Source organism: Deinococcus sonorensis KR-87 (assembly GCF_040256395.1).
Taxonomy (GTDB): domain Bacteria; phylum Deinococcota; class Deinococci; order Deinococcales; family Deinococcaceae; genus Deinococcus; species Deinococcus sonorensis.
The window spans coordinates 229507-287177 of sequence record NZ_CP158296.1 but is presented as its reverse complement, the minus strand read 5'-3'; the positions used below and the strand labels follow the sequence as shown (position 1 = coordinate 287177).

Below are 57671 nucleotides of genomic sequence, written 5' to 3'. Positions count from 1 at the left end.
GGCGTCACAGCGATGCCCTGGGTGCCGAAGGTGGTGTCGAGGCTGCCGGCCGGGCCGCGCACCGTGACGGTGACGGTTTTGTTCACGGCCGGGACGCCGGCGCTGCTGCCGGACAGGGTCACGGCTGTGGGCTGCGAGTGCGCCGCGTTGGCCGCCGCACTCACCGTGACGGTGGCGCTGGTCTGACCGGCCGCGACCGTCACCGGAGCGGCGCTGGCGCCCGCCGGGAGGTTGCTGGCATTGAGAGTGATCGGGCCGGTGAAGCCGTTCAGGCGGGTGACGGTCACAGTCAGGGTGGCGCTGGTCCCGGTGATCACCGGGAGGCGGTCCTGCGAGAGCGTGAGGTCAAAGCTGCTCTGCGGCTGGGCCTGGGTGACGGTGATGGCGGCGGGCGCGCTGGTCACGCCGTTCGCGCTGGCCGTCACGTTGGCGGTGCCGGCGGTCATGCCGGTCACGACGCCGCCCGCCACCTTCGCCACCGTCTCGCTGCTGGATTTCCAGCTGAAGGTCACGCCGGTCACCGTGTGACCGGCCTGGTCCTTGGCGATGGCGGTGAGCGAAACGTTCTGGCCCACCGCGACGCTCGCCGTGGCCGGCGTGAGTTCGATGGTCCGGATGGTGGGGGTGCCCGGCGTGGGGCTGCCCCCACCGCACGCGGCCAGACTTCCGGTCAGGAGCACCGCACTGATGATCTGAATGCTTCGCATAACTTCCTCCTTGCCTCTTGGCTTCCGTACGGTAGAAAAAGCGCTCTGATTCGCCCGTGATTCGGGCGAAGTGCCCGCATTCACGGCTCGATGCCTGCCGCTTCGGCGATGGACGCGGACTGGGTCAGCACGTGCTGACCCAGGAAGTGCATCAGCGCGCCCGGCGTCGCGAAATAGCGCCGCTGCGGGTCGTGGGGGAGCAGCAGCGACGAGCGCCAGACCGGAAGCGAGCCGTCAAACTCGTACCAGACGCGCAACAGAAAGACTTCGTGCTCTGAGGTGGCCTGGAGCCGCCGGGATTCATTCATTGCAAGACCTCCGACACCGGGTTGTCAGTGTCGGAAGAGCGTAGGGAAAGGGGCGTGATTCCGCCCTGATTGGGCCTGCTGTGGCGGCGCAGGTGCTATCATGCAGGCCTCATGGACACGCCAGGGTGGCGCCTCCGGGTACTGGGACAGGTCCGGCTGAGCGGCCCGGTCCTGCCGGAAACGACGCTGGAACGCAAGCTGGCCGCCTGCCTCACATACCTTGCGCTGGAAGGCGCCACTTCGCGCTCGCGGCTGGTGGGGCTGCTGTGGCCCGATTCGCCGGAAGCCACGGCCCGCAACAACCTCTCGCAAATGCTGCGCAAATTGCGCCTCGCCACCGGCCACGAGCTGATCATTGGCACCGATGAGCTGTCCCTGGCGCCGGAGGTGCAGGTGGACGCCGCGCAGGCGCGCGCCCTGCTGACCCAGGGCCACGTCTCGGACCTGCTGAAGCTGGACGGCACCCTGCTGCACAACCTGAACTACGACGACTGCCCGGACCTCGACGACTGGATCACGGCGCAGCGCGAGCAGCTTCAGGAGTGGCGCCTCGGCGCGCTGCGGGCCGAGATGACGCGGGTGGAGCGGGACGGAGACACGGCCCAGGCGCTGGCCCTGGCCCGCGCGCTGCTGGACCTGGACCCGGTGTCGGAGGAGGCCTGGCGCCACGTGATGCGCCTGACCTACGTGTCGGGCGACCGTCCGGCGGCGCTCCGGGCCTACCAGAAATGCAAGGAGGTGCTGCGGCGCGAGTTCGGGGTGGACCCGCTGCCCGCGACGGTGCAGCTCGCCCGCGAGATCGACCGCGGCACCGTGCCGGTCACCGCCGCGCCGCGCCCGGTCGCGTTGCCGCTCGCCGTGCAGCGCCCGCCCCACCTGGTGGGCCGCGAGCGCGAGTGGGCGCAGCTGGAGGCGGCGTGGGGGCAGGTCCGGTTCATCTACATCCGGGGGGCGCCCGGGTCCGGCAAGACGCGGCTGGCCCAGGACTTCGCCGCCAGCCGGGGCGACTACATCGTGTACGGCGGCCGCCCGGGCGACACCGACGTTCCCTTCGCCTCGTCCGCCCGCAACGCCCGCACCGTTCTGGAACGCTTTCCGGACGTGCCGCTGCAGGAATGGGTGCGCCGCGAGATGGCCCGGGTGCTGCCGGAACTGGCGCAGCCGGGCGAGGTGCTGACGCCCCTCAGCAGCGAGGCCGACGTGCTGCGGCTGCGTCAGGCGATGCAGGTCTTCTTCACCGAGCGCACCCGCCACCTGGCCGCCACACTTGTCGACGACTGGCAGTTCTACGACTACGACTCGAACCAGGACGGCGCCTTCATGTGGACCACGCCGCTGCCGCAGGGCGTGGAGGGCCAGCTGCCGCCGATGATCATCACCTACCGGCGCGACGAGGTGGCCCTCGAAAGTGAGCAGCTGATTCTGCATCTGGTCGGGCAGGGGCTGGGCATCGTGATTGACATCGAGCCGCTGCCGGACGAGGGCAGCGAGCAGCTGATGAACGACCTGGGCGTGCCGCCCGACCCGCAGGCGCGCGCCCGGCTGCGGCAGCACACCGGCGGCAATCCGCTGTTCCTGCTGGAAACGGTGCGGCACCTGCTGGAGACCGGTCAGCTGGAGCGGGGACTGCCGGAGCGGCTGCCGCTGCCGCCCAAGGTAGGTCAGCTGATCGAGCGCCGTCTGTCGCTGCTGTCCACGCCGGCGCTGCAGGCGGCGCGCGCGGCGGCCATCCTGCAGCGCGACTTCGACGTGGAGCTGGTGGCGCAGGTGCTGGGCGCGCCGCTCTTCGACCTGCTGGGCGCCTGGGAGGAACTGGACGCGGCCCAGCTCGTGTCGGGTGAGCGCTTCTCGCATGACCTGGTGTATGAGACGGTCCTGGCCAGCGTCCCGGGCTCGGTGCGGCCGCTGCTGCACCGGGGCGCGGCGCGGGCGCTCGAAGGGCAGGGCGGCCACCCGGCCCGCATCGCCCAGCACTGGATGGAGGGCGGCAAGCCGGGCCAGGCCGCGCCCCAGTGGCTGAAGGCGGCCGAGCAGGCCCAGGCGCGGTACCTGAATGCCACCGCTGCCCAGAACCTGGGTCAGGCGGGCGAGGCGTTCTGGGCGGCCGGCGACGCCGACGCCGCCTTCCAGGCGTGGGGACAGCAGGGCGAGAAGCTCTTTTATCTGGAAGATCACCAGACCGTGGGCACGCTGGCACAGACGATGCAGGAGCGGGCCCGCACGCCGCGCCACAAGGCCCTGGCGCACCGGATCCACAGCGCCACCTTCCTGATGCGGGGTGAGGCGGCGCAGGGCATGGCCGTGGCGCAGATGGGGCTCTCGTGCGCGGTGCAGGCCGGTGATCTGCGGCTGGAGGCGGACCTGCTGGAACTGCTGGTGTTCAGCAGCTACCAGCGGGGCTACGACCCGGACCCGTCGGCGTGGCTGGAGCGCATGCTCCAGGTGGGGAACGCGCTGAATGACGCGGCGCTGCAGGCCAAAACCCACGACCTGTGGGCGCTGTACCTTGGCGCGTTCCGGCCCCAGGAAGCGCGGCGCCATGCCGAGGCGGGCGAGGAGCTGTATCGCCGGACAGGCGACCTGCAGGGCGTGGCGGCCTGCACCCAGAAAATCGCCACCGGGCTGCTGCGGTTCGGTGACGTGCATGGGGCCCGGGAGGCCCTGGGCCGCATGGCGGCCGCGCTCGATCAGGGCAACGGAATGGCCACCCAGCGACTCTTCCTGCTGGAGGGGCAGGCGTCCTGCGACCACGCCCAGGGACGCTACCGCCAGGCGCTGGAGGCGCTGGACGAAGCGCTGCAGATGGACGTGATGCATGCGGACGTCTGGGCGCCGGAGCTGCAGGCGGGCCGGGCCACGCTGCTCGCGGAACTCGGCGCGCACGAGGAGGCCCGGACCGAGGCGCTCGCCCTGCTGGCCCGGCTGCCCGGCTCACCCAACCTGCGCCCCGACGCCCGGGTGCTGGTGCTGAGCCTGCTGATCCAGTTGGGCAGCCGGGAGCAGGTGGAGGCCGCCCTGCAGGAAGCCGAACGCCTTCCGGCCGGTGGACTGTACTGGAATGCCCGGCTGGATCTCGCGCGCGCGGCCCTGCTGCCGGCGCAGGAGCGCCTGCCGCTGCTGGAGGCGGTGCTGAAGGCCGGCCGGACCCAGGGGCTGCACGGGGTGGCCAGCGCGGCCGAGGCGCGCCTCCAGGCCGCCCGGCTGGACCTGGGCCTGCCGCCCCAGCCGTGGGAGCGGGGACCAGAGGACGGGCCCGCTGGCGTCATCAGCCTGCTGGAATGGCAGGTGGTCCGGGTGCGGGTGGCGCGGGCCCTCGACCCGGACCGGGGCGAGCAGGCGGTGGCCGCGTTCCGGGCCTGGGTCGAGCGCACGGCCCAGCAGGACGTGCCGCCCGAGCACTGCACGCGCTTCGTGGAGCACGCCTGGCGGAGCCTGCAGCCGTCCGGGGCGGAGGCCCGACGTCCCCACCGGCAGCTGAAGCTCACCACCGCGGCGCGCTCCGAGGTCTGGGAGCGCGCCGCGGTGGTGGGCCTGGCCGGCGTTCAGGGGCTGCTGCGGTGGAGGTTCCAGTCCACCCGGATGTGTGTGGACACGCCGAGCATGCTGCTGGTGGCGTCGTACCCGCCGGTGAGGGTGTCGGGGTGCGCCGGGTCTATGTGACCCTCGATCTTGGCATCCTGGGGACCCTGCAGGTAGTTCCAGGGTTTGACGTACGAACTGTCGTCCACCGTGGTGGTGCAACCGTACTTGGTGTACGACGTGACCTTTTCCTGGCCCTTCATGGGGATGTCCTCGCCCGACACGTAGAGGCTGTACTGGCCGTCGTCGATGTGCAGGTCCTCCTCGGCCTGATGCGTGACCGAACCGGCCATCTGCATCGCCTTCTGGTACACGGTGTCGTAGCGCAGGATGACCGGCCCGAATACCACGCACTGCGAGTACACCTGCTTCTCGATGCTGCCGTTGTCGGTGTACTCGGCCTCGCCCTGCTGCTCGAAGATCAGCGTGGTTCTGGGGCCGTCCACCTCCTTCACGCCCACCACCTTGTAGGTGTGCACCTGCTTGAAAGTCTCCATGCCGGAGCCCACGAAGTTGCTCTGCACGTTCCACGGTTTGCTACCGCTTTCCGTGTACGTCACGGTGCCCTGCCACTGGGGGGTACTGTCCGTGACGGTCACGTTCGACACCAGCGTGAACGGACCGTCCAGCGGGTCGTCCACATCCACCGTCACCGCCACCGGGTTGCGGGGAGGCCGGGTGGCGGGTGCGGTGTACTGGGCGGTGCCGTCGCCTGTTGCACCGGTGGCCGAGACGGTCCCCACGCTGCTGTTGCCGCCCGCCGCACTATTGACCGCCCAGTTCCGGGCCGTCAGAGAGGCCAGAGCGTACCCGCATTCATTTTTGGCGGTCCCGGGCAGCGGGACGAACAGGTCGTCCTCGTCCTGCGGGGGCTGGTCGCAGTGCACCACCCGCAGCGCCAGCGCCTCGCCCACCCGCACGGTGGCCTTGAGCGGCAGCAGCTGAACCCCCTGCACCATCGACCAGTCGCTGAAGTGCGTGGTTTCGACCGAGACGGTCTGGGCGGCCAGGTCCCGGGCAGGTTTCCGGTACATCTGCCACACGCCCGCGTGATCCTGGTAGGCGATGCTCAGCGCCTGCGGGGCCGAATTCAGGGTGTCCTGGTCGGTGTAGCTGAAGGTGAGGCGGGCCGGTTTGGCGAAGGTGGTGCCTTCCGGCGTCAGGCGGTAGGCATGGCCGTGCTGCCCGGGCGCGGTGTCGCTGATCTCCTGAATGCCTACCTGGGTGTCGGCACTGAGCGCCCCGGCCGGAATGTCGATGCGGACGGTGTTGCCCGGCAGGCTCAGGCTGCCGCCGGCGGCCCCGATGGTGGCGGTCGTGGCGGCACCGAGCGGGGTGCCGACCGGCGAGGGGGTCGGGGGAAGCGGCGGGGTCGGGGGGCCGGAGGCACCACCGCCCGGCGCCCCTCCACAGGCGCTCAGCAGGATCAGGGTGGTGGCGATCAGGAACGACATGCGCATGGGGGTTTGTCTCCTCCGGTGGGCACAGCTCAGGGCCGCGCGATGTGAATGAAGGCCCGCTCGACGCCGTTGCTGCCGCCGTACCCGCCGCAGGGGCCGGTGATCGCCTTGAAGTCCAGCGTGGCGCGGTAGCGCTCCGGGCCACTCACCGGGTTCAGGACCAGCGGAACGCGGGTGCCGTCCGGGCGCACCTCGGTGGCCGTGACCTGGTAGTGCCCGACCGGCACGTCGTAAACGAACCCGTCGTCGTAGGTGGTGGTCTTGACGATGGTCTTGCCGGCGCTGCCGTCGATCAGCGGGCCGTCCGGCACCAGTGTCACCTCCACCACCGCGGTGAGCGGTACGGCGTTGGTGTCGTCCCAGTACCCATTCATCAGGCGGACCTCCGCGCCGAAGTAGGCGTTGTCCCGGTTGGCGTCGGGCATCACGCCGCTCAGCTGCCACCTGAAGTTGCGGATCACGCCGTCCCGGGGCGAGAACACCTTGTACTGCTCCGAAGTGGCCGCCGCGAGGCGCAGGCAGAAGGTCTGGTTGTGGTAGCTGACCTTCTGCCACGCGTAGGCCTGGTACGGCTCGTCGGTGAGTTCGGGCGTCTCGTACTCCCCCTTGGCGTCGGTATGCACCTCCACCACGCCGGCGTGAACGGCCGGAAGCATCCAGACCTGGGTGCCCTCCAGGGGCCTCCCCTGGGTGTCCACCGCCGTCCCCTTGACCCGCCACGCCTCGGTGGATCCGCCCCCGGTCCCGCCGGGGTTGCCTCCGCCCACGTCGCCGCCCGTCTTCCCGGGGGTGCCGCTGCCGGTCCCGGCGTTGACCGGGGAGGTGGTTCCGCCACACGCGGCCAGGGCCAGGACCAACATCGTGCCGATCACTGCTGCTTTGTTCATAGCCTTCCTCTCGTCCCGGCTTCATCCGGTGCGGCCCACGACCGCTGGCCGGGGGCGGATCGCCCGGGATAAATCCCGGGCGGCGTCAGTTCGTGTGCTGTGTGGGTGCCGCCTGCGGGGGCGCCTTTACCGCAGGCCCTCATCCGCGTGGGTGACCCGGCGTGCCGGAGCTCAGTGCGCCGCGCTGCCCGCCTCCACCGTGAACGGCCGGACCATGCCGAGCGCCATGTGCGGCATGCCCTTGTGGGTGGGGCTGGGCAGGAAGCACACCAGCACGTAATTGCCCGCCTTCAGGTTCAGCTGCGCGTAGGAGGTGTGCCCCGAGGTGACCGCCTGCGCTCCACCGGCGAAGATGAACGGGGGCGCGCCTTCCGGACTGGCGACGTACTTGCTGATGTCATCGAGCGTTTTCCCGGGCGCGATCTGCAGGATGGCCATCTCGTGCCCCTCGGGCCCGACGTTCTCGATCTCCCACACCTGGGTGCCCTCGTGGATGGTGGCGCCCTTGGGCAGTTCGAAGCCGAAGTCCTGCAGCTTGACCTTGAGGTCGGCGTGCGGCGGTTCGGCGCTGGCCGCCTGGGACGCGGTGACCTGCACGGCGCTCACCATGCCGAGCGCCAGGTGCGGCACACCCTTGGCGTCCGGGACGAAGCACAGTTCCAGGTAGGTGCCGGGGTCTGTCAGGTTGAGGGTGATCTGCTGCGACTGACCGGGCATCAGCACGCCCACACCGCCCACCATGTCCACCTGGGCCAGCGTGGCGCCCTCGTTCTGCTTGAGGTTGGCCAGGAAGGTGTCCTGGGTCATGCCGTCCGGCAGGCGCACCAGCTGCATGTGGTGCGGTTCCTGGCCGTCATTCTTGAACTCGAAGGTGGTCCAGCCGGTCGGCAGGGTCTTGGGGCTGCCGAAGCTGTAGTCCTTGCCCTGCACCTGCACGGTGGCGGGCATGGTGCCCTGGTGCGCCTGGGCAACGGGGGCGAGCAGCAGGGTGGTCAGGGTCAGGGCCAGGGTGGTGCGGATCAGCTTGATGTTCGTCATGGTCGGTGCTCCTTGTCCCGGGGCGGTGGTGGCCCCGATGCCTCAGACGGTAGAAAGTGCACCCTGATTGCAGCGTGATTGGAGCTGGCGTCAGCTGGGGTCCACCTGCACGGTGCCGGTCATGAACGGGTGCGGCAGGCAGTGATACGTGAAGGTCCCGGCCTGCGGGAAGGTGATGGTGGTGTGGCCGTGCGGCGGCAGTTCCTGCTGCTGTTCTTGGCCGTTGATCGTCACCACCACGTGGTGCGCCACGCTGTCGTGGTTTTCCCAGGTCACGCTCCCGCCCGCCTTGATGTGGACCGCCTCGGGGCTGAACTCGAAGTTCGAGATGGCCACCACGGCGCTGCTGGTGGCCTCGGTGGCCGGCATGCTCATGCCCATGTGGTCGTGGTCCTGCTGGGGGGCCGGGGTGCCGTCCGCACGCAGCGCCGGCCCCCCCACCACATCGAAGTGCATGCCGCCCGGGTAGTTCCCACCGGTGGTGTTGGCGTTGCTGTTGTGGTCATGCCACGGAAAGGTGCCGTCGCGGCCCTTGACCAGCACGTCGTAGCGCTCGCCGGGCAGGATCGGCAGGGTGTCGGCGACGTAGGGGGCCGGCAGGTCGTGGCCGTCCTTGGCGATCACCAGAAAACTGGTGCCGTGCAGGTGCAGGCTGTGCGGCTCGGCACCCATGTTCACGAAGCGCACCAGATCGGTACGGCCCGGCGGAATCTGCAGCGGCGGAATCAGGGGAAACGAGTGGCCGTTCACCAGAAACTCGTCGTAGTGCGGCACGTACGGCAGCTTCGCCGGGTCGTGGTGGCTGTCCCACTCGTCCAGGATCAGGGTGTGCTCCTGCGTCCACGGGTGCGGATGCTCCGGGTCCTCCACGATCAGGGCGCCGTACATGCCCATATCCAGGTGCACGTTGGTCTGAAAGTGGCAGTGGTAGGCGAAGGTGCCGGCCTCGGTTGCCACGAACGAGTAGGTGAAGCTCTGGCCCGGCAGCAGCTCGTGGCTGGTGTGCGGCACGCCGTCCATTTCCTGCGCGAGGCTGGTGATGCCGTGCAGGTGCAGGGCGTGCGGCTGGTCGTGGGTGTTGACCAGCGTGATGCGCACCTCCTCGCCCAGCCGGACCCGCAACTCCGGCCCCGGCACCGTGGCCGGCTGGCCGGGAAAGCCGAAGGCCCACTGCTCGACACTCACGCCCGGCGCGATCTCGGTCCGAATCTTGTGCACCTCCAGGGTGAAGCTGTGCACGCCGCGCGTGGCTTCCGAGAGCGGCACGGTGCCCTCGCGGCGCTCCAGAAACTGCTGCATGACCTGACGGCGCAGGTCGCTGGGGGCCGGCGTGCTGTGGGCGAGCGGGGCGCTGATGGTGAGCGCGCCCAGCAGGGTGACCCACGCGAGGCGGGACGGCAGACGAACGTTGAACATAGGCGGCTCCTTTGCGGGAGCGGTGCAGGCTCCCAGACGCCGGCAGCGTAGGGGGGACGCCGTGACTGGGTCCTGATTGCGTGCGGAGCGCGCTGGTGCTGGCCGTCGCCGGTCAATCACGCCCGAATCAGGCTGGCGCCCGTACCGTCTGCTCACCACGCCCAGAGCGTGAACAGGAGACCCCTATGACCCAGATGATCGAGTTGTCCACCCCTGACCTTCGCCCCCTCGCCGCCGCCCTGATGGGCGAGGTCCTGACGCCGGAATCGGCCGGGTACCAGGAAGCCCGGCAAGTCTGGAACGGCGCCGTGGATCTGCACCCGGCCGCCATCGTCCGTCCGCTGCAGGCGCAGGATGTGGCGGAGGCCGTGCGCTTCGCCCGCCGTCACGCGCTGCCCGTCGCCGTTCGCAGTGGCGGCCACAGCCCGGCAGGGTTCGGCACCGTTGAGGGCGGTCTGGTGATTGACCTCTCGCAGATGACCGGCCTCACCGTCGACCCGGCCACCCGCCGGGTGCAGGTGGAACCGGGCCTCACCTGGGGCGAGGTGGCCGACGCCCTGCAGCCGCACGGCCTGGCGATCACGGCCGGCGACACCCCCACAGTGGGCGTGGGCGGGCTCACCCAGGGCGGCGGCATCGGCTGGTTCGTCCGCAAGCACGGCCTGGCCGTGGACCGGCTGCGCGCGGTGGACCTGGTGACTGCCGAGGGAGAGCTGCTGCGGGCCAGCGCCGACGAGCACCCGGAACTGTTCTGGGGCGTGCGCGGCGGCGGCGCCAACTTCGGCATCATCACGCGCTACGAGTTCGAGGCGCACCCGGGCGGCACGGTTCTGGGCGGTATCGTGATCTTCGACGGTACTGATGCCCGACGGCTGCTGGGCGAGTACGCCCGTATCGCCGCCGCCGCCCCCGACGAGCTCTCGACTCAGGCGCTGCTGTTCGCCGCGCCGCCGCTGCCGTTCATTCCCGCCGAGGCGGTGGGGCAGCCGCTGTTCGCCGTCTCCATGTGCTACAGCGGCGACCCGGAGGCGGGCGAGGCGGTGCTGGCGCCGCTGCGTCAGCTCGCGCCGAGCATCCTGGATCTGGTGGCGCCCATGCCGTACAGCGGGATATTGAAGCTGCCGCTGTACGCCCAGGCCGGAGAGCACGGCTTCCGGCACTTCGTCCGCTCTCAGTTCGTGCAGCAGGTGGACGACGCCTTCCTCGACGCGCTGGTCGGAGGGGTCACGGAGGTCTTCAGCCCCGGCACCGGGATTCAGCTGCGGGTGCTGGGCGGTGAACTGGCCCGCATTCCGGCGGGCAGCACGGCCTTCTCCCACCGCGACAAGGCGGCCCTGCTGATGATCTCCCACATGGTCCCGCTGGACGTGCCCGCCGAGGCCGCCGCACCGGCCGCCCAGGCCACCGAGACCATCTTTGCCGCCACCCGCCCCCACGCCGCCGGCACCTACGGCAACTTCCTGAGCGTGGGCGAGGAAGGCCGCGTCGGCGAGGTGTTCAGCGCGGCCGCCCTGGACCGGCTCGCGGCCCTCAAGCGGCAGCTCGACCCGCACAACATGTTCGCCCGCAACGCCAACGTCCGGCCCTGATCCGGCTCTCCCCCCAGCAGCACGGCGGCTTGACCTCCACAGCGTTAAGCCGCTTTCCCTTCCTCGGGGCTACAGTGGAGCTGTGCCCCGACTGACCGCCGCAGGGGCGCGTGGTCTGCGAGATCGTCCGGTGGCCGCCCAGTGGAGGGCGGCCCCTGCCTCCGAACGCGGTCAGGCCGCTCCACCCTGGCCTGCGTTCTCCAGTCCGGTGATTCCGGCAGGAGACCTCATGTCGTTTCACATCCTGTACGCTCCGCATCCGCCGCAATTCACGCTGCACCTCACCCTGGACCAGCTCGCCCGGCGGGACCGGCGCTTCGCGCAGATACAGGTGCTGCACAGGCGCGGCACCCTGGGCCTGGCGCTTCAGGACAGCGCCGACCTGCAGCAGGCGCACTACACCCTCCGGACCGGGCAGACCGAGTGGCACGGCACGCCCGGCCAGTTCGACGAGGACAGCCTCGCCGGCCGGCGGCATCCTGCGGCCGGCTGGTCGGAAGCCGCCGTGACGGCTGGCCTGGGCCTGGACCTCGTAGCCACCGAGCGGCACGATCTGGCCGCCTGCGAACTCGGCGCGATGATGTCAACGTGGTCCTGCGGGGTGATCTACGCCTTCGCGCATCAGGGCGGCATCTCGCCCACGCTGACGCGTCGGCTGAACCTCGCCAACTTCTACGATCAGGTGGAACTCGACGGCCTCGCCCTCCGGCAATTCGAGGGCTACGCCGTCGTGTGTGCCCACCGGCTGGACGAGCACGGTCAGCTTCAGGTGTGGCGCACCGAGCCTCAGCGGACCGGTGCGGTCAGCGGTGAGCAGGCCCTGCAGCGCTTCTGAACGGGCGTGGTAGGTGAACTTGGGCCACTGAACCCTGGATAACACGCACGACAGACGTTCCCAGGGTGGGGCCCGCAGGACGTCCGGGTTCTCCGCCATCATGACCAGCGTCGGACATACGCGTCCGTATCGAATTTACGATTCAGCCCGCTTTCGGCCAGATACCGAACCGTGCCGAAGATCGGCCGCCGGGCCCACGGCCGGTCATGCAGGCCGAACAGCCACCCCACGCTGACGTAGGAGTTGGCATCCCGGCCGTCGAGTTCGTAGCGGTTGTTCAGCCACAGCGCCCGGTCGTAGGCCTCGCGGGGGGTACTGCTCCACTCCAGGATCTTTTTTCCCCAGTACATCCGCAGGGCGTTGTGCATCCGGCCTGTGCGGACCATCTCGGTCTGCGCGGCGTTCCAGGCGCGGTCGTGCGTCTGCGCGGCGTCCAGCTGCTCACGGGTGTACAGCACCGGGCGCGGGTCAGCGGCGTGCTGTTCCAGCGCCTCGCGACTCCAGGTGGGCAGACCGTCGTAGCTGTCGTACATGGGATTGAACTCGCAGAAATTGAAGCTGAGTTCCCGGCGCACGATCATCTCCTCCAGAAACGCGTCCAGGCCCGGGCCCCCGTCTGAGTGCTGGCGTGCCGCGAGCGCTGCGGTCAGGGGAGAGACGTGACCGTAATGCAGGTACCCGCTCAGGCGGCTGCCGCCGTCCACGTTGGGGTCGCGCCGTCCAGCATCGTAGCGCGGCAGCAGCCGGGTGACGAAGTGCGTGAGGCGCTGCAGGCCCTTCACCTCACCGCCCTCCTCCTCGCCCGGAGAAACGCTGTTGTCCACGCCCAGGGCCCGCACCGTCAGGGCCGGGTCACCCACATCCAACCCCGGGTCCCAGTCCGGATGGCCCTGCGCCCCGTCCTCAACGTCCAGCGGCACCAGGAAGCGGTCCAGCAGACGGTGAATCTTCGGGCGGATGGTCCGCGCGGCGAATTCCTGCTTGTCGGAGACCGTGCGGATCGGCACCACCGCGTCCGACTCGACCTGAATGAAGGGCACGGCGAGCCGCCCGGCGAGTTCCGCACGCCACTGCCGCTGCACGCGAAGGTAGCCGCGATCCGTGACGACCAGACACGCCCCCTGGGCCGCGTTCAACACCTCATCAGGGGTGTGGCCCACCCGCACGGCCAGCGGGATTCCCCGGGCGGCCAGGCCCACCTTCAGATCGCGCAGGCCTTCAAGCAGGTACTGGAAGTGCCGCGCGTTCGCCTCCGGGTAGCCGGGATTCAGACCGAACACGGCGGCGAGGGGCACGCCGAGCCGCCTGGCCTCGCCCGCGGCGTACTCGAGAGCGTGGTTGTCTCGGGTCCGCACACTGGACTGCACCCACAGCAACACGAAGCCGCCCCGCCCCGGTTCTCCCGGCCGCAGCGCCACCACCCGTTCCGGCTGAATCATGGCTCTGGTTTTACCGTGGAGCTGCGGGGGCAGACGGTAAGGAATGCTGCGCGCCTCTCAGATTAAAGAACAGGAGGCCGGGCGGGTTGCCTGTACCTGCTGCAGCTGATGACTTGGGTTCAGCCTGAGACCGGTCAACTACGGTCCTTCTGACTCCACGTTCGTTGGGTCCAGGGTGCATTCTCCCGATGTGCGTGCAGCCGCCATTGCCTTCACCTGTCACGGTTCGCGAAAGCCTCTGGGTCAACCTGCCTGAGCCAGCGGATGTCCACCTCCCAGGGGCCGGCGCTGCGCCGTTCCCATTCCGCGAATGCCGCCTGAACATAGGCGTGCGCCTGCCGCCGCGTCCAGCCATTCACGTGCATCAGCCACTGCCCGGCCTGCTCCTGCTCACCGTTGACCCGTGCCAGCCCGAAATGTTTGACCCGGTGGCAGTTGGGGCACAACGCGATCAGCCCGGTCAGCCGCTGCACCCGCGTCGTCTCGTCGTAGGCCCAGCGCTCATGGCATTCCACCGGCCATTTTGGACCGCGCTCCCCGCAGATCTCGCAGCGGTGCCCCGCGGCCCGGGCCGTCGCTTTCCGCAAACGGTCCCATGTTTCTGGCGGCACCAGAGAGCGGACATTGGTGAACCAGCTGGTGGAGGGCACCAGCTCAATGGTCAGGCGCGGCTCCATCATGACTCAAGTGTGGCAGAGGCCGCAGGCGCGGGGGTGGGATTGCACCCCAGGTGATCCCAGGAAGACGACCTTTCGCGAAAACGCATGCCGCGTCCGCCCGCGTCTGGGCCGCACGTCCCGAACCGCCAAAAGCCCAGCAGGGTGTTGACCTATGAGTTCCTTGCGTGCTGAATGCGCCCTGACCGATAAGGGTCTGGCGCTCGGTACAGAGGTGAAGCGGGTCGGGTGCAGGCGACGGTCTGACCCTACATCCCTGCACTCCGTCTGATGAGTCTGGTTCTGGCTTCACGGATTCGGATGCGCTTCTGGATGGCCGACACGGTATACCGGTACGTATGCGCCTGGCCACCTGGAACGTCAATTCGCTCAACGTCCGCCTGCCTCAGGTGCTGGACTGGCTCAACCAGCACCAGCCGGATGTCCTGGCCCTGCAGGAAACCAAGCTGCCCGACGAGCGCTTTCCCCAGGCCGCGCTGGAAGAGGCCGGGTACACCTGCGCCTGGTTTGGTCAGAAGGCCTACAACGGAGTGGCCCTGCTGTCTCGCACACCGATGGAGGACGTGCAGCGCGGGGTCCCTGGCCTGGAGGACGAACAGCGGCGCGCACTCGCGGCCACCATCGGTGGGGTGCGGGTGGTGTGCCTCTACGTTCCCAATGGTCAGCAGGTGGACTCGGACAAGTACCGCTACAAGCTGGACTGGCTGGCCGCCACACGGGACTGGCTTCAGCAGGAGCTGAGTGTGCATCCGCGCCTGGTCGTCATGGGCGACATGAACGTGGCTCCTGAGGATCAGGATGTGCACGACCCGAGACGCTGGGCCGGCCAGGTCCTGGTCAGCCCGCCGGAGCGCCGGGCCTTCGCTGCGCTGCTGGACGTTGGTTTGCAGGATGCCTTCCGGCTGTTTCCCCAGCCTCCAAAGGTCTTCAGCTGGTGGAATTACGGCGCGGTGGCCTTCCGCCGGAACCTGGGCCTGCGCATTGACCACGTGCTGGTCTCGGCTGAACTGGCGAGGCGCTGCCGCGCCTGCGTGGTGGACCCAGGCCCCAGGGGACATGAGCGCCCCAGCGACCACGCCCCGGTCCTGGCGGATTTCGACCTGGCTTGAGTGTGTGGTGTTCTTGGCCTGTGTGTCACAGCAGCCTGATGTCCATCCCAGGGCGCGGGCTTCTGACCAGGACCTGGTGATGCGCCCTGCGGCGGCTGTACATCCCACCACATGCGGCCGTTCCATGAGCGCGACAAGTCTTTCGGGGGCCACCCCTGCTGCGGGGCCCGAGCAACCTATCCGCCTGACCACTGTCTCAGCCTCAGGTTTTCTTGTCTGGCCTCTATGGTGAAGGAGCCAACATGCCGCAGACAGCTTCGTGGAGTGAACTTCAGTGGTTCAATGAGCCGACCTGGCGGGTCCAGGACGACGTCTTGCAGGTGAGGACCGCGAGAGAGACGGATTTCTGGCGGGCCACGTACTACGGTTTTGTCCGTGACAGTGGCCACGTCCTGCATACCGCGCCGCTCGGGGAATTCACGGCGCAGGTGTGCGTCGAGGGGAACTACCAGGCCCTGTATGACCAGGCAGGGTTGATGCTGCGCAGCAGCCCGGAATGCTGGGTCAAAACGGGCGTGGAGTTCGTGAACGAGCAGCAGCTCAGCGCCGTCGTGACGCGCGACTACAGCGATTGGAACGTCCGGCCGATCGGGATGCCGGAGCGTGTGGATCTGAAGGTCACGCGGGTGGGCGACGCGGTTCGCGTTCACGCCCGGGTCCCCGGCGGCGACTGGACGCTGCTCCGGCTCGCCTACTACCCGCCGGATCTTCCGGCGGTGGTCGGCGTGTACGCCTGCAGCCCGCAACGCGAAGGCTTCGAGGTTCGGTTCTCGGACTTCACGGTGGGTCCGCCGGAGCAGCAGCGCCCGTACTGAGCAACCATGAGGAATGACGGGCAGGGCGGTTCCGGAGTGGTCCCCGCCTCAAGTTGGCTTATTTCACCCGGGTGAAGGCCCAGGTCCAACGGTTCTCGGCCTGAGAGTATTCGCCCGAGAAGCTCTTGCCGTCCGCCGAGACGGTCCAGGTGCGATCGGCCGGAATGGTCAGCCAGCCGCCAATGCCCACCACAGTCTGGTACGAGACGGACTGGTCAGGGCACGTGACCTTGACGGTGGCGCTGCCGGACGTGCCACCTGAGCCGCTGTAGCTGGCGGGGGTGGTGCCGGTGTCGATCTGCAACCGGCCGTCCTGCGCTCCGATCGGCAGGGTGAGCGGACCGGCCGAGTAGGTACAGTCGCCCACCGTGTCGGAAAGGCTCCAGGTCACCGTGCCGTTCTCGACATGGTAGTCGCACAGGTCCGGGGTGGCCGGGTCCACGTCATCCCGCTGAAAGCTCACGTTGGCCTTCATCGTCTCGTGCAGGCCGTTCACGACCATGCTGGCCGTGGTGGTCCCAGTCCAGCGGTCCGGCGCATTCTGCTGCGTGCAGGACGGCTGCTCCTCGTCCTTGACGGTGATGCTGGACACCAGGGTCAGCGCGCTGGACCCCTTGCCCCAGTTGACCGAGACCGCGACGGGGTTCGGGGCGGGTACCGAGAGCGGCGCGAGAAACTGCGCGCGGGCCTCGGTGCCGTCAAGCTTCTTGACGACGCCCGTCCCGTACGTGCCGCCCGGCACGCCGTTCACCGCCCAGCCGCTGGCGAGCGGATTGAGCTTCGAGGGGGCGCAGGTGTCCCGGAGCGGCGCGAGCATCTGGTCCAGGCTGCCGTTCGGGTCAATGGGCAGGTCGTTCACGCAGGTCTTGACCACCAGGGCGACGCTGCCGCCGGTCTGGACGGTTGCCGACTCCGGGGACAGCTGGATGGCGTCCGCCCACGCGAAGTCCCCGAAGCCGCGCAGGGTGGTCTTGAGGCTGTGGGTGGCGGCGTCCTGAACGGTGCCCATGTTGGCCTGCCAGCGCCCGGCCTGATCCTGCTGTGCGATCAGCGAGCCGACCGACCGGTTCTCAGCGGTCGGGCCCGCTGTAGAGAGTGGCTGGGCCGCCGCGCTCGTCAGGGTCAGTTCGGCCGGTTTGGCAAACGTGACGGTGGCTGGCGACAGGCGATAGGCCACCTTCCCGTGTGGAGCCGTCACCGTAATCGGCTGCACCGAGAGGGTGGTGTCGGCGCTCAGGGCCCCGGCCGGCACCGTTAGGCGCACCTTGCCGTCGGAGGAGGTGAGCGTGCCGCCGCTCGGCCCGACCACGGCAGTGGTGGCGGGTCCGGTCGGGGTGCCGGCCGTCTGGCCGGGGTCGGGAGTGGTCCTGGGGGTGCCGCCGCAACTCGCCAGCGAGATGGTCAGGACCAGCAGTCCCAGGGCGCTTTTCAGAGTGGTTGCTTGTTTCATGAATCTTGCCTCCTTGATCCGGGGTCACCGTAGCCAGAGGCCGATGGCTGAGCAATGGCAGGGGGTGTGCGCCTTCGTCAAAGCGAGGTCTGCACGTGCTGAGCACATGGGCGTGCCCGGGGTGGTCAGGTCGGGAGCGCCATCCCGCAGCCATGTCTTCTGCCGAGGGTTCAACGGGGTGGGCAAGATGAGCCTCACGCTGCCCACGGCTGCGGCCTTTCAGCTGACGAAGCCCGCCGACCTTGAGGTGACGGCCGACACCACCTTCAGCTGGACCAACGCCACCAACGCTGCCAACAATGTGGTGCTGATCGGTGGCTCCAACGGCCACCCGGACCCTGCCCAGGAAGTGCTGTTCTTCTGTGTGGCGCCAGATACCGGTACCTTCGTCTTCCCGAGCGCCACCAGACAGACCCTGATCGCCAGGAACTTCAGCGGACAGGTGACCCAGGCGGGTCGGGCCGCAGGTGGCGTCAGCGTGCACGACGACATGCTGATGCTGACGAGCGTGACGCGACTGACCTCCTCCACCACCGCGACCGACGCCGAACGCCACTGACGTACTGGGTTCCGTCGGGAGGTTCCGCAGGGCGAAGGAAGAAGGGGAAAACGAGCCATGAAAAAGCGGCAGGCTCCTCCGCCAGGCCCCGGGCGAGGGCGGTGCCGTGCTCCGAATCGCGGACGGCGGGCCGGAGACGTGTGCCCGTCGTCCGCAGTGGAGCCTTTCCGCCTGAAGTAGCGAAACCAGGCCGTGATCCGGATGCGGGTCACGGTTTCGTTGGTTTGAATGTCGGGGGCATGGCGCCCCTGACATTCGTTGCGTTGGCTCGACGGGTGCCATATCTCCAGCTGCGGCCAGCGTTCAGGCGGGTAAGGGCACAACCGCTGTGGAGAGCTGGACTGACCGGTGCTCAAGAGGGTCCTGAAGATCCGGTTCCTGTCCGGATGACCTTCCGGAGCGTAGTCCCTGCGCAGGGCAGGGCCTCAGGCTGTTCCCTCCCGTTCGACCGTGACGATGTGCGCCTGCATGGTTCCCTCCACTGCACTGCTGCCAAACCGATCCTCCACGGCCCGCCGCGCGGCCTCGGTCACCCGGGCCAGACCCGCCGGGTCACGCCGTTCGATTTCCGTTCGGAGCGGCGTGCCGTGGCAGAAGCCCACGGCCACCACCTCTGCGGATGCGGCGCTGCTGCGGAACTGGACAGTGGTGACCTCCGCAGACTGCGTGAAGCCGCCCTGCGCAAGGTCCTGCCTGATCACCGACAGGTCATGGTAGCCGTGAGGCAGGCGCTCCACGAACGTGGGCGGATCATCGGGGAAGCAGGCACGGACGGCCAGGTCCACCGTGGCCGCAAAGTCATTCTGATCCATGCGGTCCCAGACGTTGAAGATCAGCTGACCGCCCGGCTTCAGGACACGCCGAACCTCTGCAAAAGCCCCGGCCCGATCTGGAAAAAACATCACGCCGAACTGGCAGACCACCACATCGAACGTGCTGTCTGGAAACGGCAGTGCCATCGCATCGGCCGGACGCCACTCCACCGGGCGGGCGGTGCCCTGCTGCCTGCCCAGGTCCAGCATCGGCGGACTGATGTCGGTGGCCACCAGTGACGCGGATGGACTCAGCCGTTCGGCCAGCGAACGGGTCAGCGCCCCGGTCCCAGCTGCCAGCTCCAGCACCCGTTCCGGATGCCGGTCCGCCACGCGCGCTGCCAGATCGGCAGCGTACGGCGCGAAGAGCATCGGCACCAGGTATTGACCGTAGATCTGCGGAATCGAGCCGGCGAAGATCGGACTGGACATGAGCAGCTCCTTATGGTGAGTCGGCACCTGATGGAACACAGCGTGAAGGGACGGACCTCTCATCCTGATGCGGCGCTTACGGAAGGAGGCGCTCTCGGTGAACGCCGCTGGAGGGGCCCGGCAGACTCACCGGTCGCGGCCCCACTTCCCTTTGGCTTCATCCATTGTGCATCCGCGCCACCCTCACATGCTGGTGCCGTCAGAGCCTCAGGGTCAGCTCCTCTCTGGACGTGTCTCAGAACGTCAGGGACGCGATCAGCGGCTGCTGGGTCAGTGCCTTCACCTGCCAGCGGCCCTCCTGCCGCCGCACGGTGAGCGTGAAGGCCTCGCGCTTCGGGGAACCCTCGTCGAAATTGAGGTCCAGCGTGGCCCGGAGGATCACCTCAGCCGAAGACTGGCGCGTCACCGTCAGGGTGTGAACGTGGAAGTCCTGCAGCTGCCGAACCGCGATGGGCTTCGCAAAGAGGGGTGTCCACCTTTCCGTCTGGGCCAGCAGAGACGGCAAGGCGGACCGGGCTTCGGCCCGTTGCTTCTCCGGAAGGAAGGTGTTGGCCTGCGTCCGGGTGGTCCGGGCCAGCGACGCAAAATCTCCCAGGCAGCCCAGGGCCGCCGTCAGCGGATCGTCCTGCAGGCGGGTCGCGCTGTCCGGCTTCAGGCGATACGCGCTGAAGCGGAGCCCAACGCCCCTCAGGTCCTGCATCACCAGATCCTCGTGTCCGTCGGAGCGCGCGACCGTGAAGGCCGGCTGCCATACGGGCCCGGTCTCCGGCGTCCAGCTGAACGGCGCGGAGGCCAGCGGGGGCGACATGACCACCCGCTCGCCCTGCACGGAAAAGAGACGGAGCCGGGCCATCTGGCCGTCCCGCACCACTGCGACATACTCACGCCGACCGGCAGCGGTAAAGGCTCCACCCCGGCCACCCCCCAGTTGCTGATCGCGAGCCACCCCAGCCCGGGCCGGCCAGTCGTCGGCGCCAAAGCCACCCAGGTCCTGGCGCAGGTCCGGCAGGTACGAGCGCATCCACTCGGCCAGTCTCGCCGGCGCCTGTCGCAGCACCGCTTCCGGGTCCTGGCCCAGCAGCAGGCGGGACGACACCGCCAGCAGCAGGTCGGTGGTGGTGCCAGGCGGGGCCTTCAGCGTTCCGGCGTCGCGGAGGATGCCGGGGTAGCGGCGGGTGGCCAGCACGTACCGGCCCCCCTGGTACGCGTAGACCACCGGCAGAAAGGGACTTTCCGCGTAGCTCATGCCGTAGGCGTAGGCGAAACGGTCGTCCCAGCTCAGCAGCTCCAGCGGGCCTGTCCCATCGAGCTGACGGGGGATGATGTCGTCTACGTTGCCGGCGTCAACGCTCAACACCTGACGAAGAGGGCGGGTCAGGCTGTACACCTTGAAGGTGGTGCAGCAGTGCGCGCCGCCTGAGGCGATGGATACCATCGCCTCGGGCACGCCGTCTGCGGTGACGTCGCGGCACCAGCGGACGTCGGTGTAGGCGTCGTTCCAGGTCGCCACCACCCGGGACCGGTCGCGGACCTCCAGACGCTCGGTGTGATAGCCATCCGTATCGGTGAGCTGATCGGTGACGAACTGATACAGGCCGCAGGTCTGCACCGTTCGCGCCCCCGCGCCCGCCTGCAGCACCGTGAACATGAGGAGGGCGGCGGGCCACCATAACCACGGCCAGAACAGGGCAGAGCGTCTCATGCCTGGATGGTGACACCCCCGCCATGATGCCAGGATGATTCAGATTGGGTCAGCTGGCCCGGCGTCCGTACGGGCCTCGATGGCCTGGAGCACCGCCGCCATATCCTCGTGGCCATGCCCCAGCGCGGCAGTCTGCGCGTACAGCGTGTGACAGATGTCCAGCAGCGGCGAGGCCAGCCCCGCTGCCCTGGCCGCCTCGGCCACCAGCCGGTTGTTGTTGAGCACGTCCGTGATCGATGCCTGAACGGTAAAGTCGCGGTGCACCATCTTGGGCGCCTTGACCCGGGCGACCGGGCTTGACAGCTGGCCCGCACCGAGCACCGACACAAACTGGGCCATGTCCAGGCCGTGGCGCTGAGCGAAGTGCACCGATTCCGCCAGGCCCGTGACCGTGGTGATCAGGTACAGGTTGATGGCCAGTTTCATCAGCAGGGCGTTCGGCACGGCCCCGCACGGCACCGTCTCGTGACACATCGGAGCGAGCAGCGGGGTCACCTCGGCCACCGCTTCCGGCTCGCCGGCCAGCATCGCCACCAGTTGACCTGTCTCGGCCGGAACACTGGAGCCGGAGACCGGCGCCTCGACGTACCGACCCCCGGCGGCGCGCACCTCTGCTTCCAGCCCCCGCGAGTATTCGGGCGAGGTGGTGCCCATGTGGACGATGGTCCGACCTTCGACGTTTGCGGTGAATGAGCCTGTGCCCCGGCCAAGCACCTGGTCCACTGCCCCGGCATGTTGCAGCATCAGGATGACGACCCGGGCTGCCTGAAACACAGCCTCCGGCGTGTCCACCACCGTCGCGCCTGCCCTCCGCAGGGGTTCGGCTTTTGGTGCCGATCGGTTCCAGACCACCAGCGGAACGTTGGCGCGGGCCAGATTGAGGGCCATGGGCCCGCCCATGACGCCGAGGCCGATAAAGCCGAGGGGAAGATTCATGTACGGCCATTGTGCACCTCGATGCTGGGCTCGCGCGTCGTGCGCTGCGGCCTCGGGAGCGCATGCCGCTCCTTGACGCTGAGGCGGTGGGATTGCTGTGGCAGAAGTGGCCAGTCCCAGCTGTTTGCCGGACTTGTCCAGGCACGCTTGCTGATGCCTGAACGGCAGACCTTTCCGGCGAGGAAGGAGGACGCGGGTTCTTTGGACTCTTCTGGTTCTCCCGCATGTCCGGTACCAGAGCGGTGAGGTGCCCGGCTTCTAAAAGGAGAGATCTGGAATATGGCCAGAAACAGTGGCCGTGATTCGTCTCGTCCAGCTCATCCGGAAGCCGGGGTTTGTGGTGCGAATCAGGGTCAGCCTGATCTTTTTCGAAGGGGGCCATCGTAAGGACCATCAACCGTTGTTACCAGTCAAGTGTAGGACACCGCGTCAGTGGTGGACGCGCCATCCTTCGACCATCCTGCTTTTCCTACTGTGACTTCAGGCCCGCCCGGACCGTGGGCGGTAAGGAGATGACCATGAATGTACGAACCCTGGGATATATCACCATGCTCTGCGCCCCCACCCTGCTCATCGACGCCTACCGCCACGGCATGGCCCGCACCCTCAACGGGGAGAACGACCTCACCGGCAACCTGCTCACCATGGCATTCGCGGTCGGCTGGTGGTGCGCCATGCTGGCCCTGAGACAGCTGTCGGCCACGGGGCGCGGTCTGCTCGGGCGCATTGTTGTGACCGCCCCCCTCATCACTATCGCGTTCGCTGTTCTGCAGGAGATCCTCGACATCGCGCACGTCAACATGCAGAGCCCGCTGTACGTCGTATCTGACCTCGCCTGGCCGCTGAGCATGCTACTGACGTTCGTGGTCAGCGTCGCGGTGTTGGTTGCCCGCGTCCTCCCGCTGCCGCACCGCCTGGCACCGCTGTTCTGCGGGATCTCGCTGCCAGTGGGCATGGTGTACATGATCATGGCGCGGCTGGAAGATATGCCCATCGCAGAATTCGGCTGGCACACCGCCATCGGCTGGTTCCTGCTGGGGCTCGCCCTGGTCGCTTCGCCGCAGCGGGAAGAGCGGCAGGTCACTTTGGCCGCAGCCTGAAGCGCAGGCTGGAAGAGCCGGGCGGGCATCATGGCCCGCCCATTTCGTTTCGAGCCGCCCGTGATGCCTGATCTCAACCCTACAGGCCAGTCTACGAGCTGGATTAGCCGACCTCAGCAGGTCCTCCGGCCCCGACGCAGAGCGGCATGGATTGTCCTCCCTAGGGTTTGGAGGCAAAGATCTCCAGCAGTCCGAACTCAAGTTCATTTACCGTACGACCCGACTCGCCGACGCACGGGCGGTTGTTTCACAGGGCATGGCTGCGCTCCGGAACAGGCGGACCAGGCAGGTGACCGGCTCTTTACAGGGGCCACCTGGCGCGAGGTACGTGTGTACCGACACCAAGCGTTTCGTGCTGGCCCTGACCGAAGGGTCCACGTGCCTGAGTGCCCGGGGTTCGGTGCCGGACGAAGAAACCCTGGTGAGCATCGTGTTGTTGGTCAGCCTGACCAACGCCTGGAACCATGACGACCCTTCCAGGTCGGCCAGCAGCGCTGGTGACGCTCGTCGAGTGCAGGGTTCTGTCGTTCAGCTGAAGTGGACGAACATGTGTATGGCCTGGAGGACGTCATGCGGTACGGTCCAGCCAGACTCTGACTTCATTCACCGTGGTTCTGCATGGGCATCAGGGCGAGCATCTCAGCGTGGGGTTCTGACGTGTGGGTGGTTATCGGGTCTGATCTACGCCTGCAGATGGCGAGAAGAGTTGGAGGCGCCATGCCGCAGGCTTTCGAACTGCCAGCCGTGTACCGCTCCGGCCAACAGGAAGGCGGAATTCATCGAGCACCATGGATCAGAGGTTCTCTGTCTGCGTCAGGATCTGCGGAAAAAGACGTCTCCGGCTGGCCCGCCGGCACGCAACACGAGCTCCGGTGCCCCACCCGGCCCCTCGCGCAGCCCGACGAGCCGCACCTCCCGGGTGACCGGCAACGTGCCCCAGCGATTGAAACTCGGCTGACACGTGTCAATCTCGCGGAAGGCCCTGCGCGCCACGTTGAAGGTGAGGTTCGCGCCTGACAGGCTCACCGTGCCCACCTGCTCAACCGTCGTCAGGGTCGCGCAGCTCTCACTCTGGAAATCCTGCGTGAAGGTGACGGACCGGAAGGTGCCGTCCGGGCGGATCAGCAGGTCCACGTCCTGCCGGACCTGCGTGGGTGTCCAGTCCCAGCCCGCCTGGACGGTGGCGCCGCCGAACACCGTGCCCGTCGTGAAGCCCTGGCTGAGCCGGGTGACACGGTTCTGGGTTGTCCAGCGTCCCGCGATGTTCCGGACCGACGTGTTTTTAAAGACGTTGTCTGGAGCGGGCGGCCTCTTTGGCTGCGGCTTGTCTGCCGTGGCGAGGTCCGAGAGGGGGGTCAGTGAAATGGTGATGTTCCCGAGCCCGGGCCGGACGAAGCCAAAGTTATCGCGGGCCGTGTTGAGGTAGGTGCCCATCAGGTCCGGGCCGTCCACCTCGCCGTTGCCGTTCAGGTCCGCCCAGGCGACGAGCTGATGACCCTCATCGGCCAGGCCGTCCAGGCGCCAGCGGGCATGGCGGCCGCTGAGCTGCACCTGCGAAGCCGAGTAGCAGTCATCGGTGCCGAAGCGGCAGGCGAGCACCACGACCCCGCGCACGTCGTACCCCTGTGGCACGATCACCGTGCCGGTCGTCGAGCCGTCGCCGCGCGCCTGGGTCTCCAGATTCCCGATCAGCGCGGCCGCCCTGGCCTCAACGTTGGGTGCCGCGCTGGCGCCACCGCCCAGGAACGGGTCGGCCACGCCGTCCTGCTCGCGCATCCAGATGACGGCTCCGTCATAGGGTGCCCGGACCCTGGCAGGCGTCAGGCCATCGGTGGAGTACGTCCCGTACAGATCTCCCCGGTCGAGCCGGCCGTTCCCGTTCACGTCTTTCCAGGCCACCAGAGCGCGTGGCTGAGGCGGCCCATCCTCGACGGTGAACCACGCCGAACTGCCGTCCTGGCGGGTAAGCTGTTGCGATTGCTGCGTTCCTTCCACACAGTGCGCCTGGGCGTCGAGGTCGCACACGGTAATCCAGGTCCCGCGCACATCCTGCTTGCCTGGCACGTGGACCGACCCCTTGATCGGAGCGGCATGGGCGCTGGCGACCAGCAAGCCCGCCAGCACGGTCAGAAGGCGGGTGGTTGATCGGCGCCGCCGGAGGTTGCCGGTCGAGCCGGTGGTCGACGGCGGTCGAGAACATCCAGGGTTCAGATTCATGCGGGCACCTTAGGTGGCCCGCCGTGACACGGAAATGTTGACCGTGGGTGGCGCGTGGGGATGGCCGTTCCCCGTCCACTTGCCGCGGCCGCGTGTCCTCCCGGCGCGTCCCCGCAGAACTCCGCCTGCCTTTGGCCGGAGGTCCGGCAACATCCTCGTATCAGGCCAGCTTTCCTACGGTGGGCGTGTCACCGGCGGCAGAAGCTGCCGGCACCGGAGGAACCATGCACAGACAGATCCTTGCCAGCACGATTGTCCTCAGCCTCAGCCTGCTCACCGCCTGTGGTGGATCCACTCCTCCGCCCGCAACCGGCGGCACACCTCCGGGAGGCTCCAAGCCCCTCACCATCAGCGGTACGGTGACAGCGCCCAACAACGCGGACGTGCGCGGCACCATGCTGCTGGTCTGTCCGTTGGTGGAGGGCGAATGCGATTGGGACGGACTGGGTGCTCTTGAACTCACCGGCTCTGGCACCCAGACCCCGTTCGCGACGCCGGAGTTGCCGGACGGCGAGTATGGCCTGATCGCCTGGAAGGACAATGAACCCAAAAACCAGTTCGGTGCCGAGGATTATTTCGGGGTGTACAGCCCGGACCAGAAGGCCATGGGCCACGTGCGACCGCCGGCATCCAACGTGAAGATCAACATGGTGGCCTTCAGTGAGCCGGGTACCGCCGGACCGCCTGCAGACGCGCCTCGTACGGCTGTTCCCGCTCAGCTGGTGGGCAACTGGAGCACCCTCGGGTCCAGTGGCGGCGGCTACTACAACCCCGCGAACGGGACGTGGAGCCCGGCGGGCGGTCAGGGCCTCTGGTACGAGATCCGGGCGGACGGCACCTTCGTGTTCAGCTCCTACATCGAGTCCAGAATGTACGGCTGCACCATCAATTTCTTCAAGTACCACACGGGCACGGTGGCGGTACAGGGCGACCACGTGGTGTTCACGGCAACAAAGGCCCATCAGCGCTTTGAGGACACCTGTAACCCCTCCCGAAACTACGAGAAGGAGTGGTACCCCAAGGCCGACGTCTACAAGTGGGGCACAGGCGTGCGGGACGGCCGGTCCAGCATGGTGCTCGTTGAGGACGGCAAGCAGGAAGGTCTGTTCTTCTACCGCAGCCAGTAAAAGCCTCGGGCTGGCCGCGGGAGCTTATGCTCCCGCGGCCAGCTCTTTTTTGTTCACCCGATGGAGCTCTGGAGCAGGCCGAGAACGCACGGTACACCCCGGCCAGTTCCGCCAGCTCAGAGGGCGCGCCCTCAGGGAGAGGCCTGAACCCTTGCGACTCTGACTTTACCTTCGAGGTCATCGCCGGAGAAATTCGCTGTACAGGTACTCCAGGCATTCATCGATGCTGGCGAAATAGGACCGCTCGCCTTGTGCGCCTTCCCGCACCGAGGCGCGCCACCTTCCTGATCCGGCCGTGCGCTCCTCCCAGATGCGCAGGACGTAGACCCGGCCGTCTCGGACGCGGATGGGTTCTGTGGGGGGGTCGTGCTCCATATGCTCCTCCTTCCTGCTCCCCCGGGTCGGGCCGATGGGCGCGGTGAATCACGGTAGTAAAACGGACGTGATGCCCGGATGACGGCGGGCTGGAGGTTGGCTGGCAACGCTGAAACCGAGTTCCGACTGGCGGTATTCGTCACGCGGTTCAGAAGACCGGGCGCCCAGCGTCGACGCACGCCATGTGGTGCCCAGTGGTGCTCTGTCGCGGCCCGGAGCCGGTTTTCTCCCTCAGCCCTGCTCTGTCTGTCCTTCGGACTGGACACCATGCTGGTTGTCAGAACTGGATCCCTGACCCGCGACGGCGGGAAATTTGCCGCATGGCAACAGGTCTTTCCTGACCCACATCGCCATACACCACGCCCATTTCCGCTGCGAACGGCGAAGCTTGCGGTACACAGCACTCTAAAGTCGACGCCCTGGCGTCTCGGGCTGGCTGTGCTGGCACTCAGCTGCGCCAGTGCAAATCATTCGGGGAACATTCTGGTGTCACGCCTCTCTCTGTACGGTTTGTTCACCGCGGCCGGAACGCCGTACTGGAGGCTCAACATGCGAACCCGAATGCTGCTTACCGCCCTCACGCTCGCCCTCGTCCCGGTGGCCCACGCGGCCACCGGAACTCCCGCCCAGCCGGTCGTCCAGGGCACCCGGCAGCTGGACGGACAGAACGCCAGGGTGGGACAGACCTTCACCGTCGGCAAGGGAAGCCCCCTCAACTTCACCCTCCGCAGCGCGGAGTACAGCGCCGGCCGCCTCGTCATCGGCGGGAACGTCTACTATCCCAAGGCCGACGAGAAGCTGCTCATCCTGCACTACACCGTCCAGAATCCCCAGAAAAGCACTGCCCGGTATTACTGGGCTGACCTGACATTCACAGCGGTTGACGCGCAGGACCGCAATCATGAATTCATTCAGGCGGTGGCGCGCGAGGGCACGACGGAGAAGCTGGAACTCGAACTCAAGCCCGCGCAGAAGGTGGACGTCGTGACAGCGATTCTCGTGCCCGCCTCCGGTCCGGTGCCCAAGCTGATCGTGCAGCGTGAGAGTGGCGCCCCGGTGCTGCGCTACGACCTGCGGACGCAGGCCCGGCCGCTTCCGGCCCCGTTCGCGGACGGTGCCGACAGCTCAGGGACGACGGCCCTGCCGCAGGTGCGCGCTGCGAACGGGAAATTCGTGGTGATGAAGTGGTACGACGTGCGACTGGACGACGCGAAGTTCACGACCGAGGCGCTGGGCGGTCAGGCGCCGGGCGCCGGCAAGCGCTACCTGACGGCGATTTTCACCCTGAAAAACAACCTGGGTCGCGACACGAGCTTTTCCTGGTCCGACCTCAAAGCGACCCTCAAGGACGCGGACGGCGAGCGGGTGGAGTACAACCAGACCCTGCTCAAGGCCAGCCGGGATGAAAAGGCCGGCGGCCCGCTGGCCAAGGGGGACGAGGCCCGGGTGCGCTTCTACTTCGAGCTGCCTGCGGATGTGGCGGGTGACAGCCTCATGCTCACCGACGAGTCGGGCCGCACCTTCGTCTTCGACGTGAAGGGCGCCAAATAACCGGGGAGGCCGATCCGCTGAACCCCTGTGGCACCTGCCGGTCCGACCAGCAGGTGCCTCCTTGTCGATGCTGGTCGTGGAGGTGGAGCAACCACCCGCCCTCTGTCGTCCCTGACACGACTTCACAGCGCGGACAGAGCAACAACCGGGTGTAACCGCTTCCTGCGGGTGTGGCTGGGTAGAGAAGTTGGGCCCTTCTCCTGCCCCCACGCGGCACGCTACCATCAGGACGTCATGATGGCAGCGCGTCCGTGGAGGCTTTCGGTGTTTGGGGAAGCGCGGCTGGTCACACCCGACGGGCGACAGGCGACCTGTGCGGGCCGGACCCTCGCGCTGATGACGTACCTGGCGGTGGAAGGCGCTGCTCCGCGCTCGCGTCTCGCCGGGGTGTTGTGGCCCGAACGGCGGGAAGCCGCCGCCCGCAACAACCTCGTGCAGTTGCTGCGGCGCATGGTGAACGCCTATGGCGAAGCCCTGGTTGAGGGGCAGGACACGCTCGCGCTGATTCCGGGCGTCCGGGCCGATGTGCAGGACCTGCTGACGCCCGAGGACACCGGCCAGGCCGTGCCGGAAGGTGAGTTCCTGGCGGGCGTGGAGTTCGCAGACACCCCGGACTTTGCCGATTGGGTGACGGTGCAGCGCGAGCGGCTGGACGCCGTTCGGGCGCGCCGGCTGGCGGCCCAGTCCGCGCGGCTGGAGCGGGAGGGTGGGTATGCGGCGGCCCTGGTGCTCGCGCGGCGCTGGCTGGACCTGCAGCCCCTGTCGGAGGAGGCCCACCGTCAGGTGATGCGCGTGCACTACCTGCTCGGCGACCGGGCGTCGGCCCTGGCCGTCTATCAGGCGTGTGTACAGATCCTGGACGAAACCCTGCACACCGGGCCGCTGGCGGAGACCCGTGAACTTGCTGAGCTGATCACCCGCGGGCCTTCAGCGCCCACTCCACCTGCCGTGGATACGCGGCCGGCGCTCGCTCCTCCGGCCGCCCTGGTGGGCCGTGGGCGCGAGTGGGCCCAGATGGAGGAGGGCTGGCAGGCCGGGAAGCTCATCGTGGTTTCGGGCGATCCGGGCACCGGAAAGTCACGTCTGGCGCACGACTTTGCGGTGACCAAAGGGGAGATGCTCGTGCTGGAGGGGCGCCCAGGGGACCGTCTCGTGCCGTTCTCGGCCACCGTCCGCAACCTCCGCCGCATCCTGGCGCGCGGCACGGTGGGGCTGCCGGAGTGGGCCCGGCATTCGCTGAGCTGGCTGCTGCCCGAGCTCGCCCCGCCAGGAGAGGCCCGGCGTGAGGCGGACGCCCGGTTGAACGAGGCCATTCAGCTGACCTGGGTCGAGGGCCTGCGGGGGGTGGACGTGTGCGTCTTCGACGATTTCCAGTACGTCGACGATGCCACCCTGGAAGCGGGGTTTGTGCTGGTGGAGTCGGTGTTTCCGCTCGGACGCGCCGGGGGCATTCCACACTGCATCGCCGTGCACCGCCGTGACCAGCTGCCGCCGGCCATGCGGGAGGTGCATGAAGGTATGGTGCGCGCCGGTCACGCCGTCTGGGTGGAAGTGGGGGCACTGAATCAGGAGGGCGTGGGCGAGCTGCTGGCCCACCTGGGCATGCTGGACGCGGGCCAGCGCGCGCCGGATCTGCTGCAGCGCACGGGCGGCAATCCGCTCCTGCTGCTGGAAACGGTGCGCGACCTGAGCCGGACCGGGCGGCTGGACGGGCCGGCGACGGCACTCACCGTGCCCGAGCGGGTGGGGCAGCTGGTGGCGCGGCGCCTGGAGCGCCTGTCCAGGACCGGCCTGCAGGTCGCGCGGGCGGCGAGTGTGCTGGAGCAGGACTTCTCGCCGGAACTCGTGGCAGACGTGCTGGGCGCGCCGCTGCTGGAGGTGCTGGCCGCCTGGGAGGAGTTGGAGGAGGCCCACCTGCTGCGCGGAGAGCGCTTCGAGCACGACCTGATTCTGGAGGCGGTGCGCTCCAGCATCTCGGCCACGGTGCGGAAGCTGCTGAACCGTGGTGCCGGGCGTGCGCTCGAACGGCAGGGCGCCTCGCCCGCGCGCCTGGCCCGGCACTGGCTGGACGGCGGGCGGCCGGAGCAGGCCGCCCCGCTGCTGGTGCAGGCCGCGCAGGAGGCCTTCGCAGCGGCGCGCCCCACCGAAGCGCTGCAGTTCAGTGACCGGGCCGCGCAGCTGTACGACGGGCTGGGCGACGCGAACGCGGCGTTTGACGCCCGGGCCGCCGCCCTGGACGGGGTGTGGCGGCATGAGCTGTCCGGGCAGCTCGGCCCGCTGGTCGAGCGCCTGCTTTCCGATGCCCGCACCCCGGACCAGCAGGTCAGGGCGCACCTGGCCCAGGCCCGCTGGCTGCTCGGCCAGAACCGGGCGCCGGAGGCGGAAGCGGCGGCGGAGCGCGGCCTGGCCCTCCTTGACCTGCACGGGCCTTCAGTGGCGCGGGCGGCCCTGCTGCGGGAGCTGCTCGTCGCCCGGGTCCGGCAGGGGCAGCGGAACGTGCAGGACCTGATGTCGGAGGTGGAGGCGGCACACGCCGCACTCGGGACCACCGGGGAAGTCGCGGCTCTGGACGCCGTGATGGGCAATGTGCTGCTGCTGCTGGGCCAGCACGAGGCGGCCAGTATGCGGCTGGAGCGGGCGGTGCAGGCCTGCGAGGCGGCTGGAGACGTGTACCAGGCAGCCCGGCTGTCGCACGTCCTCGCCGTGGCCGAGGAGACGCTCGGTCACTGGGAGCGTGCCGTCGCCCGGCGTACCGAGCTGGACGAGCGGAGCGCCGCGTCCTCGTCCACCCTGCGCCACTGGAACGCCCTGCGCCTGGGCACCCTGTACCTGCACGCCCGGCAGTACGACCGCGCCCTGCACTGGCTGCACCAGGCCGAAGCGCTGGGGGCCGCGGTGGGGGAGGAGGGGGGCCTGATGCAGCGCGCTCAGGCGGAGGTGCGCTGGGCGCTGGGGGACCTGGACGGCTGCGAGCGTGCAGCCGCCGCCGCTCTGGCGGCGCCGGACGGGCGTGACGTTGGTCAGGGGGTGCTGTGGCTGCTGCGCGGGCTGGTCTGGGCCAGACGCGGGCAACCAGCAGAGGCCAGGGCGGCCTATCTGCGGGCCGGGGAGGTGCTGGGGAGCACGGCGTTGTCGTACTCGCAGGGACGACTGCTGCTCGCGCGGGCCGAGCTGGAAGACGGGCCGGATGCCCTGCCGCTTGTGGACGCGGCGCGGGACATCGCGGTGTCCGGAGGTCACGGGGCGCTGGAGACCGCGGCCCTGTCGGCCCGGGCCGAGCGGCTGCTGGACCTGGGCCGCCTGGACGAAGCCCGGGCGGCCAGCGCACTCGCCGTGGAGCGCCTGACAACCCAGGCGCCCCGGGACGACCATGCGCGCCCCTGGCTGGTTCACCACCGGGTGCTGACGGCGCTCGGCGCCCCGGAGGCTGCCGCACCTCTGCGCGCGGCCCTGGAGTGGCTCGCGGACATGGTGCAGCACCACGTGCCGGAGGAGCTGCGGACCACGTTCCTGCACGAACACGCCACGCACCGCGCTCTGCTGGAGGCTGCAGAGCAGGCTGGCCTGCCGGTGCCCTTTCCGCCGGAGCGTAGCGTTCCGGTCCGGTCCGGGCAGCAGGCCCGGCCGATGATGTGACCGGGGCATCTCCGGGCCGATTGCTATAGTGGGGACATGCCCGAACCGCTCACCGGCTGGCAGCTGAAGCTGCTCGGTCCGCCTCAGGTCGTGACGGCGGACGGCCAGGTGATCCGGTGTGAACGCAAGGTCGCCGCGCTGCTGTCCTATCTGGCGCTGGAGGGCCCGACGCCGCGCGCCACCCTGGTGCGGTTGCTGTGGCCGGAGACGCCAGTCAGCGCCAGCCGCAACAACCTCGTGCACCACCTGCGCCGCCTGAAGAAGGCCTGTGGAGCCGACCTGGTTGTCCCAGGCGAACTGGCGGCCCTGGACCCGGCCCTGCAGGTGGATGTGCGGACGTTGCTGGAGGGCGGCGGCACCCGGCTGGACTGGACGGTGCTGCTGGACGGCGTGGAACTGGACGGCTGTCCCGACCTGATGGAGTGGCTGGAGGCGCAGCGGGAAGAGGTCGGTACGCTGCTGGTGGACGCCGGGCGGACCGAGATGGGCCGGCTGGAGGCGCGCGGCGCGTTTGCGGAGGCCGCCGCGCTGGCCCAGACCCTGCTGGACCTCGATCCGGTCGCCGAGGAGGTGTGGCGCGCCCTGATGCGCCTGCAGTACCTCAACGGGGACCGTCCGGCGGCCCTGCAGACGTACCACCGCTGCCGGAACGTGCTGGAACGCGAGCTGGGCGTGGAGCCGGAGGCGGCCACGAAGCAGCTCGCGCGCGACATTGACCAGGGCGCGCTGGGGACGCCCCTGACCACGATCCGGCCCGGGCGGATTCCGCTGGCCGCGCTGCGGCCCCCCACACTCGTGGGCCGCGACGAGGCGTGGGCCAGGATGGAGGAGGCGTGGGCTGGCGGGCAGGGCATCATGCTGATCGGTGAGGCGGGCAGCGGCAAGACGCGCCTCGCCCTGGATTTCCTGCACTCGCGCACCACGCATCAGCTGCTGTTCTTTCAGGCGCGGCACGGGGACGATCAGGTGCCGTATGCCACGCACGCCCGCAACTACCGCGGCACCCTGGCCGCCTACCCGGACCTGGAGCTGCCCGCCTGGGTGCGGTCCGAACTGGCCCGGATGCTGCCGGAACTGGGAGACGCGCCGCCCCCGATGACCGCCGAGGCCGACAAGCGCCGGTTCTACGACGCCAAAGTGGAGGTGATCCGCCTGATCGCCGAACGCGGCCCGGTGATCGTCGCGACCGATGACGTGCAGTTCATGGACGATGCGAGCGTCGAGGCCGGGGCGTATGTCGGCTCGCGCTTCTGGGGGGATGCCCGGGTCAACCTGCGGACCCTGTTCTGCCTGCGGCCCGGCGAACTGTCCGCCACCGCACAGGCCCTGCTGCAGGCCATGTACGACGCGGGTGCACTGGTGCCCATCCACCTCACGCCGCTGGACCCGCCGGCCATCGAGCGCCTGCTTGCGGACCTCGACGTGCCGCAGGCGCGCGCCTACGCCCATGACCTCGCCCGCGTGACCGGAGGGCATCCGCAGGCCCTGCTGGAGACGCTGCGGCACCTGTTTGAGACCGACGCTTTTCAGCGCCCCGGACAGCCGCTGGAGGCCGGGGGAGGCGTGACCGCCGTGATTGGGCGCCGCCTGGAACGCCTGACCCCGTTCGCCCTGCAGGCGGCTCGCGCGGCGGCCGTCCTGCACGCGGACTTCACGCCCGAAATGGTGGCGCAGATGCTTGGCGTTCCGTTGATGGAACTGGCGTTGGCCTGGGAGGAACTGGAAGACGCGCAGATCATGTCGGACGAGCGCTTTTCACACGATCTGGTGCTGGCCACGGTGTTGGCCGGCATTCCCTCGCCGGTGCTGGGGGTGCTGCACCGGGCCGCAGCACAGCTGCTGGCCTCGCAGGGCGGCCCCGCCGCGCGGGTGGCCCGGCACTGGCAGGAGGGCGGAAACCTGGGCCGGGCCGCACCGTGGTTCCTGAAGGCGGGGGAGGCGGCCGAGGCGACGCTCCACGTTGAGCAGGCCCGCGCTCACTACCGGGATGCGCGGCTGGCGTTTGAGACGAGTGGAGATGCGCGTGGCGCCCTGCAGGCCCGCCAGGCCGAGGCGGCACTCAACGTGGGCGTTTCAGAATAGATGCCGGTGCCTGAAAAACGAATGGTGTGACTCCACCGCTGTCGGGCGCTGATGCAGGAAGAGACGCGTACAGGTCCGGGTGATCCCCGTCCTCAAGCACATCGCCTGCGGGAGGCCACCACGGGCGGTCAACCGATCCGCCACGCCCTCTGCTGCACCGGGGCATGACGCGACGATGTTGTGAGCTGGAATGGCGGCCCGCGCGGTCCATGAGGGGAATGTTCCGGGCGTGCGTACCGCGTCCAGGCCGCTGCCCGGCGCCTTCCTGGCCTCCGGAGCGCCCGACTGGTCCAGCGCGCTGCCCCGGGCACCCCAAGGCACGGGAGGAAAGCGGGCGAGGCTCTGGGTCCGGCACGCCAACATCTGCGCGCCACGGCCTCCCTCCTACAGTGCGGCCAGAGATCGAACGGGGGTGAACAGAACTTCCCGCCGCCCCCGATCCTTCCGCACCCGGAGGACGACCATGAACCCACTGCCATTCCTGCCCGCCCGCGTTGCCCTGAGCCTGCTGACCGCGACTGCCCTCGCCATGGGCATCACCGCCTCCGTCCAGGCGTCGGCCCGGACCGCTTCCGCCGCGCCGCCCGTCGTGGGCACGTGGAACGCCACCTTCAACGATCACGGCCGGCTCAACCCGGTGCTGATGCTGTTCCACGCCGACGGCACGCTGCTGATGTCCGGCGTGAACGGGGACGGTACCTCCCTGACCCTGGGGCAGTGGCGCGCTGCTCAGAACGGAGCGGTCGCCTTCGAGGCCCGCATTCTCGGAGCGGAGAAGGGCCGGTATGTCGGCCAGATCCACCTGCGCGGGAGCGCCACCCCGAACGGCAACAGGCTGATCGGCACGCTGGGCGGCGAGGCCGTCGAGCCCGGCGGCAAGGTGCTGTTCGCCTGGAAGGGCGAAGCCATCAAGGCGTTCCGGGTCGCGCCCACTGCCGGCCAGTAGGCCACTCTGAGCCACGGAACCGAGCTTACCCCTCCACCCATTCACCCCAGGTGCAGTTCTGCACCGGAAGGACGGACATGACTGTCAAACACACCACCCCACTCCTCGCCGCGCTCCTGCTCAGCACCCTGGCCGCCTGTGGCCACAATGCGGTCCAGCCCAGCCACCAGCCGACGCCCACCGGGACCCCGACCGGTGAAGCGCTCCACCTGACGGTCGGGCCGGAGGGCGGCACGGCCCACTCCGCCGACGGTCGATTGACCGTGACGATCCCCGCTGGCGCACTGACTGCCCCGACGGACGTGACCGTCCAGCCGATCTCCAGCACCACACCGCACGGCAAGGGCGCCGCCTACCGCCTCGGGCCGGAGGGCACGACCTTCCGGCAGCCGGTGGCCCTGACCTTCCGGTACGACGAGGCCCAGGAAAGCGGTGCGACCGGCTTCGTGGTCGCGTCGCAGGACGGCAAGGGCGTGTGGCAGGCGCACCTCGACACGCTGCAGGACCGGGAGGCGAACACCCTGAGCGTGCAGACGAACCATTTCAGCGACTGGTCGTGGGCCGAAGCATACCGGCTCGATCCGCAGCAGGCTGCCGTGCGGGTAGGGCAGAGCGTCAACCTGACCCTGGTGAGCTGCACCGGCCCCGACATCGAGACGGGTGAGCTGGTGGCCCCGCTGGTCACGACCTGCGCCCCGTACACCCTGACGCCGTTCACCCGCAACTGGGCCGTCAACGGCACGGCGGGGGGCAGCGCGTCCTCCGGCTCTGTCCGCAAGGATGAGGGCGACGTCGCCCGCGGCACCTACACAGCCCCGGCCAGGAAACCCAGCGTAAATCCGGTCGCGGTGAGCGTGGATCTGGTACACGGGCCGACCGGGAAGAACACCCTGCGGCTGGTGGCGAACGTGAATGTGATCGGAGACAGCGGCCCCTGTACCGAGGTGCTCGAAGGACTGTACAAGTGTGTCTACCGCCTCACGAAGTGGAACGGCCATGACCTGCCGTACAACCTCCCGAACACGAGCCCCTATGGTGGCGACTCCCGCGACCGCCTCACGGGCGGCTACCTGCAACTCAACGCCTCCCAGGAGGGGCTGGTCCTGGGCACCGGCACGTACGAGGTGCGCTACGAGTTCGATCACGACGCGGGCGGCCAGGGACACCAGGAACACCATGTACTGAACGATGTGGGCAAGTACCACACGAATCTCGAAGGCACTGTGACGACCTTCGAGTCGGTCGGCAAGGTCACGTATACGGGCGACATCCGGGATGAAGCCGCGCAGGTGGAGAAGTTCCCGATGGCCACCCCCACCTTCTCCGGCGACGTGAAATTGGACTTCGTGCCCTGAGCGATGCGCGGGTGAGGCAGATGCCGAAGCGCTGCCTCACCCGCGCAGACGGTCACCAGGGGTACCTCCGTGAGATAGAGACTCGCTCAAAAGACATCCTTCACACTAAGACCAGTTAGTGTGAAGCACAATCTGAGTTTTCCTTAGTCTGTCCCATTCCATCGCTGCCAAACATCAGGTTCACAGGAAGGCCAGGAAGGCCCTTCCAGCTCACTTCAAGGGGTGGAGGAAGGGGGAACACCACAGGCCCCGATCGGCCAGATCGCCCTATAATGTGCAGACGATGCGTGTTCGCTGCCGGCCCACTGGCCCTGTCCGCCCATGACGCTGGTCCGTCGCCAGGACCCGTTGGCCCTGACTCACCTCACCGACCAGGCGCTGCGGGTGCGGGGCGTCGAAGCGGCCAGCACCTATGACACGGAGATGCTGGTGCAGCTGACACGTGCGTACATGACCAGCGCCAGCCTGAAGGGGGCGCGCACCAGCTCACGGACCCTGGACGCCTACTCGCTCGCGGTGCGCGATTTTGTGCCATGGGCGCGGGATCATGGCGTGCAACTGCTGCGCCCGGGACGCCGGGACGGCAGCCGGTATGTCGCCCAGCTGCAGACCCGCCCCAATCAGGCGAAGGGCCGACGTGGAACGCTCTCACCTGCCACCGTGGCCCAGTACATCGCGGGCGCGCGCGCGATGTACCGCGCCCTGCGCTGGGCCGGCGCCACCGAGGCGCAGCCGTTCGAGGACGCGCACGTGCCGCCGGACCCCACGCCGGGCATCGTCAGAAATCCACCCTACATGCAGGAGATTGACGCGGTGCTGCTCTGCTGCGACGATCGGCTGGCCGCGCTGCTGCTGCTGTGCGCCCATGCCGGCCTGCGGGTCAGTGAGGCGCTGGACGTGACGCTGGCCGACCTGGAGGGAGGCCGCCTGACAGTGCGTGGCAAGGGCGGCAAGGTCCGGCGGGTACCGCTGGGCCGCCGGGTCCGGGCCGCCCTGAGTGCCCTGACGCCACTGTCGCCGGACGGCGCGCTGTTCGCCTGGAAGTACCATCAGGCCACCTACCGCATGCGCAAGGCGTTCCGGCAGGCGGGCCACGGCGAGGCGTGGCGCGGCTTCCACGCGGCCCGCAAGCACTCCGGCACCCGGCTGTACCGCGCCACCCGCGACTTTACCCGGGTGGGCCTGTTTCTGGGCCACAGCAGCGTGGACACCACCCGGCGCTACGTGGCAGTGCAGGACGACGATGTGGCCGGCGAGGTCGAGGACTTCTGAGCGCCGGTGTTCAGTCGTTCCGACCAGGGTGGGTGCGCGGCAGGCTGAACGAGAAGGTGGCGCCCGCCTCCGGCCGGCCCTCAGCCCAGATCTGCCCGCCGTGCCGGGTCACGATCCGCCGGACGTTGGTCAGGCCGATGCCGGTCCCCTCGAACTGCTGCGGATGATGCAGCCGCTGGAAGGCCCCAAACAGCCGGTCAGCGTACTGCGGATCAAACCCGACCCCGTTGTCCTCGATGGACACGACAACCCGCTCGCCCTCCTCCCGCCCGGTGACGCGGATCACGGCCCGGTCGCGTGGCCGGGTGTATTTCACGGCGTTGCCAAGTAGGTTCTGCACCACCAGCCGCAGCAGCGTGGCGTCCCCGTCCACCGGAGGCAGCGGACCGAGGTCCCAGCTCACCTCACGGCCTTCCGTTTCCGGGCGCAGCGCTTCGATGGTGTCCTCCATCAGCTGGGCTAGGTCCACCGGCCGGAACTCCAGCGGCATCCGGCTGGCCCGTGACAGCGTCAGCAGGCCGTCCAGCGAGGCGTTCATGCGCCGGGCCGCCTGCTGGATCTGCCCCAGCAGCATCCGGGAGCGTTCATCCTGACTTTCCTGGCGTTGCTGGTGCCGTTCCAGCAGATCGGCGAAGCTCACGACGTGACGCAGCGGCGTCCGCAGGTCATGCGAAGCCGAGTGGGTGAAGGCCTCCAGCTCCCCGTTGACCGTCTCCAGCTCAGCGGTCCGTTCGCGGACCCGCTCCTCCAGCCGGGTGTTGGCGGCGTCCAGCTCCTGCTGGGCCCGCTGCCGTTCCTGCAGCTCCTGCTGGGCCTGGCCGTACAGCCGCGCGTTCTCCACCGCGTACCCGGCGCGGCCCGCCACCTCCAGCGCAAACGCCACGTCCTCAGGCCCGTACACCCGGTCCAGGCTGGTGCGGGCCAGACCCAGCACCCCCACCACCCGTCCGCCCGCCGTCATCGGGACCGTGATGACCGACCTCAATTGCAGGCGCCGCACGTCGTCCTTCCAATCCTCGGACTGCGGAAGGGCGTCGTACATCTCGTCGGTGATCACCGGCACCAGTTCCGGCTCCCCGGTGATAAAGACCCGGCCGGTGCCGTTGTCGGGCGAGTTATGCACCGGGTTGCGTTCGATAAACTGGCGCAGGAACTGCACCATGGAGGGGTCCTGATGCACCACCGTCACCGGATGCAGCAGGCCATCCGGCGCCGGCAGGTAGATGGCGCACCAGTCGGTCAGGCGCGGCACCATCAGCCGCGCGATCGAGTCCAGCGTCTCATCGAGGTTCAGCGAACTGCTCAGCACCTCGCTGGCCTGCGCCAGAAACGACAGCTGCTCGTTGAGCTGCCGCGCCTGTTGCAGCGCCTCGCTGCGCTCCAGCGCCTGGGCGCACTGACCAGCCAGCGCGATCAGGAACGTGCGGTCGGTGGCGTCGAAGTGCCGCTGCTGCGTGAACGTCAGCAACAGCACGCCCAGCACCCGCTGGGGCGCCAGGAGCGGCAGCGCCACCATGCTGCCGCTGAAGCGCTGGAGCATCTCCACCAGCGAGGGATACTCCCGGCCGGCCTGCTCCGGCTCCTCGATAAACAGCGGCCGCTGTTGCTGGAAGGCGGCCGTGGAGGGCGTATGCAGCGTCAGCGGCAGCGTGCGCCAGGGCGCCATCGCCCGGGCATCGTACCCGCTGTATTCGTTGATCTGGAGCGCCTGACCGTCCGGCGTGGGCAGCGCCACCGTGCCGCCGTCCGCCCCGAGCGCCTGGATCCCCTCGTGCACCACCGCGAGAATCACCTGATGCGGCGTGGCGGCCTCCCCCAGGGCCCGGGTCACCCGCGCCCAGGCCTCGACGTGGCCTGCAGTCGAGGTGGACGGTGCGGTGTCCGAGGCGGCTGGGCTCGGGACCGGCGGGCGGGGCGGGAGCTGTGACATGTGGTGCAAGTATGCCTGATTTTGGTCTTGGTACAGACACATGCTCGGGCCTGTGATCTAACTGGGAATCTACGTGACGTGGGCACCGCTGATCCACAGGACCGCTCCGCCAGAACAACAAAAAAGAAGGACCCGCGCGGGGTCCTCCTTGATGGGTGCGACTGTTACCAGCGGTCGTTGCGGCGATCGTTGCTGCTGTACTCGCCGGCCGGAGCGGCCTTCGTCACCACGATGTTCTTGGCCTGGGGGCCCTTGCCACGCTGGCCGTCCTCGATCTCGAACTCGACTTCGTCGCCCTCGTTGAGCTTCTTGAAGCCGCTGCCCTGGATCGCACTGAAGTGCGCGAAGACGTCGGGGCTGCCCTCGGTCTGAATGAAGCCAAAGCCCTTTTCCGCGTTAAACCACTTTACTTTACCAACCGTCATGTTCGACTCCTCGAATTCCAAAATACGAAAAGGCGCAGGGAAATGTTCCTATGCGCCTCTTATTCACTGCGTATTTAGGAAAACTACCCACTGACTATAGCGTGCCCAGCCGGAGGCAACCAGACCTGGCTTACAAAGTAGGGTCGGCCGGCTCGGCCAGCCAGCGATGCACCGCAGCGGTCAGAAACGCCAGTTCGTCCGGCAGACCGGCCGGGCTCCCCGCCCGGTGCCCCCACGGGCCCGGGATCAGCTGCAACTCGGCGTCCCGCAGGTAGGGCAGCTCGGCGGCGTTGTCGGCCACCCGGAAGTACAGGTCGGTTTCAGCCGGCATCAGCAGCACCCGCGCCCGGATGGCCGACAGGGCCGCCGGCAGGTCACCGGCGTAGCGCGGGTCAGCGCTGATGTCGCCGTGCATCCAGCTGAGGGCCTGGGCGTAGAGGTTGGCCGCGCGGGACGCCGCGAACCCGTCCTCCCAGTCGGTCTTCAGGAAGGTCTCCAGGTCCGGGGCGCCCAGCACCGTGCGGAACAGTTCGGCCCGGTAGAAGTCCTGACTGAGGCCCCAGCCGGCGTAGATGTGCCCGAAGGCGCGCAAGGCCGCGACCGGCTCCGCCGAGAATCGCCCGTTGCCCAGATGCTCCGGGGCCGCCTCAAGGGTCCGCAGCAGCCCCGACAGAAACACCCGGTTGTGCAGCGCGGTGCGGGCGCTGCCGCACACCACGATGGCGCGCTCCACCTGCTCCGGGTACAGCGCCGCCCAGTGGTAGGCCTGCATCGCGCCCATCGAGAAGCCGTAGACCGCCGCGAGCTGCTGCACCCCGAACACCTCGCGCAGCAGCCGCTCCTGCGCCTGCACGTTGTCGCGCAGTGTGACCAGCGCCGGATAGTCCGGCGTGTCGGCGGCGCCGGACGACAGCCCGTTGGAGAACATGTCCGGAATCACGATGAAATAGCGCTGCGGGTCCAGCACACCGTCCGGGCCGATCAACCAGCGCTGCCCCTCGTGCGTGGCGGTGTAGCTGCACGGATACACGATCACGTTGTCGCGCGCGGCATTCAGGGTGCCGTGCGTCTCCCAGGCGAGCCGGGCCTGCCGGATCACGCCGCCACGCTCGACCGGCAGGTCGCCCAGCTCGAATACGCCCGACTGCACCGGCCAGTCGCTCACGGGCGACCCCGCTGCGGCGTGATGACGGAAGACCACAGGGCCAGTCGGACACAGGGAGGCATGGCCCACCATACCCCCGCTGAACCTCCGGCGTGCTGTTCACCGGCCCGGCGATGCTTCACACTGGAGCCACCGGGCCCGGCTGCGCCCACTGCTCCGCTCCACGTGTACCTGCCTGTCCAGCCGCCGTCTCCCGGAACAGGAGGAGGCCATGTCGACCACTGGGCAGCTGTGGGGTCCCCGGAGTGTCATCCGGGCGAGCAGGAGCGATCTGGAACGCCTGTCTGCCGGACAGCGGCGCTTTATGGAGCTGGTGATCGTATGCACCTGGCTGCTGTACCTGCCGGTCTGGCTGGGCTGCACGGTCTGGTGGGGTCTGGAGCGGCTGACGGGCGGCCAGCCCGGGCCCCAGCCGGACTTCATCTACCTGCGCTCGCCCGGCTGTCTGCTGTATGTGCCGGGCGCCTGGCTGGCCGTCACCACCGCGCTCTTTACCATCACGGCCATGTGCGTGCTGCCGGTGATGGTGCTGTCCTGGGCGGTGCAGGGCTGGGCCGCCGGCGGCCCGCCGAGCGAGGTGGCGGCCCGGGCCGGGGCCGGCCTGGCGCTGGAAAGCCTGCTGGTCTGGCTGTACCGCCGGCACGTCAGCGGCGCGCTGAACGGCTGAGCGCGGGCGTCCGGAACGGTCATGGACCCCCCCGCACGCTCCACGGTGAGCCCGCGCGAAGACCTGCAGCAGCAGCTGGCCGCCCGGCTGGCCCGGCTGTGCCGCCGGGGCGGCGGGCTGGCGCTGGGGCTGTGGGGGGCGCCGGGCCTGGGCAAGACCCACACGGCGCAGGCGCTGCTGCACGGCCTGCCGTGCCGGTCCTGCACCGTGCACGCGGCGGCCCCGTTCGGCCAGCTGGTGCAGCGTCTCCCCCGGCCCCGCCGCCCGGGCGCGCTGCTGGAACGGTCCCTGGCGCGGCTGGATCAGGGGCTTCCGGACGGTCCAGACGCAGAGCTGTCGCTGCTGCTGTCGCTGCTGCGCGGCAGTGCCCCGGTGCTGGTGCACGTCGAGGACCTGCACGAAGCCGGCAGTGAGCGGGCCGAGCTGTGGCAGCGGCTGGCGCAGGCGGTGGTGCGCACTCCAGGGGTGGGGCTGCTGGTGACCAGCCGCCGTGAGCCGCCGCCGCCATTCCAGGCCGCGCTGCTGCCCCCACTGGACCGCGCCGCCTCGGACCAGTTGCTGCTCCGCGAGGCGGGGGCCGACCTGCCGCCGGAGGCGCTCGCCTGGATCTGGCGGCGCGCGGCCGGCAACCCGCTCTTTACCCTGGAGTATTTCCGCTTCCTGGCGCGGCAGGGTCACGTGTGGAACGACGCGCGCTGCTGGCGCTGGCGGGAGCCGCGCGCGGAGCAGATGCCGGCCATGGTGGAGGCGCTGATCGAACGCGCCCTGCTGGATGCGGGCCGCGAGGTGCTGCTGGCCCGGCTGATCGGGATGAAGGCGTTGCTGCCGCGCGTCCTTGACGACGACCGGCTCGCCGCCCTGTGTGACCTGAGCGTCACGGACCTGCAGCAGGCGGCCGCGGAGCTGGGAAGGCGCGGTGTGCTGAGCGGCGGCGACTTTGTCCACCCGCTGTACCGGGAACTGGCGCTCGGCAGCCTCCCGCCCGAACAGCGCCGCACGCTGGCCCGCCGCGCGCTGAGCGTGGAGCCGGGCGAGCCGTCCAGCCTGGTGCGGCTGGTGGACGCTGCCGAACTGGACGCCGTCCGCGCGCTGGAAGCGCTGCTCGGCGCGGCCGGGCGGCGACGGACGGCCGGAGACCCGGTGGGCGCCGCGCGCCTGCTGGCCCACAGCCTGCGCTACGCCGACCCGGACACCGCCGCCCGGCTGGCGCTGGAGGCGGCCCGCGACCTGCAGGAGCGGGACGTGCCGGAGGCCACCCGGCTGGCCGAGCGGGCCGCGCTGTCGCCCGCGCTGCACAGCGAAGCCACCTGGCTGCTGGCGGAGCTGCTGGCCGCCCAGGGCCAGGGTCAGCTGGCCGAGGAGCGGCTGGGCCGGCTGCCCGCCGCCGAGCGCGAGGGACCGGCCTTTCTCACGCGGGTGCTGGGGCTGCGGGCCAACGACAACCACCGGCTGATCGAGCTGCTGGACCGCTCGCCGGGCCTGCTGGCGCACGCCGATCCCGAGACGATGTGGCGGGCGGGCCGGGCGCTGGCCTACCAGGGCCGCGTCACGGAGGCCGGGCAGATCGCGGCCGCCCTGCTGGAACGACCCCAACTGTCCGCACATGGACGGGCCATGGCGCTGAAGATCCGGTCGGTGGTGGCGCAGGTGCAGGCGGACTTTGCGGCGATGGAGCGGCTGGAACATGAGGTGCTGTCGCTGGTGCAGCCGAGCGGCAACTTGCGCCTGATCGACGCCGCGCTGTTCAACCGGGCGATGGCGCTCGGCACCCTGGGCCGGCACCCGGAACGCGCCGCCTGTCTGGAGCAGGGTCTGGCGGTCTGCCACGAGCTGGGCGACCTGTCGGCCACGGCGATCGCGCAGGTGGCGCTGGCCGAAGCGCAGAGCGAGGCGGGCAACTCCCCGGCGGCCGAGGCCCCGCTGCTGGAGGCCCGCGCCGTGCTGCTGGGGCTGGACGTCAGCGGGTATCTGGTGGACTGCGAGTGCGCCTTGAGCCGGCTGTACCAGCGCTGGCAACCGCCGCACGGTCCGGTGATGGCCACCCGCTACGCCTCGGCGGCGGTGCAGCACGCCCGCGAGCTGGAAGACCTGCGGTCGCTGGTGGAGAGCCTCCCGGTGGCCGCCCAGGCCGCGGTCTGGGCCGGTCAGCCGCAGCAGGCGCTGGCGCTGGGGGATGAGGCCCTGCAGCTGGACCCGGACGCGGGCCTGACACAGGCGCGGCAGGCGGCGCAGGCCGCCCGGGGCGCCGCGCTGGCCGCCCTGCACCGCGAGGCGGAGGCGATGCTGGCCCTGCAGGAGGCCGAACAGCTGGCCACCCAGATGGGTGACCTGCTGAATGCCCAGCTGGCCGGGCTGGAGCTGGACCGGCTGCGCGGTGACCCGGCGTCGGCGGCGGGCCGCCTGGCGTGGTTCATCCAGAGGGGGCTGGGGGCCGGGGTCGATCAGGTGCGGCGGCGTTTTCCAGACTTGCAGCCGCCCGCCGGGTCGCTCTCTACCACCGGGCCCCGCCTGCGGCTGGAGGTGCTGGGTGAGCTGGGCTGCGGGCCGGCCTCGGCCGTGCAGCCGGTCCGCGGGCAGAAACGGCGGGCCTTGCTGGCGTGGCTGCTGGAGGCGCGGCTGGCCGGACGGCCAGGCGTGGCGCAGCTGGACCTGCTGGACGCGCTGTATCCGGGGCTGCCGGAGCGTCAGGCCCAGGCCGCGCTGCGCGACCTGGTGCATCAGCTGCGCGCCGGGCTGGGGGCCGGGGCCCTCCGCACCACCCCGGACGGCTACGCGCTGGGCGACGTGGACAGCGACGCCGCCGAGTTCCTGGCCGGCGGCGACACCCGCCTGTGGCGTGGGCCGTATCTCTCGGGGCTGCAGCTGGAGCGCCGCGACGACGCGGTGCCATCGGCGCTGTATGTGGCGCTGCAGACCCGCGCCGCCGCGCTGATCGCCACCGATCCTCAGGAAGCGGCGCGGCTGGGCCGGCTACTGCTGGAGGCCGATCCCTATGACCTCGCCGCCCTGCGGCTGACCCTGACGGCCCTGCGTGCAGCCGGCAACCACCGGGGCCTGGGCCGGACCTACCAGGAGGCCGGCCGCCGGCTGCTGGAGGTGGGAGAGCACCTGCCCGAGCGCTGGAGCGACTTTCTGGAGGAGGTCCCGGATCCCTCCGGCGCCAGCGCCTGAGTCACCGGCGTTTGATGCCCGCGGTCTGATGCCGGTCTGATGGCCGGAGCCTCAGGCTGGACGGTGAAGGGAGGCGGCCGGAGATCGCCGCGCCCGCCCCCACCGCACACCAGCGGCCGCCACCCACCCTCAGGGAGGACATTCGAGATGGCACAGGCACCGAACCGTTTGATTGTGGGAGGGCTGCTGCTGGCCTGCAGCAGCGCACTCGCCCAGGGCAGCCTGCTCAAGCAGTGGGCCAGCAGCGTGGTCACCCGCAGCTCCGAATATGGAGCGCAGACCTGGGGCGCGGTGCAGGCGCTCAGGGAGCCGAACACCATGGCGTACGGCGACAACGGCACCGCCTGGGCCCCCGCCAGCAACAACGGCCCGGTGCAGTCCATCACCGTCGCCTTCGACACGCCGGTGTACGCCACGGCGGTGGTGGTGCGCGAGACCTACGGCAACGGCTTCGTGCAGAAGATCTTTGCCATCGACACGCAGGGCACGCCGCACCAGGTCTGGGCCGGCCGGGACACGACCCAGCCGGGCTACACGGTGAACTTCGTGGTGAATTTTCCGCGCACCACCTACCTGGTCAAGGCCGTGAAGGTGGTGATCGATCCGAACCACAACATGAGCACCTACGAGGAGATCGACGCCGTCGGGCTGCACGGGTACGGGCAGTGAGGCGGGACGCGCATGCCCCGGCTGATCCGGCGTGTCTCGCCCCCTGAGGACAGCGGACGCGGGCCGTACTACCGCCTGTGCCCCCGGTGCTTCCGCGCGGTGCCCGGGAGCACCGCCGAGCGCTACTGCATCAACGACGGCACCCGGCTGCTGGACCGCTGCCCCTGCTGCGGCACCCGCATCACCTCACCGTACAGCCGGTATTGCAGCGGCTGCGGGCATCCCTATGCACAGGCCTGAGCGGTCAATCGCCGTCCGGGCCGACAAGGAGCGTCATGAAGCGACTGTGGAGTTCCACCCTCGGCGCCACCCTGCTCTCGGTGCTGGTCGCGTGTTCCTCCGGGACCGCGCCTCCGCCCCCCACCCTCTACACCGAGAAAAACGCCTGGAGCGGCGCCATCCCGGGCGACGCCCAGACGGTCAGCGCAGATGAATTCAGCCGGGGCATTGCCACCGGGGAGCTCCAGCTGATCAGCAGCGCGGACCTGGCAGCGCAGAAGGCCGCCCGCGAGGCGCAGTACCAGCAGGACCTGGCTTTCCTGCGTGGCCTCCAGAACCCGTCGCCTGCCGTGCAGCGGCTGCTGGACCAGGCGACCGCCCACCCGACCTTCGAGGGAGACCGGCCGGTCAAGGTGCCCGGCGGGCAGACGGTGCTGCTGTTCGGGCTGGGCACCCAGCTGCACAACGCGGCCGAGACCGCGCGCCTGGCCGGGAACGTGGACAACGCCCTGACCCAGTACCGCCTGCTCTACGACCTGCTGCCGGAGACGCTGAAGGCCCAGGCGCCCACCCCCGACAGCCTGAAGGGCAAGGGAATGGCGGAGGTGCGGGCCGCGTTGGACACGCTGAACACGTTGCTGGGCACCGCCCCGGCGTCCGGCACCCTGGGCGCGGCGCGGCTGGAACCGAACGGCGGGCTGCAGCCGCTGGCCATCACCCCCGGCAACGGCACCGACAACAATGGCCCCTGCGCGCCCACCAACCTCGTCAAGCGCTACTGGTTCCCGCTCAAGAACTTCGTGAGCTCCATCAAGAACCAGGCGAACCGGGGCACCTGCTGGGACTTCTCGGCCATCGGGGCGGTGGAGAGCCGCGAGCGGGTGCAGAACAACAACCCGGCGGACCTCTCGGAGCAGTTCCTGGCCAACAAGGTCAAGCAGGACTGGGACGCCAGCGACTACGTCGACGGGTACTCTTCCGTATCGGCGCTGAACACGGCGGTGGACAAGGGCCAGCAGCTGCCCAGCGAGGCCGGCTGGACCTACAACGGGGCCATGAACCGTCCGTACGTCAAGGACGGCGACAGCGGCAGCTACGCGAACACCTGCAAGGGGTACACCGGCACCTGCTCCGAAACGGCGCACGAAAGCCGGCGCACCTGCACCACCGTCATCTTCACCTTCTGCAGCTACGTGAAGGTGACGTTCGGCGGGCCCGGGGTGGCCGCCTCGCGGCCGGTCCTGGTGTGGGCCAACGGCAACAAGGACACCCCCTGGAACCTGAACAGCCTCCGGCTGCTGCTCGCGCAGGGCCACGTGCTGATCGCCAGCTTCCCGGTGTACAAGGGCTTCCGGGACGACGTGACGGGCGACGGCGTGGTCAGCAACTACAAGAAGACCATGATCGACGATAAGAGCAAGGAAGTGGAAGGCGATTACGGCGGGCACGTGGTCCAGATCGTGGGCTTCCTGAGCAACGAGGACCTGACCGCCTTCGGCACCACCCCCAAGATCGGCGGGGGCGGCTACTTCATCGTCAAAAACTCCTGGGGCTGCAAGAACGGCGACGGCGGCTACTACTACGTGCCGGCCGACTACGTGAGCGGGCTCTTCTCCGACCTGTACACCCTGGACTTCGACAGCCGGCGCAGCGACGCCTGGACGAAGGAGCAGGCCACCCCGGGCGGGTCGCAGGCGCCGGCCATCGAGCTGAAGAGCAATCCGGCGCGCGCCGACCTGCGGGTCGAGACCGATCTGGCCGCCTTCTTCCGGGTGACGCATCCGGTGGCCAAGTCCGTCACACTGCGGGTCAGCTCGGACGTGGACGGCGTGCTGTACAACGGCCCGTGGAGCACCGACACCGGCGCGCTGTTCGGCCCGACGCTCAAGCGCACCTTTGCCACCCCCGGCTCCCGCACGCTCAGCCTGCTGGCCAGCTACGGCACCGGCCAGGCGCAGGCCAGCCTGAGTGTGAACGTGGTGAACAGCCCACCGACCCTGACCCTGAACGCTTCGGGCGACGCGCACCAGAACGAAGCCTACCCGGTGACGGCGCTGGTGGCCGACCCGAACGAGACCGATGCCGCCGCGCTGTGCGCCCGCACCACCTGGAGCGTGGACGCGCCCGACACGCTGCCCGCCACCACCGGCTGCAGCCAGCCCATCACCTTCCGGACGCTGGGGGCACGGCAGGTGCGGGTCACCACCGTGGACCTCGAGGGCCTGAGCGCCAGCCGCACCCTGACGGTGAACGTGCTGCCGCCCTCGGTGAATCCGTATCCGCGCATCGTCAGTTCCGGGGTGTACTCGCGCCAGTTCATCACGATCGGCAACTTCCCCTTCTGCGGGTCGCCGGCGGTGGCCCCGGGCAACACCATCGACCTGAGGGAGAAGGGTTGCACCCTGGTGAGCTCCCAGCCGGACCCGACGCGTTACTTTGGCTCGGTGGAGGTGGAGAATCCCTCCGGTGAGGCGCTGACCTACGACTGGACGCTGTACGTCACGGACAACCGCGGCGAGGTGCCACTCTACCGCACCGTGGCCTCCACCAACACGTTCCAGCTGTATCCCTACGCCAACGCGATCGACGTGACCAACCCCTGCCGCGTCGCGGTGACCGTCAACGCGCCGGACCCGGCCCGCAGCAAGACCCAGACGGTCTGGAGCGGCCGCTGCACCTACTACTCCACCCGCCTCAACTGAGTAAGGGAAGAGGGGGCCCGGCTGCAGCCGGGTCCCTTTTTGTATGCCTCACAGCCGGGCGCGCAACACCCACAGCGCTTCGGCGGCCAGCAGCACGCCGGTCAGCAGGAACGGCGCGCGCAGGTCCAGGTGGACCAGCAGCGCGCCCAGCAGCGGTCCCAGCGCGAAGCCGAACGCCCCGGCGCTGGCGGTCAGGCCGAAGGCCACCCCGCGTTCCTCCGGCCGGATCAGGCGGCCCATCAGGGCGTTGGCGGCCGGGATGGTGCCGCCGATGCACAGCCCCATCAGCACCCGCCCCACACCCAGCAGCAGCACACTGGGTGCCAATGCCTGCAGCGCGGCGAACAACGCCGCGCCGCCCGCCGAGTACACCAGCACCCGCCCGGCCGACCAGCGGTCCGAGAGCCGCCCCGACAGCAGCGCGCCGATGCTGGCGCTGACCGCCACGGCCCCCAGCACCGCGCCGGTCTGGCTGGCCACATGCCCCACGTCCGGCCCCGACAGGTCCGAGATCACCAGCGGCAGCACCGGCCCCACGATCGAGCCGGCCAGCTGATCCAGAAAGTTCACCACGATGATCGGCAGGATCAGGGCGCCCACCACGCGGGCGTGGGGCCGCTCCGGTCGCGGCGCGGCGGGGTCGGCGGCCGGGCGGGGATGCGTGCCGCGTTCGGTGCCGAACAGCACCAGCAGGCCCGAGAGCAGCAGCAGCGCGGCCGTCACCCCAAAAGGCAGCCGGTAGCCGAGCCGGTCGGCGATGAAACCGCCCAGCAGCGGCCCGCCCGCCGCACCCGCGAAGACCGCCGTCTGCATCAGACCCATGCTGGACCCCAACTGGCGCGGCGGCACGGCCCCCGCCACCAGCGTGTTGGAGGCCGAGACGGTGCCGGTCAGCAGGCCCTGCAGCAGCCGCAGCAGCACCAGCGGGGCCGGCGCGGTGACCAGTCCCATCAAGCCCACCACCACCACCCCGGCGAAGGTGGCGCGCAGCACCATGGCTTTGGCGCCGTATCGGTCGGCCAGGCGACCCCACACCGGGGCCATCACCGCCATGGCGACGCCGCTGGCCGTGGCCGACACGCCGGCCCACAGCGCCGCCCGTTCAGCCCCCGGCACGCCCAGCCGCTGGATGAACAGCGGCAGAAATGGCAGGGCCAGCGTGAAGGCCGTCTGCGTGATCAGCTGCGACAGCACCATCACCCACAGCGTCCGCTGCCACGGTTCGGCGAACTGGATCCGGAGGCGGACGGGACGGCGCGACACGGCGGCATGATACGCCTCTCGATCTCTGGTGCCACAGCAACACCGCCCCGGGAACGTTCCCGGGGCGGTGTCGGGCACCCTAAGCAGCAACAGCACCCTTACCTGGTGTTGCCGCCCTGCGCGTTCTCTCCGCCCGTGCGTCCGGCCTCGGCGTGCTGCTCGCTGCTGCCGCCACGCTGGCTCTCGCCGCGACTGCGCGACGCTTCGCCCCCCTTCTGACCAATCTCGGCCATATGCTGACGGTCCTGGCTCACGGCCTCGCCCCCCTTGCGGCCGGCCTCGCGGGCTTCCTCGCTGGTGAACTCATGGGCATTGCCACTCTCATGCGCCGCCCGGCCGCCTTCGCTGGCGATCTCGCGCCGCCGGTCCTCGTCCATGCCGGCAAATCCACGGCCATCATTCTTCGTCATGCGTCGGCCTCCTCGAATGAAATGAAGTGTGTGGAGGGCTGCTCCACGCCTCAAGTATGAGAGAAAAATATGAAACCGAGCCTAGGGATGAGAAATGGTGGGTCTTACTCCTCTTGATTCTGGTGCTTCAGTTTGCTGAAGTGAGGGTCAGCCGATGCTCATCTGAGTGAGAGGGCGAAGAGACCGGGGCGCCTGGACCTAAGCCCAGGCGCCCCGGTCTCTTCAAGTTCAATCGGCGGATGCCGGTGTCTGCTCCTGCTTCTGGGCGGCGAGCAGCGCCTGCCGCTCGCGCCAGCGCCGGCTGTAGCCCATCGGATCCATTTCTGGGTCGCGGTCCTGCTCGGCCGGATCACGCTCGCCGCGGTTCGCCTGGGCCAGGACCGCGAGCGGGACTTTGGCGCTGCGGTCCTCATACAGCAGGCCGTTTTTCTCCTGGAAGGTGTCGGTCAGCTGGGTGTAGCAGAAGCCGGCCAGCCCCTTGCAGGCGTGGATCGCCTCCAGCAGCGCTGTGTACTGGCGCTGCAGTGAAGGGGCGTCGGCGCTGCGCTGGTACCCCCAGCCGCGGTCGCCGCTGGGACTGTAGGCCACGCCGCCGAACTCGCTCAGGACCACCGGGGCCGCCGGGCCGTCGGCGTTGAGCGCGATGCGCCGGCGACCCGGCCGCACTTCCGCCACCGAACGGGCGGTGGCTTCCGGGGTGCCGTAGCGCGTGGTCAGGGTCTGCGGCTTCTGGCTGTAGTCGTGGACGCCGATGATGTCGGTGACCACCGATTCCCAGCCGTCGTTGCCGATCACCGGGCGGCTCTGGTCCAGCGCGCGGGTCAGGTGGTACAGCGCCCGCACCAGCTGGCGGTGCTCATCGGCGTGCGGGAGGTCCGGCACGCCCCAGGACTCGTTGAACGGCACCCACGCCACGATGCAGGGGTGTGAGCGGTCCCGCTCGATCGCCTCGGTCCACTCGCGGCTCAGGCGGCTGGTGGCCTCCGGGTTGAAGCGGTAGGCGCTGGGCAGCTCCTCCCAGACCAGCAGGCCCAGCACGTCGCACCAGTACAGCCAGCGCGGGTCCTCAATCTTCTGGTGCTTGCGCGCGCCGTTGAAGCCGAGCATCCGGGTCAGCTCCACGTCCTGCCGCAGCTCGTCGTTGGTGGCGGTCATCAGGCTGTGCGGCCAGTAGCCCTGATCCAGCACCAGCCGCAGGGGATACGGCTGGCCGTTCAGCAGGAAGTGCTGCTGGTCCACGCCCGCCGAGCGCAGCGCGGTGTAGCTCTCCACCCGGTCGAGCACCCGGTCGCCCACCCGCAGCTCCACCACAGCCCCGATCAGCTGCGGGTGTTCCGGACTCCACAGCAGCGAGTTGCGGGCGTCGTCGATGCCGCCGTCCGGGAAGCCAATACGCCGCCGCACCTCGCCGCGCTGCAGGCCGGTGTTCGGCACGCTGTAGTGGTCGCGGGAGAGCGTCTCACCGTCGAGCGACAGCTCCACGTACAGCTGCAGCCCAGCCATCTGCGGCCCGTGCACGCTGGCTTCCAGCTCGACCTCCCAGCGCGGCACGTGGGGGGTCCACTGCAGTCGGCTGATCGAAACTTCCGGCACCCACTCCAGCCAGACTTCCTGCCAGATGCCGGTGGTCCGCGGGTACCAGATCTCGTGCGGTTCCAGCTGCCAGTCCTGTTTGCCGCGCGGCTTGGCCAGATCGTGCGGGTCGTCGGTCGCCTGGACCACCACCACGAAGTGGTCGCCGATGTCGCCCGGCAGGTCGGCGTGAAACGGGGTATGGCCGCCCTGGTGGCGCACGACCAGCTGGCCGTTCACCCAGACACAGGCCTCGTAGTCCACGGCTCCGAAGTGCAGCCGCAGGCGATGGGTGCCGTTGTTCGGGCGGGGCGGCGTCCAGACTTCTTTGCGGTACCACACCGAGGGGTGAAACCCGGTGTCGTGAATGCCGCTGGCTTCACTCTCTGGCGGGAACGGAACCTCGATGGACAGATTGAATTCCGGTTGGTCTGGCGCCTGCCAGGCCAGCTGATCGTCAAATGCGAACTGCCACGTCCCGGAGAGGGAAAACCAGGCATCACGGCGGAACTGTGGCGTGGGGTGTAACAGGGTCACAAGACCTCCAGAACAGAGAGTGAAGCGTGTTGAATTGAACGGACATGCGGAAGAAGAGCCGTTGGACCCGCCGATGGTAGTCGGCCCCTTCTGCCCTGTCAATCGCCAGAATACCCATTCAGCAGATACTGATTGAAGAATCCCTGAAATGAGGATTCGGTGGGTTTCTTATCCAATTCACTTCCTCTTTCAGCGGAACGAAATTGCTCATCTTTAGAAACCTGTTTTGGGTGCAACGCCAGTTTAAAAAAATGATTCGGCGATGGGCCGTATGGCGCAGAAAATCAAAAAAACACCTTCTGTCTCTCTTCAGCCTGTTGAACCAAGTACGCCTCAGATCTCTCGCCGTCTCCCACGGCTGATGCTTTCATTCGGCGCGTCCTTGGCATTCCCGATAATGATCGGTTTCCTCCCCTTGCTCATGCTTGGGCACGGGCAAGAAGGAGAAACATCTCTGTACCTCTAGACAAGCAGTCCACGTGCTCGATGAGGCCCCATCCACCCTGCTCGCCTGTTGCTCTTTCATAGATTCTTCAATCGTGTTATCTTCAGGCATGCCTCCCGAGCTCGTTCCTGATGAACCGTTGGTGCAGGCCCTCATCGCTGCTGACCTCAGCACCGTGTTGTCCCTCCCCGGGCCCTGGCAGCAGCGTCCGCTGGCCGAGACGCGCACGCGGCTCACACCGATCTTCAGTGCGGCGCAGCGTGACCACGTCAATCTGTTCGCCCCGGGCGACGACTTCCACAGTTGGCTGATGCAGGCGGTCAGCGTGACCCGGCACGGCCCCGGCACCGCCCGCGCCAACACCATGCGCGCCCGCCTGTCCACCCTCGCGTCCATCTACACCACGCTGCTGGACGAAGAACTGCTGTCACGTGATCCGATGCACGGTCTGGTCTGGCCACCGCTGGAACACCGGCAGGCACCTCTGCCCCCCCCCGAGGAAGTCACCCGCCTGCTGCGCCACGCCGAACCGGACCTGCCGTTGCATGCGGCTCTCACGTTGATCGTGCGGCACGCCTTTCAGGTGGCTGACCTGCTGGCCTTACGGTGGCCGGCCTTCTATCACGCGGACGGCACCCTGCTGCGCCGGCGTACCCTCACCCGCCTGGACGACCCGAGTTACCGCAGCCTGGAGCGCCTGCTGGCCCAGGCTGGCGGGCCGCTGGCGGACCCCCAGGGACCGATCTTCCCCTACCGGACGCTTGACGACCTGCGCCGCGCCCTATTTGCCCTCAGCCTGCAGGCAAACGTGCCATTCATCTCCCCTTCGCAGCTGCGGCAGGTGTCCCTGCGCGATGTGGACCATACCGCCAGCAGCGCAGGGTTCGCCTCTCAGCGCCGCGAACCGTTCGAACAGGCCGTCGCCCTGGCCCGCAGCGTGAGCGAGAAGCTCAATTCCTCCTCATGAAGTAACGGGAAAGGCCAACCTTAAGCTCTCTGAAGGCGGTGCGGCGGCGTGCCCTGTACGCTGCCGTCATGTCGACCCCGCTGCTGCTTCTGCTGAACGCTCTGTTGCTCGCGGGAGTGTTGGGACTCGCCTATGGCATTAACCTCGCGTGGACGCGGTTTGTGACCCGGGACGACCGCACGCCGGAAGAGCACAGCTGGCCCGTTGACCAGCATATGGTCCGGACCTGGGACCGCTCGGTGCTGGAACGTCAGTTGAACTGGATTTCGGGCACCTCAGGTCCTCGGCGCGGCCTCAATTGACCATCCCCCCCGTTGTGTGAAGATCCTTACAGAGAAGTGAGCAGTACGCGAGAACACTCGCCCTGAAGGCTGTCGGGCGGGTGTCCTGGTGTTTAGACCGGTCGCGCCCCCTGTTCCCCCAGCGGGCGGTGGGCGGCGCGCAAGATTTGTGGCAGGAATGGTCCTCTACAATCACCCTCACGCATGAAGCCTCCCCTTGCCGAGGTCGAAACCCAGGTACACACGGACATCGAATGGCGCCGTCCGCTGCTGTTTGCTCTTCCCGCTGCGGCCATCGCCTTCCTGCTGGGCATGGTGCTGGACGGTCCCAGCGGCCAGGGATCCCTCTATGACGCCCTGAGCTACCCGCTGGCATTCACCTTCGTGAGCTGCCTGTCGGTGGTGTTGTGGCTGGTGCCGCGAAGAATCAACGTGGTGGTCACGGTGCTGGTGCTGGCCATGAGCGCCTTCTTCCTCGGGAAGTTGATCTACATCCTGTTCCTGATGCCGCAGACGGTGCGGGTGCAGCTGGAGATGACCGAGACCTTCTTCTGGATCCCGGCGCTGCAGGTGCTGTCATTCTTCATTCCCAATCTCCGGGGCGCCCGGCAGGCCTCCATCACCTTCTTCACCGTCTTCCTGCTGGTGAGTCTGGCGTACCTGGCCGTCACCATGCACGGCGGCACCACCTGGGGCATCGTCTTCTCGCTGTCGGAACTGAACCTTGCCAACCTGATGCTGTTCGCGGTGACCAACACCTTCATCGGCTTCAAGGAGAAATACGTGCGTTCGGTGTCGGAGCACGACACCATGCGGCAGCTGGTCGGCACCGACCTCCTGACCGGCCTGCCGAACCGTCAGAAGGTCCACGAGGTGATGGTCGAGTCCATCGCCGCGCACCGCTCGTTCGCGCTGCTGTTCATTGACCTGGACGGCTTCAAGCTGATCAACGACACCCTGGGCCACGCCACCGGCGACTGGGTCCTGCGGGCCACCGCCCAGCGATTGACCCGTCAGCGCGATGTGGTGCACGTCGCCGCCCGGTTGAGCGGCGACGAGTTCGTGATGCTGCTGTACGCCCGCCCGGAGGAGGCCACCGCGCAGGCCCGGGCCCTGTTGACCGAGCTGGCGCAGCCGGTGGTGGTGGACGGCCAGGTGATTCACCTGTCGGCCAGCATCGGCATGAGCATGTACCCGGACGACGGCCGGGAGCCGCAGGAACTGTTGCAGCACGCCGACAGCGCCATGTACACGGTCAAGACCTTCGGCAAGAACGGGGTACGGCGCTTCGAGCAGGGCGCCGACTCGGCCATCGAGCGGTTGAAACTGCTGGAGCGGGCGCTGATGCAGGCGATGAGCGCCGGGCAGCTGCACCTGGTGTACCAGCCGATCTGCTCGCTGGCCGACGGCACCGTCAAGAAACTCGAGACGCTGCTGCGCTGGACCCACCCCACCCTCGGCATGGTGTCGGCCGCAGAGTTCATTCCGATTGCGGAGAGCAACGGGCAGATCGTGGCCATCGGGGCCTGGGCGCTGCGGGCCGCCTGTCAGCAGGCGCGACGCTGGAACGACAGCACCGGGCGGGCCATCACCGTCAGCGTGAACGTCTCGCCGCTGCAGTTCACCCAGGCGAATTTTGTGGACCTGGTGCGTTCGGCGCTGGACGACGCCAACCTGCCGGCCTCGGCGCTGGAGATCGAGCTGACGGAGAGCGCCGTGATGCGGCGGCTGGACATCGTGCGGTCCTCGCTGCGGGAGCTGCAGCAGCTGGGCGTCAAGATCGCCATCGACGACTTCGGTACCGGCTACTCGTCGCTGTCCTACCTGCGCGACCTGCCGATCAACTGCGTCAAGATCGACCGCTCGTTCGTGCGCGACCTGAGCACGCCGCGGCGCGCCCCGCAGTTCTCGCTGGCGATCATCGAGGCGATCATCGGCATCGCCGCGACCTTGGACCTGCAGGTGGTGGCCGAGGGCGTGGAGACCGGCAAGCAGCTCGACATGCTTCGTGACCTGGGCTGCGATCTGGGACAGGGGTATTTCCTGTCGCCTCCGCTGGAGGAAAACGCCGCGCTCGACGCGTTTATCGCGCCGCCGCTCTGGTCGGCCAGCGATGTGTCGTCCCCGCTTCATTAAGGAAAGCTTCAGACGCAATCCTTTAAGGATGATACATATGAACTTTTTCATATAGACTGTGAAGACTTCGGGACGCCCTGAAGAAGGAGGCTTATGCTGGATCACAGTCGTCTCTCATTTCTGACGCATTCGGACCATATCGATCGCGCCGCTCTGCTGCAGCGGATCTGTGTCCGGCCGCCCTACTTCGCGCTCAACAACCTGCACTACTCGCGCGGTCAATTCACCGCCACCGCCGTGGCCGAGCACCCGGCCACCAGCGAGGTCGGCCCGATGCAGGCCTGCGAGATCAGCCGTCACGCGGCCATCTGCGGCCTGAGCGCGGTGGCCATGAACTTCGGTGACGACGACCGGCGCTACTACCTGGCGCAGGACGCCACCTATCAGGGCTACGCCAACAGTGCCCCTTACGGCTCAGACGTCTCATTCGAGGCGCGCATCACCGACCAGAACAAGCGGCAGGCCACCGCCGAGATCATCGTGACCGCCGGGGGGCAAGACCTGGCCCTGCTGAGCGTCACTTACACCATCCTGAACGAGGCGTCCTTCAAGCGGCTGTTCCGCTCCAAGCACTCGCCTTTCTTCACCAACTTCCGCCAGACCGAGATGCCGTACCTGCCGTCGGGCGAGTTCGTGCAGACGGGCCGCACCTGCACCGTCTCGGTGCCGCGGGTGCCGGAAGAGGCGTGCGCCGGCCACTTCGAGTTCTACCCGGCGCTGCCGGTGGCCATGCTGATGGGCCAGCTCGGCACCATCGCCGGCCGGATGTATGCCCGCCCCTACCGGGTGGAGGCGGCCACCATGACCGCCTCGGACTTCTGCTGGGCCGGAGAGAGCGCCCAGTTCGAGGTGACGGCCCTCGCCGAGAACGGCAGCTACGCCTGCGCCGCGCTGGCCAGCGGCACCGTGGTGAGCGACATGCGGCTGCGGCTGGCGGCCGGTGTGTCCGACCCGCTGGGCCAGGCGGCCGATCTGGACCTGCAGGTCGCCACCGCCTGATCGGGTGAAGCGGGGCGGGCCAGGGAATCCTGGCCCGCCCCGCCTCGTTACGTGCGTTACGGCAGCCCCACCGCCCGCCGGAAGTCGGCCAGCAGCGTCTCGACGTTGCGGCTCAACCCGTCCAGGGCCGGCGTGCCGGCGCGGGCGGCGTTGAACGCCGACAGGTACACGATGTGCGGCCCGCCGCGGGTGTTGAGCGGCCCGTCCCCGGCCACCGCCAGCTGCGTGAAGTGCTCGCTGCCGTCCGGAAGCGTGTAGGTGACGCCGATCACCCGGTACGCTCCGGCGTCCTCGGGGGAGCTGAAGGTCATCCGGAAGCGGCTGGCCGCCGTCTGCGTGGCGGCGGCCGAGGCGGCCTTCAAGGCCTTGACGCTGACCGGGTTGATCGGGTCCGAGGTGAAGAGCGCGTTGACATCGTCGAAGCTGAGTGCCTGCAGGGCCCCACTCAGCAGCGTCAGCACCTGCTGGGCCTGCGCCTCGCTGACGGTCCCGCCGCTGGCAGGGGCGGAGGCCGCCACCGGCGCCGGGGCCGCCGTCCCCAGCGCTGCACCCGGCGCGACCGTCAGGTAGGCCTTGAGGGCCGCGCTGCCGTTGACCCGCTGCACCAGCTTGCCGGCGCAGTCCGCGGCCGCCTTGTCGTCGTCGCTGTTGAAGGTCACGCCGCTCCACCAGTACCACGAGCTGTAGCCGGCGCTGGTGCCT

The 57671-nt window shown here is 68.8% G+C and carries 44 protein-coding genes (2 of these 44 only partly in view); 23 read left to right on the top strand and 21 right to left on the bottom strand.

The window, feature by feature from the left end; all coding sequences use genetic code 11:
• Nucleotides 1-707 carry the 5' end (the start) of a hypothetical protein gene (locus ABOD76_RS01210; protein WP_350240812.1) on the bottom strand. It extends 1168 nt beyond the left edge of the window, so 707 of the gene's 1875 nt are visible here — the first part of the coding sequence; the start codon lies at nt 705-707; its stop codon lies beyond the left edge, outside the window.
• 80 nt (nt 708-787) lie between these two features.
• A complete protein-coding gene (locus tag ABOD76_RS01205; protein WP_350240811.1) occupies nt 788-1015 on the bottom strand; it encodes a hypothetical protein in 228 nt (75 codons plus the stop codon).
• 111 nt (nt 1016-1126) lie between these two features.
• Between ABOD76_RS01205 and ABOD76_RS01200 the strand changes: the two genes are divergently transcribed.
• Nucleotides 1127-4675: an ATP-binding protein gene (locus ABOD76_RS01200; RefSeq protein ID WP_350240809.1), complete on the top strand. Its 3549-nt coding sequence runs from the start codon at nt 1127-1129 to the stop codon at nt 4673-4675.
• On the opposite strand, the gene ABOD76_RS01195 is transcribed toward ABOD76_RS01200, so the two are convergent.
• The 4 genes from ABOD76_RS01195 to ABOD76_RS01180 form a co-directional block, all read right to left on the bottom strand.
• Nucleotides 4558-6054, bottom strand: coding sequence for a hypothetical protein (locus ABOD76_RS01195; protein ID WP_350240807.1), 1497 nt, complete (start codon nt 6052-6054; stop codon nt 4558-4560). The two genes, ABOD76_RS01200 and ABOD76_RS01195, sit on opposite strands and share 118 nt — an antisense overlap.
• Nucleotides 6055-6083: 29 nt before the next feature.
• Nucleotides 6084-6941 (bottom strand): carboxypeptidase-like regulatory domain-containing protein, encoded by an 858-nt coding sequence (locus ABOD76_RS01190; protein ID WP_350240805.1) that lies wholly within the window; start codon nt 6939-6941, stop codon nt 6084-6086.
• 171 nt (nt 6942-7112) lie between these two features.
• On the bottom strand, nt 7113-7979 hold the full coding sequence (locus ABOD76_RS01185; RefSeq protein WP_350240804.1) for a hypothetical protein: 867 nt from the start codon (nt 7977-7979) through the stop codon (nt 7113-7115).
• A gap of 90 nt (nt 7980-8069) precedes the next feature.
• Nucleotides 8070-9395 carry a multicopper oxidase family protein gene (locus ABOD76_RS01180; protein ID WP_350240803.1) on the bottom strand — a complete coding sequence of 442 codons (1326 nt, stop codon included), beginning with the start codon at nt 9393-9395 and terminating at the stop codon, nt 8070-8072.
• A 185-nt stretch (nt 9396-9580) separates the two neighbouring features.
• Here ABOD76_RS01180 and ABOD76_RS01175 point away from each other — a divergent pair, with 185 nt between their 5' ends.
• Both ABOD76_RS01175 and ABOD76_RS01170 read left to right on the top strand, forming a co-directional pair.
• Nucleotides 9581-10984 (top strand): FAD-binding oxidoreductase, encoded by a 1404-nt coding sequence (locus ABOD76_RS01175; protein ID WP_350240802.1) that lies wholly within the window; start codon nt 9581-9583, stop codon nt 10982-10984.
• Nucleotides 10985-11213: 229 nt separating this feature from the next.
• A complete protein-coding gene (locus tag ABOD76_RS01170) occupies nt 11214-11819 on the top strand; it encodes a hypothetical protein (RefSeq protein ID WP_350240801.1) in 606 nt (201 codons plus the stop codon).
• Between the two features lie 98 nt (nt 11820-11917).
• Here the strand turns inward: ABOD76_RS01170 and ABOD76_RS01165 are convergent, their stop codons facing one another.
• Together ABOD76_RS01165 and ABOD76_RS01160 are read right to left on the bottom strand one after the other, a co-directional pair.
• A complete protein-coding gene (locus ABOD76_RS01165; protein WP_350240800.1) occupies nt 11918-13258 on the bottom strand; it encodes a deoxyribodipyrimidine photo-lyase in 1341 nt (446 codons plus the stop codon).
• Between the two features lie 212 nt (nt 13259-13470).
• Entirely contained in the window at nt 13471-13938 is a 468-nt protein-coding gene (locus ABOD76_RS01160) for an HNH endonuclease (RefSeq protein ID WP_350240798.1), read from the bottom strand.
• A 335-nt stretch (nt 13939-14273) separates the two neighbouring features.
• Between ABOD76_RS01160 and xth the strand changes: the two genes are divergently transcribed.
• A complete protein-coding gene (gene xth / locus ABOD76_RS01155; RefSeq protein ID WP_350240797.1) occupies nt 14274-15044 on the top strand; it encodes an exodeoxyribonuclease III in 771 nt (256 codons plus the stop codon).
• Nucleotides 15045-15286: 242 nt separating this feature from the next.
• Nucleotides 15287-15859, top strand: coding sequence for a DUF1349 domain-containing protein (locus ABOD76_RS01150; protein WP_350240795.1), 573 nt, complete (start codon nt 15287-15289; stop codon nt 15857-15859).
• A 58-nt stretch (nt 15860-15917) separates the two neighbouring features.
• On the opposite strand, the gene ABOD76_RS01145 is transcribed toward ABOD76_RS01150, so the two are convergent.
• Nucleotides 15918-17309, bottom strand: coding sequence for a hypothetical protein (locus tag ABOD76_RS01145; RefSeq protein ID WP_350240793.1), 1392 nt, complete (start codon nt 17307-17309; stop codon nt 15918-15920).
• A 187-nt stretch (nt 17310-17496) separates the two neighbouring features.
• Here ABOD76_RS01145 and ABOD76_RS01140 point away from each other — a divergent pair, with 187 nt between their 5' ends.
• Nucleotides 17497-17868: a hypothetical protein gene (locus ABOD76_RS01140; protein ID WP_350240792.1), complete on the top strand. Its 372-nt coding sequence runs from the start codon at nt 17497-17499 to the stop codon at nt 17866-17868.
• 425 nt (nt 17869-18293) lie between these two features.
• Here the strand turns inward: ABOD76_RS01140 and ABOD76_RS01135 are convergent, their stop codons facing one another.
• The 3 genes from ABOD76_RS01135 to ABOD76_RS01125 all read right to left on the bottom strand — a co-directional run bounded on the left by ABOD76_RS01135 (nt 18294) and on the right by ABOD76_RS01125 (nt 21750).
• Nucleotides 18294-19112 carry a class I SAM-dependent methyltransferase gene (locus ABOD76_RS01135; protein WP_350240790.1) on the bottom strand — a complete coding sequence of 273 codons (819 nt, stop codon included), beginning with the start codon at nt 19110-19112 and terminating at the stop codon, nt 18294-18296.
• 235 nt (nt 19113-19347) lie between these two features.
• Nucleotides 19348-20814 carry a hypothetical protein gene (locus ABOD76_RS01130; RefSeq protein WP_350240788.1) on the bottom strand — a complete coding sequence of 489 codons (1467 nt, stop codon included), beginning with the start codon at nt 20812-20814 and terminating at the stop codon, nt 19348-19350.
• A gap of 39 nt (nt 20815-20853) precedes the next feature.
• Nucleotides 20854-21750 (bottom strand): NAD(P)-dependent oxidoreductase, encoded by an 897-nt coding sequence (locus ABOD76_RS01125; protein ID WP_350240787.1) that lies wholly within the window; start codon nt 21748-21750, stop codon nt 20854-20856.
• A gap of 518 nt (nt 21751-22268) precedes the next feature.
• On the opposite strand from ABOD76_RS01125, the gene ABOD76_RS01120 reads away from it, so the two are divergent.
• Nucleotides 22269-22850 carry a hypothetical protein gene (locus ABOD76_RS01120; RefSeq protein ID WP_350240785.1) on the top strand — a complete coding sequence of 194 codons (582 nt, stop codon included), beginning with the start codon at nt 22269-22271 and terminating at the stop codon, nt 22848-22850.
• A gap of 813 nt (nt 22851-23663) precedes the next feature.
• Here the strand turns inward: ABOD76_RS01120 and ABOD76_RS01115 are convergent.
• A complete protein-coding gene (locus tag ABOD76_RS01115) occupies nt 23664-25067 on the bottom strand; it encodes a hypothetical protein (RefSeq protein WP_350240783.1) in 1404 nt (467 codons plus the stop codon).
• Between the two features lie 359 nt (nt 25068-25426).
• Here ABOD76_RS01115 and ABOD76_RS01110 point away from each other — a divergent pair, with 359 nt between their 5' ends.
• Nucleotides 25427-26194 carry a hypothetical protein gene (locus ABOD76_RS01110; RefSeq protein ID WP_350240782.1) on the top strand — a complete coding sequence of 256 codons (768 nt, stop codon included), beginning with the start codon at nt 25427-25429 and terminating at the stop codon, nt 26192-26194.
• Between the two features lie 177 nt (nt 26195-26371).
• Here the strand turns inward: ABOD76_RS01110 and ABOD76_RS01105 are convergent, their stop codons facing one another.
• The gene (locus tag ABOD76_RS01105; RefSeq protein WP_350240781.1) at nt 26372-26569 is read right to left on the bottom strand and encodes a hypothetical protein; all 198 of its coding nucleotides are present in this window, start codon (nt 26567-26569) and stop codon (nt 26372-26374) included.
• 549 nt (nt 26570-27118) lie between these two features.
• Between ABOD76_RS01105 and ABOD76_RS01100 the strand changes: the two genes are divergently transcribed.
• The 6 genes from ABOD76_RS01100 (at nt 27119) to ABOD76_RS01075 (ending at nt 37411) form a co-directional block, all read left to right on the top strand.
• Nucleotides 27119-28120: a hypothetical protein gene (locus ABOD76_RS01100; protein ID WP_350240779.1), complete on the top strand. Its 1002-nt coding sequence runs from the start codon at nt 27119-27121 to the stop codon at nt 28118-28120.
• A 234-nt stretch (nt 28121-28354) separates the two neighbouring features.
• Nucleotides 28355-31756 carry an ATP-binding protein gene (locus tag ABOD76_RS01095; RefSeq protein ID WP_350240777.1) on the top strand — a complete coding sequence of 1134 codons (3402 nt, stop codon included), beginning with the start codon at nt 28355-28357 and terminating at the stop codon, nt 31754-31756.
• Nucleotides 31757-31792: 36 nt separating this feature from the next.
• Entirely contained in the window at nt 31793-33838 is a 2046-nt protein-coding gene (locus tag ABOD76_RS01090) for a BTAD domain-containing putative transcriptional regulator (RefSeq protein ID WP_350240775.1), read from the top strand.
• 463 nt (nt 33839-34301) lie between these two features.
• Complete coding sequence (locus ABOD76_RS01085; protein ID WP_350240774.1) at nt 34302-34784, top strand: hypothetical protein; 483 nt, start codon at nt 34302-34304, stop codon at nt 34782-34784.
• A gap of 77 nt (nt 34785-34861) precedes the next feature.
• Nucleotides 34862-36139, top strand: coding sequence for a hypothetical protein (locus tag ABOD76_RS01080; RefSeq protein ID WP_350240772.1), 1278 nt, complete (start codon nt 34862-34864; stop codon nt 36137-36139).
• Nucleotides 36140-36460: 321 nt separating this feature from the next.
• Nucleotides 36461-37411: a tyrosine-type recombinase/integrase gene (locus ABOD76_RS01075; RefSeq protein ID WP_350240770.1), complete on the top strand. Its 951-nt coding sequence runs from the start codon at nt 36461-36463 to the stop codon at nt 37409-37411.
• Nucleotides 37412-37421: 10 nt separating this feature from the next.
• On the opposite strand, the gene ABOD76_RS01070 is transcribed toward ABOD76_RS01075, so the two are convergent.
• From ABOD76_RS01070 to ABOD76_RS01060, 3 genes are all read right to left on the bottom strand, one after another.
• Nucleotides 37422-39341, bottom strand: coding sequence for an ATP-binding protein (locus ABOD76_RS01070; RefSeq protein WP_350240768.1), 1920 nt, complete (start codon nt 39339-39341; stop codon nt 37422-37424).
• Nucleotides 39342-39505: 164 nt separating this feature from the next.
• Nucleotides 39506-39766, bottom strand: a complete 261-nt coding sequence (locus ABOD76_RS01065) for a cold-shock protein (RefSeq protein WP_350240766.1) — start codon at nt 39764-39766, stop codon at nt 39506-39508.
• A 130-nt stretch (nt 39767-39896) separates the two neighbouring features.
• Entirely contained in the window at nt 39897-40931 is a 1035-nt protein-coding gene (locus ABOD76_RS01060) for an alpha/beta fold hydrolase (RefSeq protein WP_350240765.1), read from the bottom strand.
• A 211-nt stretch (nt 40932-41142) separates the two neighbouring features.
• Here ABOD76_RS01060 and ABOD76_RS01055 point away from each other — a divergent pair, with 211 nt between their 5' ends.
• From ABOD76_RS01055 to ABOD76_RS01035, 5 genes are all read left to right on the top strand, one after another.
• Nucleotides 41143-41598 carry a hypothetical protein gene (locus ABOD76_RS01055; RefSeq protein ID WP_350240763.1) on the top strand — a complete coding sequence of 152 codons (456 nt, stop codon included), beginning with the start codon at nt 41143-41145 and terminating at the stop codon, nt 41596-41598.
• A 21-nt stretch (nt 41599-41619) separates the two neighbouring features.
• Complete coding sequence (locus tag ABOD76_RS01050; protein WP_350240762.1) at nt 41620-44769, top strand: hypothetical protein; 3150 nt, start codon at nt 41620-41622, stop codon at nt 44767-44769.
• A 147-nt stretch (nt 44770-44916) separates the two neighbouring features.
• Entirely contained in the window at nt 44917-45438 is a 522-nt protein-coding gene (locus ABOD76_RS01045) for a hypothetical protein (RefSeq protein ID WP_350240760.1), read from the top strand.
• 12 nt (nt 45439-45450) lie between these two features.
• Nucleotides 45451-45678, top strand: coding sequence for a hypothetical protein (locus ABOD76_RS01040; RefSeq protein WP_350240758.1), 228 nt, complete (start codon nt 45451-45453; stop codon nt 45676-45678).
• A 35-nt stretch (nt 45679-45713) separates the two neighbouring features.
• Nucleotides 45714-48359 carry a C1 family peptidase gene (locus ABOD76_RS01035; RefSeq protein ID WP_350240757.1) on the top strand — a complete coding sequence of 882 codons (2646 nt, stop codon included), beginning with the start codon at nt 45714-45716 and terminating at the stop codon, nt 48357-48359.
• A 48-nt stretch (nt 48360-48407) separates the two neighbouring features.
• Here ABOD76_RS01035 and ABOD76_RS01030 read toward each other — a convergent pair whose 3' ends face one another.
• From ABOD76_RS01030 to ABOD76_RS01020, 3 genes are all read right to left on the bottom strand, one after another.
• Complete coding sequence (locus tag ABOD76_RS01030; protein WP_350240756.1) at nt 48408-49622, bottom strand: MFS transporter; 1215 nt, start codon at nt 49620-49622, stop codon at nt 48408-48410.
• A gap of 98 nt (nt 49623-49720) precedes the next feature.
• Nucleotides 49721-50032: a general stress protein gene (locus ABOD76_RS01025; protein WP_350240755.1), complete on the bottom strand. Its 312-nt coding sequence runs from the start codon at nt 50030-50032 to the stop codon at nt 49721-49723.
• A 228-nt stretch (nt 50033-50260) separates the two neighbouring features.
• Nucleotides 50261-52141, bottom strand: a complete 1881-nt coding sequence (locus ABOD76_RS01020) for a glycoside hydrolase family 2 protein (RefSeq protein WP_350240753.1) — start codon at nt 52139-52141, stop codon at nt 50261-50263.
• 620 nt (nt 52142-52761) lie between these two features.
• Here ABOD76_RS01020 and ABOD76_RS01015 point away from each other — a divergent pair.
• The 4 genes from ABOD76_RS01015 (at nt 52762) to ABOD76_RS01000 (ending at nt 56969) form a co-directional block, all read left to right on the top strand.
• Nucleotides 52762-53553, top strand: a complete 792-nt coding sequence (locus tag ABOD76_RS01015; protein ID WP_350240751.1) for a hypothetical protein — start codon at nt 52762-52764, stop codon at nt 53551-53553.
• A gap of 68 nt (nt 53554-53621) precedes the next feature.
• A complete protein-coding gene (locus ABOD76_RS01010; RefSeq protein ID WP_350240750.1) occupies nt 53622-53855 on the top strand; it encodes a hypothetical protein in 234 nt (77 codons plus the stop codon).
• 183 nt (nt 53856-54038) lie between these two features.
• Entirely contained in the window at nt 54039-55970 is a 1932-nt protein-coding gene (locus tag ABOD76_RS01005; protein WP_350240749.1) for a putative bifunctional diguanylate cyclase/phosphodiesterase, read from the top strand.
• Between the two features lie 93 nt (nt 55971-56063).
• Nucleotides 56064-56969: a hypothetical protein gene (locus tag ABOD76_RS01000; protein WP_350240747.1), complete on the top strand. Its 906-nt coding sequence runs from the start codon at nt 56064-56066 to the stop codon at nt 56967-56969.
• Between the two features lie 56 nt (nt 56970-57025).
• Here the strand turns inward: ABOD76_RS01000 and ABOD76_RS00995 are convergent, their stop codons facing one another.
• Nucleotides 57026-57671, bottom strand: partial view of a hypothetical protein gene (locus ABOD76_RS00995; protein WP_350240746.1) — the 3' portion only. The gene runs 392 nt beyond the window's last position; the window shows 646 of its 1038 coding nt (coding positions 393-1038); the start codon falls outside the window, past its right edge; the stop codon is at nt 57026-57028.

Coding starts and splice junctions, on each gene's coding strand:
- ABOD76_RS01105 (WP_350240781.1), bottom strand. CDS start 26,569: ATGGAGCACGACCCCCCCACAGAACCCATCCGCGTCCGAGACGGCCGG.
- ABOD76_RS01100 (WP_350240779.1), top strand. CDS start 27,119: ATGCGAACCCGAATGCTGCTTACCGCCCTCACGCTCGCCCTCGTCCCG.
- ABOD76_RS01185 (WP_350240804.1), bottom strand. CDS start 7,979: ATGACGAACATCAAGCTGATCCGCACCACCCTGGCCCTGACCCTGACC.
- ABOD76_RS01125 (WP_350240787.1), bottom strand. CDS start 21,750: ATGAATCTTCCCCTCGGCTTTATCGGCCTCGGCGTCATGGGCGGGCCC.
- xth (WP_350240797.1), top strand. CDS start 14,274: ATGCGCCTGGCCACCTGGAACGTCAATTCGCTCAACGTCCGCCTGCCT.
- ABOD76_RS01145 (WP_350240793.1), bottom strand. CDS start 17,309: ATGAAACAAGCAACCACTCTGAAAAGCGCCCTGGGACTGCTGGTCCTG.
- ABOD76_RS01200 (WP_350240809.1), top strand. CDS start 1,127: ATGGACACGCCAGGGTGGCGCCTCCGGGTACTGGGACAGGTCCGGCTG.
- ABOD76_RS01070 (WP_350240768.1), bottom strand. CDS start 39,341: ATGTCACAGCTCCCGCCCCGCCCGCCGGTCCCGAGCCCAGCCGCCTCG.
- ABOD76_RS01050 (WP_350240762.1), top strand. CDS start 41,620: ATGGACCCCCCCGCACGCTCCACGGTGAGCCCGCGCGAAGACCTGCAG.
- ABOD76_RS01095 (WP_350240777.1), top strand. CDS start 28,355: ATGATGGCAGCGCGTCCGTGGAGGCTTTCGGTGTTTGGGGAAGCGCGG.
- ABOD76_RS01000 (WP_350240747.1), top strand. CDS start 56,064: ATGCTGGATCACAGTCGTCTCTCATTTCTGACGCATTCGGACCATATC.
- ABOD76_RS01170 (WP_350240801.1), top strand. CDS start 11,214: ATGTCGTTTCACATCCTGTACGCTCCGCATCCGCCGCAATTCACGCTG.
- ABOD76_RS01190 (WP_350240805.1), bottom strand. CDS start 6,941: ATGAACAAAGCAGCAGTGATCGGCACGATGTTGGTCCTGGCCCTGGCC.
- ABOD76_RS01080 (WP_350240772.1), top strand. CDS start 34,862: ATGACTGTCAAACACACCACCCCACTCCTCGCCGCGCTCCTGCTCAGC.
- ABOD76_RS01090 (WP_350240775.1), top strand. CDS start 31,793: ATGCCCGAACCGCTCACCGGCTGGCAGCTGAAGCTGCTCGGTCCGCCT.
- ABOD76_RS01035 (WP_350240757.1), top strand. CDS start 45,714: ATGAAGCGACTGTGGAGTTCCACCCTCGGCGCCACCCTGCTCTCGGTG.
- ABOD76_RS01140 (WP_350240792.1), top strand. CDS start 17,497: ATGAGCCTCACGCTGCCCACGGCTGCGGCCTTTCAGCTGACGAAGCCC.
- ABOD76_RS01160 (WP_350240798.1), bottom strand. CDS start 13,938: ATGATGGAGCCGCGCCTGACCATTGAGCTGGTGCCCTCCACCAGCTGG.
- ABOD76_RS01195 (WP_350240807.1), bottom strand. CDS start 6,054: ATGCGCATGTCGTTCCTGATCGCCACCACCCTGATCCTGCTGAGCGCC.
- ABOD76_RS01045 (WP_350240760.1), top strand. CDS start 44,917: ATGGCACAGGCACCGAACCGTTTGATTGTGGGAGGGCTGCTGCTGGCC.
- ABOD76_RS01010 (WP_350240750.1), top strand. CDS start 53,622: ATGTCGACCCCGCTGCTGCTTCTGCTGAACGCTCTGTTGCTCGCGGGA.
- ABOD76_RS01025 (WP_350240755.1), bottom strand. CDS start 50,032: ATGACGAAGAATGATGGCCGTGGATTTGCCGGCATGGACGAGGACCGG.
- ABOD76_RS01130 (WP_350240788.1), bottom strand. CDS start 20,814: ATGAGACGCTCTGCCCTGTTCTGGCCGTGGTTATGGTGGCCCGCCGCC.
- ABOD76_RS01115 (WP_350240783.1), bottom strand. CDS start 25,067: ATGAATCTGAACCCTGGATGTTCTCGACCGCCGTCGACCACCGGCTCG.
- ABOD76_RS01150 (WP_350240795.1), top strand. CDS start 15,287: ATGCCGCAGACAGCTTCGTGGAGTGAACTTCAGTGGTTCAATGAGCCG.
- ABOD76_RS01005 (WP_350240749.1), top strand. CDS start 54,039: ATGAAGCCTCCCCTTGCCGAGGTCGAAACCCAGGTACACACGGACATC.
- ABOD76_RS01085 (WP_350240774.1), top strand. CDS start 34,302: ATGAACCCACTGCCATTCCTGCCCGCCCGCGTTGCCCTGAGCCTGCTG.
- ABOD76_RS01040 (WP_350240758.1), top strand. CDS start 45,451: ATGCCCCGGCTGATCCGGCGTGTCTCGCCCCCTGAGGACAGCGGACGC.
- ABOD76_RS01180 (WP_350240803.1), bottom strand. CDS start 9,395: ATGTTCAACGTTCGTCTGCCGTCCCGCCTCGCGTGGGTCACCCTGCTG.
- ABOD76_RS01135 (WP_350240790.1), bottom strand. CDS start 19,112: ATGTCCAGTCCGATCTTCGCCGGCTCGATTCCGCAGATCTACGGTCAA.
- ABOD76_RS01075 (WP_350240770.1), top strand. CDS start 36,461: ATGACGCTGGTCCGTCGCCAGGACCCGTTGGCCCTGACTCACCTCACC.
- ABOD76_RS01165 (WP_350240800.1), bottom strand. CDS start 13,258: ATGATTCAGCCGGAACGGGTGGTGGCGCTGCGGCCGGGAGAACCGGGG.
- ABOD76_RS01120 (WP_350240785.1), top strand. CDS start 22,269: ATGAATGTACGAACCCTGGGATATATCACCATGCTCTGCGCCCCCACC.
- ABOD76_RS01205 (WP_350240811.1), bottom strand. CDS start 1,015: ATGAATGAATCCCGGCGGCTCCAGGCCACCTCAGAGCACGAAGTCTTT.
- ABOD76_RS01175 (WP_350240802.1), top strand. CDS start 9,581: ATGACCCAGATGATCGAGTTGTCCACCCCTGACCTTCGCCCCCTCGCC.
- ABOD76_RS01065 (WP_350240766.1), bottom strand. CDS start 39,766: ATGACGGTTGGTAAAGTAAAGTGGTTTAACGCGGAAAAGGGCTTTGGC.
- ABOD76_RS01055 (WP_350240763.1), top strand. CDS start 41,143: ATGTCGACCACTGGGCAGCTGTGGGGTCCCCGGAGTGTCATCCGGGCG.